A 57,671-nucleotide genomic window follows, 5' to 3' on the forward strand; every position below is an offset into this window, starting at 1 on the left:
GCATTTGGTTGGTCCAAATGGTTCTTTGACACAGCAAATTGCCAAAGGAATTATTCCTTCATTAATTTTTTGGGGACCACCAGGAACAGGAAAAACGACCTTAGCACAAATTATTGCTCAGGAATCGCAACGTCCTTTTTTTATACTAAGTGCCATCAATTCGGGTGTGAAAGATATTCGTGATGTAATTGAAAAAGCCAAACAAAGTGGCGGACTTTTCACTGCCAAAAACCCTATTTTGTTTATTGATGAGATTCACCGTTTTAGCAAATCGCAACAGGATTCCTTATTAGCAGCCGTAGAAAAAGGCTGGATTACACTTGTAGGTGCTACCACCGAAAATCCAAGTTTTGAAGTAATTCCCGCTCTACTTTCGCGTTGCCAGGTTTATACTTTGAATGCGTTTACAAAAGCTGATTTAGAATCACTTTTAGAACGCGCCATGAAAACAGATACTTATTTAAAAACTAAAAATATTCAATTAAAAGAAACGGAAGCTTTATTGCGACTTTCCGGAGGCGATGGTCGCAAATTATTGAATATTTTCGAATTGGTCGTAAACGCTTCGGCTGAGGACGAAATTATCATTACTAATGATCGTGTTTTCGAATTAGTACAACAAAATACGGTTTTGTATGACAAAAGTGGCGAACAGCATTATGACATTATTTCGGCTTTTATTAAATCCATTCGCGGCAGTGATCCTAATGGCGCTGTTTACTGGCTCGCCAGAATGATTGAAGGCGGTGAAGATGTCAAATTTATTGCCCGAAGATTACTTATTTCTGCAAGTGAAGATATCGGAAATGCAAACCCTACAGCCTTAATTATGGCCAATAATACTTTTCAGGCGGTAACTACTATTGGTTATCCCGAAAGCCGAATTTTATTAAGCCAATGCGCTATTTATCTAGCTACTTCGCCTAAAAGTAATGCTTCGTACATGGCAATTAATACGGCGCAACAAATTGTAAAACAAACCGGGGATTTATCGGTTCCAATACATTTGCGAAATGCACCTACCAAATTAATGAAAGAACTAGGCTACGGTGAAGATTATAAATATTCGCATGATTATGCTAATAATTTTGCCGAACAGGAATATCTACCTAAAGAAATAGAAAACACTCCTATTTATGTTCCTGGAAATAATTCGAGAGAAAACGCAACCCGTGATTTCCTTAAAAACCGCTGGAAAGACAAATACGGTTATTAGAAGAAGTTGGAAGTTAGAAATTTTAAAAAAAAAAATCAGATTTCAGATTAGATGATTAACATTCTTAATCTGAAATCTGAAATCTGAAATCTGAAATCTGAAATCTGAACTAAAACTTAACGTTTACTTTTTCAGAAACTAATTTATCATTTTGATAGTATTCAAAAAACCATTGATTATCTTTCTTTACTAAAACTCCTTGCTGATTACCTTTTTGAGCCAAAAATGAATTAGCATCTGAAGTTTTGTACAACTTAATTACCACACTTGGTTTACTATCAATAAGCTGATAATTCCCTCCGGCAAGTGGTTGTGCAAAAAGCAATTCATTTGGATCAACTGCAACAACTGGTGTTGATTGCGGTGCTGTTTCTACTTTTTCAACAACTTCACGTTTCTCCGCTTTTTCAGTTCTTTCCTGTCTTTGTGGCTGTTCGACTGTTGCAACATTTGCACCTCCGTTATATTGATATTCTAATTCATAAAGAAAACCAAAAGCTTTGTTTAAAGCATCTGTATAAGCTACCTGAAACTCTTTTTCTCTACTCACTCCCACTTCTGACTGATACACAATTTTGCCATAACAATCCTTAAAGGTGATGTATAATTTTGTAGTCAAAAAACCACTGTCTTTTACAATATCATAATTTAATACAGCGCAACGGTTAATGTCATTAGGAACCACCTGATTCGAATAATACACATCAAATCCTACTTTGTTCAAATTAAACTTAGACAAAGTGGCTAATCTATATTGATTTTCGGTTTTTAAGAATTCGTATTTTAATGGTACAACGACCGTTTTATAATCGTTTAAAGATTGTGCAAATCCAAAACTGGAAACAAGCAATAAAAAAAATAGGAATAATTTTCTCATGGTTATAAATAATTTTTAAGTTCTAATAAATGATTAATTTGTTTTATATTTTGCGCCACAGTTTGTTTACTTTCATTAAAATAAATCGCATCAATTCCGGCATCTAATGCGCCAAAAACATCTGCTTCTATTGAATCGCCAATCATGATACTGCTTTCTTTTTTGGCTTTAGCCAAATCCAGAGCATATTCAAAAATAATAGGATTTGGTTTCTTAACTCCTGCCATTTCTGAATTTGTTACCGTAGCAAAATAAGGATTTAGCTTAGCATTCGTTAACTTTTTTACCTGTACATGAGCAAAACCATTGGTAATAACATGCAGTCGGTATTTTTCATTCAGATAATCCAAAATTTCAAAAGTTCCTTCAAAAAGATGATTATTCTCAGTCAGTAATTCAATGTATTCCTGAGCAACGTGATCAATTTCGATATCTGAAATTTGATAATTGATTGCATCAAAAGACATTTTCAAACGATCATAACGCAATTGCTGATGTGTGATTTTATCAAATTGATATAATTTCCAACATGCCTGATTAATTGGGATATAATGTTCGATAAAAGAATCTATCTTAACTTCAGGATGAACTCTGGTAAAAATATTCTCGAAAGTTATTTTCGAATTTTTATCAAAATCCCAAAGTGTATGATCTAAATCAAAAAACACGTCTTTTATACTGTCAATTCTCATTTTGCTGCTAAAATATTCCTTCGTCTACAAAACTATAATATTTTGTTTCAGTCACAATCAAATGGTCTAAAACTTTAACATCTAAGCTTTCGCCTGCCTGCTTTAATTTCTTAGTAATTTGCTTATCGGCATCACTGGGAACTAAAGTTCCTGAAGGATGATTGTGACACAAAATAATGGCTGTAGCTCCAAGTTCGAGTGCTGTTTTAAAAACCAAACGAACATCGACCATCGTCCCTGTAATTCCGCCTTTACTTTGCTGCATTTTTGAAAGTACTTTATTCGAATTATTAAGATATAAAATCCAAAACTCTTCATGTGGCAATTCGCCGATAATGGGCTGCATGATTTCAAAAACCATTTTGCTCGAAGTAATTTTAGTCAATTCGATAACATCTTCTGCTCTTCTCCTTCTTCCTAATTCCATCGCAGCAATTATCGAAATCGCTTTTGCTTCGCCAATTCCTTTAAAATTCATTAATTGCTGAAGCGATAATTTCCCTAATGCATTCAAATTATTATCTACACTCGACAAAATCCTTTTACTTAAATCCACCGCCGATTCGTTTCTGTTTCCAGAGCCTATCAGGATCGCAATCAACTCGGCATCGCTCAAAGCACTTTTGCCTTTCAGCATTAACTTTTCGCGTGGCTTATCGTCTTCAGACCAATTTGTTATCGGAAAATTATTTTGTTCCAAAATCGTATCATTTTAAAATTAAGCATACTACGAAAGTAAAAATAACGTTATTTTAATAAAGATAAATTATGAAGCCAATTTATTTATTCTTATTTCTAATTTTATTTTTAACTACAGAATCCAAAGGACAGCTTCAAACAACAAATAAAACATTTGCAACTAAATTATCAGACGCAGCAATTGCCATAATTGATCCAAATGTAATCTACGATCCCTCTTATTTTGGCATAAAATACCCTAATGGCGACATTCCTAAAAATAAAGGAGTTTGTACTGATGTTATTATTCGGGCTTATCGAAAATTGGGTATTGATTTACAAAAAGAAGTACATGAAGATATGAAGACTAATTTTTCTAAATATCCTAATTTAAAAAAATGGGGAATGAGAAAAACGGATACGAATATTGATCATCGAAGAGTTCCTAATCTTGAAGTTTTCTTTGAAAGAAAAGGCAAAAAATTACCTGTTTCAAAAAATGCAAATGATTATAAAACGGGAGAAATAGTGACCTGGATGATTAACGAGAAGTTACCACACATTGGCATTATTACCAATAAAAAATCAGCTGATGGAAAACGAAATTTAATTGTTCACAACATTGGCGGAGGCCAAATTCTTGAAGATTGTCTTTTCAAATATGAAATTGTCGGACATTTTAAATATGAAAAATGAAATAGATAATTCAAAAAAAATGTGCCAACTGCAAAACAATTGACACATTTTATAATTTTCAAACTGATTAATTGACTAATTAATCAAACCTTTTACTTCATCAAAGTTTAATCCTCCATAATTCCCTGAACTCATCAACAATAAAGCTGAATTATCTAAATTTAAATTGAACAAATATTCTTTGAACTCAGCAGGATTGGTATAAATAATTAAATCTTCACGATTAAAAGCTTTCGCAATTTGCTCATAAGTTACTTCTTCAAGCTGTTTAATTTTTACCGCATCAGGCGAATAAAAAACTACAGCAACATCAGCATTTTCAAGAGCTCCTTCGTATTCTTTTAAAAACTCGGCATTCAAACTGCTGTAAGTATGTAATTCTAAACAAGCTACTACAGTTCTATCCGGATATTGCTCTTTTACGGCTTTTGTAGTTGCTGAAACCTTTGATGGCGAATGGGCAAAATCTTTGTAAGCTACTTTATTTTTACTTTCGGCAATTTTTTCTAAACGTTTTGAAGCGCCTTTAAAGCTGGCAATTGCTTCATAAAATTCAGCTTCATCAACGCCCATGTTTTGGCAAATCCATTTAGCTCCAGCCAAATTATTCAAATTGTGCGCGCCAAAAACTTCAATTGGCATGTCGCCTTCAGGAGTTTCCAATAAGGTGATTCCGTTTTCTACTTTATAATTTGGCGTATGATATGCTATTTTTCGAATTGGATTCGTCGCAGCTTCAGCCACACGTTTTACTTCAGCATCGTTTTCATTGTAAACTAAAATTCCGCCATTAGTAATTTTACCAATAAAAATTTCGAACTGCTCCACATAATTTTCATACGTTGGAAACACATTGATATGATCCCAGGCAATTCCTGAAATCAGAGCGATATTTGGTTGGTACAAATGAAATTTTGGTCGTCTGTCTATTGGAGAAGACAAATATTCATCGCCTTCCAAAACCATAAAATCATTTTCTTCCGTAAGATGTACCATGGTATCAAAACCTTCTAATTGTGCCCCCACCATATAATCTACTTCAATATCATGATAATGCATCACGTGCAAAATCATCGAAGTAATCGTTGTTTTTCCGTGAGAACCACCAATAACCACACGGGTTTTATTTTTCGATTGTTCGTATAAAAATTCCGGATACGAATAAATTTTCAAGCCTAATTCTTGAGCTTTCAACAATTCCGGATTATCCGCTTTAGCGTGCATTCCTAAAATTACAGCATCAATATCGGCAGTGATTTTTTCAGGAAACCAACCCAGTTCAGCCGGTAAAATTCCTTTTTTTTCCAAACGTGATTTTGAAGGTTCAAAAATAGCATCGTCACTTCCTGTTACCTGATATCCTTTATTGTGTAATGCTAAAGCCAGATTGTGCATAGCGCTTCCGCCAATGGCAATAAAATGTGTTTTCATATTAAATATTCGCTTCTGCGTAAGTTTATCTTTTTTAATTAATCGTCATTTTTCTTTTTAAATTCATCCAAAACTGCTTTTGCTTTTTCTGGCGAATTCATTTTGTTAGCATATAAATTAGCTAGTTTTTGATAGGTTTTTCGTGAATTTCCCACAGCAATCGCTTTTTTATAATGCTGTTCGGCTTTGGTATATCTCTTAAAATATTCATCGATATGTCCTCTGGATAGATGTCCGTCAACGGCAGAAATTTTCAACAATTCGTTTGAATACTTAACAGCTTTACTCTCGCTTCCACCTACAATTCCGGGTAATTGCAAATACAATTCAATTAATGCCCAGCGTGCTTCAATATGTTTTGGATTAAGCTGAATGGCTTTTTCGAATGAAGATTTAATTTCATCAATCATTCCCAAAGCTTTGAATTTATTCACTCCTAAAGCTTTCATTCCTAAAGCTCCGCCATATTTAAAATGAAAGTTAGCCTCAGATGGTTTTGCTTTTTTTAATTTTCCGTAATACAACAAAGCTTCATCCCACTCTTTTTGATTTCCGGCTATATCGCCTAAATATTCTATGACTTTGATATTAGACGGATCTATCTTTAGAATTTTCTCGAAAGCTTCCTGAGATTCTTCCCATTTCTGCTGTTCGAATAAATTCTCTGCTTTCTCAAAATTAGATTGAGAAAAAACCATTAGCGGCAGAAATATAAAGCAAAATAAGAATTGTTTCATTCTCCAAAAATAAGGAAATTAAATAAAGATTATTAAACTTTCATCATTTATAAAAAACTAAAATAATAACAAAATAGCAATCTTAAAACAACCTTATCCTAACACCTAAAGAATACTTTCGTTAGCGAAAAGGAAACCTATATTTCCTGTTCTTGAAAGAAACAAAATGTTAATCAATACATTTTAAATTGTAAATATGAAAATATTCTATGCCATTCAGGCAACAGGAAACGGTCACATAAGCAGAGCAACCCAGCTGTATCCTTATCTACAAAAATATGGCGAAGTAGATTTCTTTTTAAGTGGAAACAATGCAACTCTAGACATTAAATTACCCATAAAATTCAAAAGCAAAGGCTGTAGTTTACATTACAGTAAATGTGGCGGACTAAATTACTGGGATATTGTTAAAAACATTAAACCACGCCAAATATACAAAGATGCCGATGCGCTCCCGTTAACAAAATACGATGTAATCATCAATGATTTTGACTCGATTACTTCGCTTGCCTGTAAAATGCAGAAAGTACATTCGGTACAATTAGGACATCAGGCTAGTTTTATTTCTGCCAATACTCCTCGACCAGAAAAAAAGAGTTTAATGGGCGAAATGATTTTGAAACATTATGCTCCTTCTCCTAAAAATATAGGCTTACATTTTGAAAAATACGATTCATTTATTCTTCCTCCTATTATTAAAGATGAAATTGTTCAGGCCGAACCAACCAACTTAAAACACATTACGGTTTATTTACCTTCTTTCGATAAAGATTGTTTAGAAAAAGCTTTTAACAAAGTGAGCGACGTACATTTTCACTGGTTTTTGCAGGGAATTGAATTCAAACATACCGTTGGAAATATTACTTATTTTCCGGTGAACCAAAAAAAATTCAACGAGAGCTTGATTTCCTGTGAGGGGATTATTACTGGCGGCGGATTTGAAACTCCTGCCGAAGCTTTATATCTTAAAAAGAAAGTCCTTAGCATTCCTATTCGCAGTCATTACGAACAGGAATGCAATGCGGCAGCACTCAAAAAAATGGGAGTTCCTGTAGTTTATGACGTAGGAAATGATTTTGGAAATATTATCGAAAATTGGTTAAATACTGAAGTCATTTATCCTGCTATGAGTGCCAATAATATTCCTGAAACGCTTCAATATATGTTTGATACGTATAAAGAATAGAATATTTTAAACCAAAAAACCACTAATAAATCAAATTCATTAGTGGTTTTATTATTTGGTAAAAATCGTTTACTCAGTCAACATTTTCCAAAGTTTATCTTTTTAAAGAAAAATGACCTTTCAGTTTCTTTCCTTGTTCTGTAATTAATTCAAACCAATAATCTGATGAAGGCATTGGATTATTATTAAAAGTACCATCCCAGCCTAAACTGTTTCCATTTAAATTTTTGATAAGCTTACCATATCGGTCATATATCATAATCTTTATATTCGAACTACTTGAAGAGCCTATAATATTCCAATAATCATTTATCCCATCGCCATTGGGTGTGAAAAAATTGCGATACATCATTAAAAAAACATCTTCACTAATTACAGAACAACTTTCTTTATCTCTAATAAAAATTTGGTACTCACCTGGTAATAAATCTTTAAATACAGGATCATCCTGATAAGTTAAACCATCCATAGAATACTCATAATTACCACTTGCAATAATTTCTATTTCATTTCGCTCACTTTTCCAATCGCTCGTTTTTACTGAAAATGGAATATTAGCATTTTGACTTTCTGCTCTTAAATAAATAAAAAAAGAACTTATATTAAAGCAGCTAGTCAACGAATTTTCAATTCTAAAAAAAATCTCATCATCATTCTCATTAATATTATATGGAAAAGTTATTTCATTAATTTTATTGGAAGCATCATCATGGGATTTGTAAAAACTAACAATAAAATTTGTAGAATTTTGACCATTTAGGATTTCTTGAATTTTATTATCAAGATCATCCAAATAATTATCTGAATTCTGGGTTTGACAAACAATAATATCTTTTGGCTTTGAAAAAGCGGGTCTTAAATTCGTCTTAAATCCAAATTTAGACATAGAAAAACATCCTGTCAACACATCCGTCACTCTAAAATAAATAGGATTAGAACTACTGTTGACGATATATATATTTGGTAATGGATTACTATTATTTAAAGCATCTATATCAGACTCATAAAAAGTAACCTGCACATTAGATTGATTTCCAACTATCTTAGATTCCAAAGCTTTTAGATTAAGATCAAAAGGAAATACATCACAAATCGTGATATCATTTGGTATCGTAAAAATTGGAGAATCATTTATAATTAAATCAAAACTTGAAACAGAAAAACAGCCCGCTATTGAGTTCGTTACTCTAAAATATACTTTTTTGTATTTTCCACTTATGCTATAGAGGTCTGGCAATGGATTTCTGTCATTCATTGCATCTACTTCAGATTCATGAAAACTAACATCCACATTAGTTTGTGATCCAATAATTTCAGAAACAGTCCCATTGATATTAAAAAGAGATGCATTTGTATCTGATTCACAATGTACAATATTTTCAGGCGTTGTAAAAGATGGAGCAATTCTTATTTTTATGTCAACAGGTACAATTTCAGATTGCTGATTGACTGAGTTTTTTATAACGACATATACTGTTTGCCCTCCTGCAATTGTATTTTTCCAGCCTGAAGGTAATGCATTTACTTGATTTTGAGCGTCGACAACTGTTTCATACACCTTTACATCAAAAGCAACAGCTTCATTTATTCCTGCTGCTCCCCACCATGCACCAGCCAAACCATTATTCATTAAAATAGTTTCATTGCTGATCGAATTTGAATTGATGTTTATCCTAAATAATTCAGTTGATGCAACACCATATAAGCTTCCCAGTTCACTGGCTAAACCGAATGTATTAATTGGCAGATTTCCTAAAACTCTATGCGAAACATAATTCATATTATTATCAACAGTCACTTGATAAAGCAAACAATTTCCATTTAAACTCCAAGCGATATACATTTTATCGCCAAACATTACAAAATCACCAGCGGGACGACCCGTTCCAAAGTCATTCCATACATTTAATTGATTATAATTTCCATTATTGAGACGATATACTACTGAACTACTACCTCCCAAATAAATATTTGATTGTCTGTCAAATGATAGGGAATTAATACCACTTATGGTATTAAACGAATGTACATTCTCAATAGTACAATCTGTTTTATTTATTTTGTAAATATTTTTTGCATTGCAAACATACATATCACCATTTTGATTATAGGCAATATCTACTAATGCAAAACCTAAATTAATACATACATTTTTTAGAGTAGGATTAGTCATCAAATCAGTAACTAAGTGTATTCTGCCTAGATCCGTACCGATATATACACCAGATTCTCCAGATACTTGTAGCGAATGGTTATCCAATGCATAATTTTTTAATTCTTCTACATTTATGGAAATGATGCCATCACTATCAGTATCACAAAATTCAAAATTTGAAGTCGCTACCCTTTTATTACTATTCGCTATCTTTCCAAAAGATTGATCATAAACTTCATAATTCACAGAAAGATCTTGACTAAAAGCAAACAGCGGAAATAAAATATAAACTAATAGGTTTATTTGTTTCATACATTCTTAAACTATTAAGTAAATATATAAAAAAATTAGTGTTAATATCATCCTGCTAAATTTCATAACATTACTAAAAGAAAAAACCACTAACAAATCAAATTCATTAGTGGTTTTTTATTATTTGGTAAAAATCGTTTACTCATTCAACATTTTCCAAAGTTTATCTTTCAGTTCTGTTAAGCCTTGTTGAGCAACAGAAGAGACAAACAAATAAGGAACATCTTTGAAAGCGATATCTAATTCTATTTTCAATTCGTCTCTTAACTCATCGTCGAGCATATCACATTTGGTAATAATTAAAAGACGTTCTTTATCCAGCATCTCCGGATTGTATTTAGTCAATTCGTTTACTAGAATATCATATTCTGCTTTAATATCAGGTGTATCAACAGGAACCATAAACAACAATGTCGAATTACGTTCAATATGACGCAGAAAATAATGCCCTAACCCTTTTCCTTCGGCTGCTCCTTCAATAATTCCCGGAATATCAGCAATGACAAACGATTGAAAATCTCTATAAGCTACAATTCCAAGATTTGGTTTTAAGGTTGTAAACGGATAATCAGCGATTTTTGGTTTAGCGGAAGTTAAAACTGACAATAAAGTAGATTTTCCAGCATTTGGAAAACCAACTAAACCTACATCGGCCAGAACTTTCAATTCTAAAATCACATCCATTTCGACTCCGGGTAAACCTGGCTGAGCATATCTCGGAGTTTGATTGGTAGAACTTCTAAAATGCCAGTTTCCTAAACCTCCTTTACCTCCCTGACAAAGTATTTTTTTCTCTCCGTGTTCTGTAACTTCGAATAAAACCTCTCCGGTTTCCTTATCTTTAACTACTGTTCCCAGTGGCACTTCGATAATTTTATCTTCTCCATCGGCACCGGTACTTCTGTCTCCTCCACCATCACCTCCGTGACCAGCTTTAATATGACGTGCAAACTTTAGATGAAACAAAGTCCAAAGTCCTTTATTCCCTACTAACACAATGTGTCCGCCACGACCTCCGTCTCCACCATCCGGACCACCATACTGGATAAATTTTTCTCTATGCAAGTGCGTAGATCCTTTTCCTCCTTTTCCGGAAGAAACAAATATTTTTACGTAATCTACGAAATTTCCCTCTGTCATAATTTAGGTTTTGAGTTATGAGTTATGGGTTATGAATAACGCAGCTTACTCATACCCCATAACTCATAACCTATTTTTATTTATTACCAATGTTCATTTTTTATCGCAACAACTGCCAATTATAAACTGAACACTGAATATTTTTATTTTAACGCTTTCACCATTACTTTATCAATCTTTACACCATCCATATCGATAACTTCCAACTCAAATCGATGCCAAATTAATTTTTCTCCCTGTTTTGGAATACGTGATAATTCGGTCATGATTAATCCGCTAACGGTAGTTACATCATAATCACTCAGCAGTTCGTCTAATTCAAAATAGGTTAGAAAATCATGTAACGAATAATGTCCGTCAACAAGCCAGCTTCCGTCTTCTCTTTCGATTAACTGAAAATCTTCTTTATAAAAATCAGAAGCATCTCCTACAAGCGCTTCTAAAATATCATTAAGTGTAATTATTCCTTGAAAAATTCCGTACTCATCAGCAACAATTGCATAATGAACACCTGTCTTTTTAAAGTTTTCCAATGCATTATAAGCAGTGGTGTGTTCCATTAAAAAAGGTGCTTCATGAATAATTTTTGGCAAACTAAAATCTTCATCATCAATACATGCGAAGATATTTTTTAAACTCGCAACACCTACAATTTCATCAAAATTATCCTTATAAACAGGATAAAATGAATGCAGTTCCTGAAGCATAAATTCCTTAACCTGACTTTTATCAGCATCTAATGGTAACATTACCACTGATTTTCTATGTGTCATTAATGAATTTACTTTTCGGTCTCCAATGTGAAAAACACGCTCCACAATATCTTGTTCAATTTCCTGAACTTCTCCTACTTCGGTTCCTTCTTTTATAATGGCTTTAATTTCTTCTTCAGTAACTTTTCCGTCAGCCGAAGGTTTAATTTGGAGCACTCTTAATAAAAATTCTGTCGAATGTGTTAACAGCCATATAAAAGGGGCTGTAACAATCGAAACTATTTTCATAGGCATTGCAACCGCTTTTGCAATAGTTTCCGGATAATTTAAACCAATTCTTTTAGGCAATAATTCCCCTATGACCAACGAGAAAAAAGTCAGGACAACAACCACAACTCCTACAGCTATCGAATGAGCATATGGTTTAAAAAATTCGAAATCTAAAATAAATGTCTCTACATCAGACGTAATTTTATCACCACTAAAAATACCCGTTAGAATACCTATTAAAGTAATTCCTATTTGAACAGTTGACAAAAATTTATTAGGCGAATTAGCCAAATCCAGTGCAATTTGTGCACTTGAATTTCCTTTTTTTGCCGAATTTTCTAATCTTGATTTTCTAGCCGAAATCAAAGCAATTTCAGACATCGAAAAAAGTCCGTTTAATAAAATCAAAAAAAGAATTATGAATAGTTCCATTAGTATGTTTCTAGTTTAAAAATTTAAAGTTTAAGATAACTAAAAAAACTTTAGCAACTTAAACTTTAAACATCAAACATTTTTTTATTTACAAATTGTCAATCACGCTACTTAAACGCTCTGTAATTTCAGCAATAGAACCTATTCCGTTTACTGCATAAAATTTATTTTGACCTTTATAAAAATCAATTAGCGGAGCAGTTTTTTCGTTATATTCCTGGTATCTGTTACGAATTTTTTCTTCGTCCTGATCATCAGCTCTTCCTGAAGTTTTTCCTCTTTCTAACAATCTTGCTACCAAAATTTCATCATCAGCTTCTAATGCAACTGTAGCAGTGATTTTTTCATTTTTTGTAGTAAGAAAAGCATCTAGAGCTTGCGCCTGAGCAATTGTTCTTGGAAAACCATCAAATAAAAAACCTGCTGATTCCGGATTAGCTTCCACCTCACTTTGCAACATTTTTATTGTTACTTCATCAGGAACTAACTCTCCATTATTAATATAAGTCTGAGCTAATTTTCCTAATTCAGTTTCGTTTTTGATATTAAATCTAAAAATATCACCTGTTGAAAGATGCGTCAAATTGTATTTTTCTTTTAAAAATTCGGCTTGAGTTCCTTTTCCGGCTCCTGGTTTCCCAAATAAAACAATGTTAGTCATAAATTTAATTTAATGATGAAAAGATTTAAAAATTGAAAGATTGTCAATCTTCTAAATTTTCCAAATCGTGTTTGTTATCTATTTATACTCTTTTTTAAAATTTCTTAATTTAATTTTTTAATGCTTCAATCTTTAAATTTTTCAATCTCGAAGCTGATATACTTCCGGTAAATTCCTGCCTAAACCATCATAGTCTAAACCAAAACCTACTATAAATTTATTTGGAATCTGAATTCCAATATAATCGATTTTCACCTCTTTTTTATAAGCTTCTGGTTTAAAAAAAAGAGTCGCTATTTTAAAATGTTTCAAATTTTGTTGCTCAAACAAAGCTTTCAACTCTACAATAGTATGTCCCGTATCAATAATATCTTCGATAACAATTATAGTACGTCCCGTTAAATCCTGATTTAATCCAATTAATTCTTTTACTTCATTGGTCGAAGCCATTCCGCTATACGAAGCCATTTTTACAAAACTTACTTCACATGGTTTTTTATACTTTTTTACAAAGTCAGAAACCACCATAAAAGAACCATTCAAAACACCAATAAAAACAGGAATTTCATCAACTAAATCAGTTTCAATTTGCGTTGCCATTTTTTGGATAGCAACATCTATTTCTTCGGCAGAAATAAACGGAACGAATTGTTTATCGTGAAGTTGAATCATTACTTTTTTATTTTAAAATAATGGGCAAAGATACAGAATTACAACTAAATCTGAGTAGCAAAATAAACTCTGTCGGTTTTTAATAGCAAATGTTAAATATGTCTTAATTTTTACAAAGTTTTTCAGTCCTGCATTTTTAAATTAAGTAATTTTTATATCAGTAAAAATTTAATTCGAAAACTACAATGAGAACAGCCATACAAATACTATCAGCAGCATCGTTAATATTTTTAACAGGCTGCAAAGGTGACGTTAAAAAAGAAACAAAAGAAAAACTAGCGCAACAACCTTCCATAACGGTAAAAACCGCTATTGGTAATTTGACTCTGCCTCCTCCGTTCGCATCCGAATCAGTCACAAAAAACAGTAAACTTGTAAAATGGCCGGAAGGAAAAACACCAAATGCTCCCGAAGGTTTTACAGTAACAAAATTTGCCGACGGTTTAGAAAATCCGCGCTGGACTTATATTGCGCCAAATAAAGATATTTTTGTTGTTGAAAGTGGTACAAAAGGAAGTAAAAATCAAATCACTGTGTTTCGTGATGCAGATAATGATGGCACATTTGAAACCCGCAATGTGTTTATTTCCGGACTTAATCAACCATTTGGAATGTTGGTCTTAAAAGATTATTTCTACATTGCCAACACTGACGGATTGTATCGTTACCCATACAAAAATAATCCTTTAAAACTGGCAACAAAAGGCGTAAGAATTCTTGAACTTCCGGCAGGAGGCTATAACAATCACTGGACAAGAAATTTACTGGCAAATGCTGACGGAACTAAAATCTACATCTCAGTAGGATCAGGAAGCAATGTGGGAGAAAACGGAATGGATAAAGAAATCCGACGTGCAGCTATTTTAGAAATCAATCCTGATGGAACGGCTGAAAAAATTTATGCATCTGGTCTTAGAAATCCTGTTGGCATGGACTGGAATCCTGTAAATAATGAACTTTGGACTGCGGTTAACGAGCGTGATGAATTAGGTGACGATTTGGTTCCGGATTATATTACAAGTGTTAAAAAAGACGGTTTTTACGGATGGCCTTATTCTTATTATGGAAATAATTTAGACCCTAGAATGAAAAGAGAACGCAAAGATTTAGCCGCAAAATCAATTGTTCCTGATGTCCCGGTGGGTTCACATACCGCTTCCTTAGGATTAGCTTTTTATGACAAAGATAAATTCCCTTCTAAATATAAAAATGGTGCTTTTGTAGGACAACATGGATCCTGGAATCGTGCTAAAATTGTAGGCTACAAGGTAGTTTTTGTTCCTTTTGCAGATGGCAAACCTTCAGGAAAACCAGAAGATTTTCTTACCGGATTTATTGCAGATGAAGCAAAAGCAGAAGTATATGGGCGCCCTGTTGCCGTTACAGTTATGAATGACGGATCGCTTTTAGTGAATGATGATAGTGGAAATATAATCTGGAAAGTAACAGCTAATAAATAATCTTTTCGATTTATATGGTTTTAAAAAAACACTGCTTTCTTTTTTTTGTACTTTTTGGTTTTCAAAAAATCACTGCACAAAAAAAGGAAAGCATACATACTGATACTCTCAAAGCCCAAAAACTGAGTGAAGTGGTAATAAGTTCACTTCATATTAATAACAATACTTTAAACACACCAGCTTCTATTGGAATACTCTCTAAAAAAGATCTGGTTCAAAACAATGCAACAGATATCACTACAGTAATTAACACCATCCCGGGTGTATTCATGCAATCTTCAAATTTTACTACAAGCCGAATTTCGATTCGTGGTATTGGGGCGAGAACACCTTATGGAACCAATAAAATCAGAGCATTTTATGGCAGTATTCCGTTAACTTCAGGAAATAGTGAAACTGTTATTGATGATATCGACTTAGAAAACATCAATCAGATTGAAGTGATTAAAGGACCTCTTTCGAGTGTATATGGTGCAGGTTTAGGCGGTGCTATTTTAATTTCACCTCAAATTTCCAAAGAAGAAACTGCGGGTGTCAGTTCAGTATTTGGTTCATTTGGATTACTAAAAAACAACTTGCATTATAATTTAAATCAGAAAAATGCAAGTCTGAATATAAGCTATCATAATCTCAAAATGGATGGATGGCGTCAAAACAGTGCTTACAACAGAGAAGGAATTACAATCGCAGGAGAATTATTCAAACAGCAAAACAGCAAACTGACTTATTTTTCTAATTACACCTTTCTTAAGGCTTTTATACCAAGTTCTATTAACAAAGAAACTTTTGACAACAATCCAAAATCAGCTGCTGCAACGTGGTTAGCTTCTAAAGGATTTAAAGAATACAAATCGACACTAGGAGGATTAGCTTATGATTTTAAAATTAATGAAAATACAAACAATTCGACTTCTGTTTTTATAAATTATAAAGACAGTAACGAGCCAAGACCTTTTGATATTTTACGCCAATATACTTTTGCAGCCGGTGCAAGAACTCAATTTTCAGGAAATTTCAAAATCAATACAATCGAAAATAAATTTATTGTTGGAGCCGAATTTTTCTCAGACAATTACAACGGAAATACTTTCGAAAATTTATACCAACAAAATAATGGAAACGGAAGTTTAGCAGGAAATCAGCTTTCTGAATCCACTCAGAAAAGGAATTTTTACAATCTCTTTTCACAAATTAGAACTATGCTTTCTGCAAAATTTGAAATTCAGGCAGGTTTAAATTATAATAAAACGCAATTTGAATTAAAAAATTACAGCCTTAATGCAACGCAAAATTACAGTTATGACGGTATTTTTTCGCCACAACTTTCAATATTATATAAACCAAATGAACAACAAACAGTTTATTTTTCTGCCAGCCGCGGATTTTCATTGCCCGCAACAGAAGAAACACTTACCAGCAACGGAACGATTAATCCTGAAATAAAACCAGAAAATGGATATAATTTTGAAATAGGCGGAAAATTCTATTTTTTCAACAAAAGTCTTTACACCGAATTAAATGCATACCGTATACAAATTAAAGATTTACTGGTTTCAAAACGAGTGGGAGACGACCAATATGTAGGTATAAATGCTGGAGAAACATTACATCAGGGAATAGAAATTACATTGAATCACACCAAACAAATCAATAGTTTTTTTACTTTAAGCTCCTATTTTACCGCTTCTTTAGGAAATTATGAATTCCAGAATTTTGAAGATAACGGAAATAATTACTCTGGAAACAAACTTACCGGAGTGGCGGCCAATAAAATTAATTCAGGATTATCATTAAATACAAAATACCGAATTTATTTAAGTGCCGATTATCAATTTGTCGATAAAGTTCCTATGAATGATGGAAATACTGCTTTTTCAGATTCTTATAGCATTATCAATTTAAAAACAGGATATCAATTAGAAATTCTACCGCATTTAAATTCGCAATTTGCTTTTGGAATAAACAATGTCACCAATGAAAAATATGCTTCATTAATTCTCCCTAATGCCGTCGGAATAGGGAATGCATCGCCCAGATATTATTATCCCGGACTTCCTGTAAATTATTACGCAACAATTTCATTAAATTATTTATTTTAGGTTCAAATTAAATTCAACGAAATGCATTCTGAGCTTCAGTTACAACTAGAACATTTAAAAGCTTATCGAAAAGACAGGCTTGATCTAGCTCAAAACATTTTAGAAAACAAAGAATATTTTGACGAATTAGTTCAAATTTGCTTCACTCCTGCTGACAAAAACAATAATAAAGCCTGCTGGATTTTAGAATTTATAGCTTATGAGGAATTGATTTGGCTACAGCCTTATATAAATTTTTTCTGCAAAAATATTAAACATCTAAAAGATGAAAGTGCGCTTCGGCCAATTGCTAAAATCATTCAGCTATTATTAGCATCGCATTATAAAAGGAAAGAAAATAGCATTTTACTTTCCGAAGAAAATCTTCAAGACATAATTGAAACATCATTTGACTGGCTGATAAATGACACAAAAGTCGCCACAAAAGCATATTCAATAAGAACTTTGTATATTTTAGGAAAGTATTACAACTGGATTCATCCTGAATTACAAATCATTGTGAGTAAAGATTATCCTAATCATTCTGCTGCCTACCAAGCAGTCGCACGAGAAGTTTTGAAGAAAATAAAATAGCATTTTCCTATTCAATCATTTAAAAGTATCTTTGCTGCCAATAAACTTTCGACACAATGAATTATTTTTCTTCTGATTTTAAATTAGGAATTCTAGGAGGCGGACAATTAGGAAAAATGCTCTTATTCGACACTAGAAAATTTGACATACAAACTTATGTTTTAGATCCCAGCAACGAAGCTCCGTCTAGAATGGCTTGCAACCAATTTTTTCAAGGCGATTTAATGGATTTTGATACCGTTTACAACTTTGGAAAAAAAGTGGATGTTTTAACTTTTGAAATCGAATTAGTCAACCTGGAAGCCTTAGAAAAATTAGAAAACGAAGGGCTAAAAGTTTATCCTTCTCCTAAAACATTAAGAAAAATTCAAAATAAAGGCGTTCAAAAAGATTTTTACGCTGCAAACAATATTCCAACAGCACCTTTTGAAAGATTTGAAAATTTAGACAATCTAAAATCTAAAATTAACGATCTAAAATTACCATTTGTCTGGAAATGTACTGAATTTGGTTACGATGGAAACGGAGTAAAAATCATTCGTGAAATAACTGATTTAGACAGCTTACCAAATGTAGAATGCATTGCCGAAGAAATGATTCCGTTTAAAAACGAATTGGCAGTTATTGTTTGTCAAAATCCGTCCGGAGAAATCAAAACTTATCCTGTGGTCGAAATGGAATTTCATCCCGAAGCTAATCAGGTGGAATATGTAATTTGTCCTGCCCGTATTGACGAAAAAGTAGCCGAAAAAGCACGTGCTATTGCGTTGAATGTTTCCCAAAACTTCAATCACGTAGGACTTTTAGCTGTCGAAATGTTCCAGACTCAGAACGACGAAGTTATTGTTAACGAGGTAGCTCCTCGCCCGCACAATTCTGGTCATTATTCTATCGAAGCGAGTTATACTTCACAATTTGAAAACCACTTACGTGCTATTTTAGATCTTCCTTTAGGAAATACCGACAGTAAAGTGGCAGGAATTATGGTAAATTTAGTAGGTGAAGAAGGTTTTTCTGGAAATGTAGTTTACGAGAATATCGAAAAAATATTAGGCTGGAACGGAGTTACACCACATATTTACGGTAAAAAAGAAACCCGTCCGTTTCGAAAAATGGGACACGTAACCATTGTAAATTCTGACATTAAAGAAGCACGTAAGATTGCTGAAGATGTTAAAAATACGATTAGAGTAATTTCAAAATAATTAAAAAAATTTAAAGATTGAAAAATTTAAAGATGGTGAATACTAATTTTTAAATCTTTCAATCATTTCATCTTTAAATAAAAAATAATGAGCAAAGTAGCCGTAATCATGGGAAGCATCTCTGACATGCCAGTTATGCAGGAAGCCATCAACATATTAAAAGAATTTGGAATCGAAACTGAAGTAGATATCGTTTCGGCTCACAGAACACCTGAGAAATTATTCGATTTCAGTAATAATGCACACAAAAGAGGTATTTCGGCAATTATTGCCGGAGCAGGTGGTGCGGCTCATTTACCTGGAATGGTAGCTTCAATGTCTCCGCTTCCTGTAATTGGAGTTCCAGTAAAATCAAGCAATTCTATTGATGGCTGGGATTCTGTATTATCAATTTTACAAATGCCTGGCGGAGTTCCTGTTGCAACTGTTGCTTTAAACGGAGCAAAAAATGCCGGAATCTTAGCTGCGCAAATCATCGGAAGCGCTGATGCTACGGTTTTAAACAAAATTGTAGCTTACAAAGAAAGCCTAAAAGAAGCTGTTATTAAAGCAGCTGAAAGTCTTAACAAATAAGTTAATTTCACAGAGATTCACAGAGACAAACGCAAAGCTTCGCAAAGAATAATTAAAAAACTTTGCGAAGCTCTGTGTCTTCTTAGCGAAACTTTGCGTAACATCACATCACTATGAGCATCTTAACACAATATTTCGATACAAAATATAATACAGCACCTTTTTCGCAAATTAAAATTGAAGATTATTTTCCTGCTTTTCAGGAAGGAATTGCTTTGGCGAAAGCCGAAATTGATGCGATTGTAAATAATCCTGAAGCTCCAACTTTTGAAAACACCATCGAAGCCATGGATTATTCGGGAGCTATTCTTGATAGAATTTCGAGTATTTTTTTCAATTTAAATTCGGCTGAAACCAGCGAGGAAATGCAAAAAGTAGCTCAGGAAGTTTCGCCTTTGTTGTCTGAATTTGGGAACGACATTACTTTAAACACTGATTTATTTGCCCGAATAAAAACTGTTTACGAGCAAAAAGATTCTCTAAACTTGAATACGGAACAGGCGACACTTTTAGATAAAAAATATAAAAGTTTTTCTCGAAATGGAGCCAACCTAGCCGAAGACAAAAAAGCAGAATTACGCGAAATCGACAAAGAATTATCGAAATTGAGTTTGCAATTTGGCGAAAATGTTTTGGCAGAAACCAATGCGTTTCAGTTACACATTACTGACGAGAAAGATTTATCCGGTTTACCGGAAGGCACTATCGAAGCAGCTCGTTCTTTGGCAAAAAACGAAGAAAAAGAAGGCTGGATTTTCACCTTAGATCATCCAAGTTATCTTCCGTTCATGACCTATGCCGATAATCGTGAATTGCGCAAAAAAATGGCAATTGCTTTTGGTTCGAAAGGTTTTCAGGATAATGAATTCAACAATGAAGAAACTGTTTTAAAAATTGTAAAATTACGTCATCAACGTGCTAATTTACTAGGATATAAAACTCATGCTCATTTTGTATTAGAGGAAAGAATGGCTGAAAGCCCTGAAAAAGTAATGGCTTTTGAAAATGATTTATTGACAAAAGCGAAGCCTGCTGCCGAAAAAGAATTTGCTCAATTAACCGAATTCGCAAAAAACTTAGACGGAATCGAGCAATTAGAAAAATGGGACGGAGCTTATTATTCGGAGAAATTAAAACAACAGCTTTTTAATTTAGACGACGAAAAATTAAAACCTTATTTCCAGTTGGAAAAAGTATTGAATGGTGCTTTTGTAATTGCCGAAAAATTATACGGACTGACTTTTACCGAAGTATTTGACATTGACAAATACCACGACGAAGTAATGACTTATGAAGTTAAAGATGCAAACAATAATTTGGTTTCGATTTTCTACGCCGATTTTTTCCCAAGAAAAGGAAAAAGAAACGGTGCCTGGATGACTTCATTCAAATCACAATATGTAGAAAATGGCGTGAACGAAAGACCTCATATTTCAAACGTTTGTAACTTTACAAAACCTACAGAAACAAAACCTTCGTTATTGACTTTTAATGAAGTAACGACTTTATTTCACGAATTTGGTCACGGTTTACACGGAATGCTTGCCAATACTGTTTACCCTAGTTTATCCGGAACTTCTGTATTTTGGGATTTTGTTGAATTACCAAGTCAAATTATGGAAAACTGGTGTTATGAGGCAGAAGCTTTAGCTTTATTTGCGACTCATTATCAAACAGGAGAAGTAATTCCGCAGGAATATGTAGAAAAAATCAAAGAAAGTGCTAGTTTCCAGGAAGGATTAGCAACGTTGCGTCAGTTGAGTTTTGGGTTATTAGATATGGCTTGGCACGGACAGGATCCAACTAATATTACCGACTTAAAAGCTTTCGAAACTGAACAATTTAAAAACACGCAATTGTATCCTGATGTAAAAGAAAATGCCATGAGTACTGCTTTTTCACATATTTTCCAAGGTGGATATTCTTCAGGATATTACAGCTATAAATGGGCAGAAGTTCTGGATGCTGATGCTTTTGAATACTTTAAAGAAAATGGTATTTTCAACAAAGAAATCGCCAGCAAATTTAAAGACAACGTACTTTCTAAAGGTGGAACCGAAAACCCGATGATCTTATACAAACGCTTTAGAGGACAGGAACCTCAACCTGAAGCCTTATTAAAAAGAGCAGGATTGATTTAGATTATAAAATCATGATTTTAGAACCTCATAAAAAAACCGAAGTAACACTGCTTCGGTTTTTTTATTACATATTTTGTGTATAATAATTGTAATCTTTTAAAATAGTAGTAATAAATGCTGTTCTGCTTTGTGAATCGTTTTTAATCCCAGAAAAACTTTCAATTTTAGCTACTAATCGGTCTATTGTTTCAAAATCATTTATAGCATCAGCTCTTTGAAAATTCTCTTTAATAATTCGCATATCATTGTCTGAAAATTTAATAACCTGCGGATATTTCGGCTTGTATTCGCTATCTATTTCTTCTAAAATAGTGTGACTTATATTTATCTTATTTTTCAAAGAAATAACGGCTGTTCCTGCAACCATATCGCCTAATCTTTGACTTTTTTTAGTCGAAGCAATCATTATAAAGCCACAAAGACCGCTAAAAATCGTAATATCTATTAGACGAAAGAACCAACGCATTAAATAATCTCCAAATCCCGCCTGATATCCTTCGACCTTAACCACTTTTATTCTGATAATTTTTTTACCAAATGTTTGTCCTTCAAACAATGTTTCTAAGGTCATGGTATAAATAATTATTGGAAAATAAAACACTAAAATAATCGCCGCTCTGGACCAGGGATCTACAACACCTAATAACTTACTAAAACCGAATGCATAGAAAAAAACACCATAAACCGTTACAGCATAAGCTATTTTTATAACCAAATCGATTAGGTAAGACTGAACACGTTCACCTACAGATGCGGCTTTAAAGTTTATAATAACATTTTGCGTTGTGTTTATAGATAATTCTGACATATTTTATATTTTAGCAAACCATGAGAGAAATTGCATTCATAAAACAAAATAAAGAAAAATGGCTGGAGTTTGAACTGGCTATTTTTGGTAAAGCTAAAAAAAATACTGATGATTTAGCTAATTTGTACATTCAATTAATGAATGATTTATCTTATGCACGCACTTATTATCCTAAGAGTAAAACCGTAATTTACCTGAACCATCTGGCTTCGTTAAGTTATCAAAAAATTTACACCACTAAAAGAGAAGATAAAAACCGATTTATAGAATTTTTTAAAACCGAAGTTCCTTGTCTGGTTTATCAATATAAGCGTTATATATTCTATGCTTTTATTTTATTTTTTTTCACCGTATCCATTGGCGTAATTTCGGCAAAATACGATCCTGATTTTGTTCGGTTAATCTTAGGTGATGGTTATGTCAATATGACTTTAGAAAATATTAAAAAAGGAGACCCAATGGCTGTTTATGGCTCTGGAAGTAATTGGGGAAGTTTTATTGCCATTACTTTAAACAACATTTATGTTGGAGCAAGATGTTATATATATGGCATTTTTGGAGGAATTGGAACTTTTTATATTTTTTTACAAAATTCTATTATGCTGGGTTCTTTTCAATACTTTTTTTATGAGCATGGCGTTTTTTGGCAAAGTGTTCGCGGCATCTGGATTCATGGTTCGATGGAAATTTTTGCAATTGTAATTGAAAGCGCTGCCGGCTTTATATTAGGAGCTTCTATCCTTTTTCCTAAAACTTATTCGAGGATAGATTCTTTTAAAATAGGTTTCAAAAATAGTTTTAAAATATTTTTAAGTACACTTCCTTTTACTTTTGGAGCAGGTTTTCTCGAAGGTTTTATCACCCGATATGCTATTGATATGCCTATTTGGCTTAGCAGTTTTATTATACTAGTTACTCTTGGGATTATTTCATTTTATTATCTCGTTTATCCATTTATTCTTCATAAAAAAATAACTGCTATATGATAGTACTTTTCAGGAAAAGAGAATTTAGTGATCTAATTTCAAATACCTTTATTTTTAATAATACAGGCAATGCATAAATTTTTCATAGCCATATTATTTTTCTTTTTCCTTAGTATTACAAATGCTCAGGACTCATTGGCTGTAGCCAAAAAAACACCTCATCCAACAATACAATTTCAGGAAAAAGACATTCTGGTAGATACTGACACTATCGAACTTAAAAGCTTTTCGAAAAATTACAAGCAAAAATATTCTGGTGATGATTTTGTATATGAATACCAGACAGCCGAAAAAAATGCCTGGGATCGTTTTAAAGAATGGCTTGCCAGTTTATTTATGAATTCTTTAAAAACTGCCGATTTCAAAACTTCCTTTTTTATCATAAAAGTTTTAGCCGTTTTAATAATCGTATTTGTAATTTATCTTATTACTAAAGCTATAATCAACAAGGAAGGAAAATGGATTTTTGGAAGCAATGCCAACAAAAAGAAAATAGAATATTATGATATTGAAAAGAACATTCATCTTGTTGATTTTGAAAAATTAATTCATGAAAGTCTTGAACAAGGAAAAAAAAGGCTGTGTATTCGTTATTATTATTTATGGTTATTAAAAGTTATGACCGAAAATAATTTTATTGATTGGCACGCTGATAAAACCAATACCGATTATTTATATGAACTAAAAAATAAGGCTCATAAAGATGAGTTTACTTATTTATCGTATTTGTATAATTATATTTGGTATGGCGAATTTGACATCGATGAGAACAGCTTTAACAATACTCAAAGCCGATTTAAAGCTGCATTAAAAACTTTTGGGCAATGAGTAAAACAATCAAAATATACATTGCTTTATTAGTGCTTGTATTTGCATTAATACTATACGCCGATTACAATCGACCGAAACCTATCGATTGGAGTCCAAGTTATTCTGTAAATGATAAAATTCCTTTTGGACTTTATGTTTTTGACAAAGAAATAGGTGGAATTTTAAAAAACCAAAAAATAGAGCGACTAACTACAGTTACACCTTATGAATTTTTAAATTCAAAATACGACGCAAATCCTACATCAAATACCTATACTATAAAAGGTACAATTTTAAACATTTCTGAATTTGCGGCTATTGATGATGCATCACTGAGAGAAATATTTTATTTTGTCTCCCATGGAAATACTGCTTTTTTAAGCATGAAAACATTTCCAGAAGAATTACTAGACAGTTTAAATTTAAATTATCGTACTGACTTTAATTACGCTAAAAATAGCGACGTATGGCTTGCCAATAAAAACCTTGGCACACAAAAATATAATTTTGTCGAAGGAATGGGCGATTATTATTTTTCTGAAATAGATACATTAACAACTACCGTTCTGGGCTATCAAGGCAATAAAACCAATGCTACCAGAGTCAATTTCATAAAAGTTCCATACGCTAATGGTTGCTTTTATTTGCATACGCAGCCCGCTGTTTTTTCTAATTTTCATTTGTTAAAAGCAAATCATCACAAGTATGCTGAAAAAGTATTGTCTTATGTGCCTAAAGGAGCTATTTATTGGTACATAAAACCCAAAGCTGACGCTATTTCTACCTCACCCATGCGTTATATATTAGGACAGCCAGCGCTAAAATGGGCTTGGTATTTCTTTTTAATAGGAACATTGATTTTTATTATTTTCAATGCAAAACGAAAACAACGCATTGTTCCTATCATTAAACCCTTATCTAATTTAACTGTTGATTTCACTAAAACTATTGGTAATTTATACTATCAGGAAGGAGATCATAACAACATTGTCGATAAAAAAATAATTTATTTTCTGGAGAAAATTAGAAATGAATACTTACTGGACACAACTAAACTCGATGAAGAATTCATAAACAAACTGCATCATAAATCTGGAAAAAACAAAGACGATATTAAACATTTGATCCAACTTATTATTGATCATCGAAAAAGTTACCACCACAGTGTAGAATATGATTTGATCCAAATTAATAAGGCTATCGAAAAAATTTTAAATTAATTTTTTAAAAAACTTCAATCCTCATGAGCGAATTAAATACAACAAATGAAAATATAAATTTTGAAACCAGATTGGATTTAACTCCACTTTTGGCACATATCACTACAATCAAACAAGAACTGGAAAACGTAATTGTAGGACAGCATAAAATGATCGACCAGCTTCTTGTTGCCATTTTATCTAATGGTCATGTTTTATTAGAAGGTGTTCCTGGTGTTGCCAAAACTATTACCGCAAAATTAATTTCAAAAACCTTAAATATTGGCTTTAGCCGAATTCAATTTACTCCTGATTTAATGCCTTCGGATATTTTAGGAACTTCGGTTTTTAATTTAAAAAATTCTGAATTTGAATTTAAAAAAGGACCTATTTTTTCAAATTTAATTCTGATTGACGAAATCAACCGTGCTCCTGCTAAAACACAAGCGGCACTTTTTGAAGTAATGGAGGAACGTCAAATTTCTATTGACGGACAAACTTTTCAACTTGAAACTCCTTTTTTAGTTATCGCTACTCAAAATCCAATCGAACAGGAAGGTACTTATCGATTACCCGAAGCGCAATTAGATCGTTTTTTGTTTAAAATCACTATTGACTACCCTAAACTTGATGAAGAAATTGCTATTATTCAAAGAGAACATCAATTACAAAATCAGGATAAATTAAATGCCGTTAAAACAATTCTTTCTGCTGAAGAAATAAGAAATTACCAAAGCATTATTAAGCAAATTGTTGTTGAGCAGAACTTACTGGAATATATTGCCCGAATTGTGGTAAATACCCGTGAAAATGCGTTTTTATATCTAGGTGCATCACCACGTGCTTCTATTGCTATATTAAATGCTTCGAAGGGTTTTGCTGCAATTAGAGGTCGGGATTTTGTAACTCCTGAAGACATTAAAGATGCTGCTATACCTGTATTACAACATCGCGTAATTGTAACTCCCGAAAGAGAAATGGAAGGCATAAGTAGCGTAGAAATAATTAAACAAATCATAGAAACAGTAGAAATTCCCAGATAAAAGGCAATAACATAAATTCGATCACTTGAAATTTATCAAACAATTATATTTAAACAATTTCTTTTTCTATTTGCTTCTGTGCATAATAGGACTTTTTATTTGTGCTTTTATTTTTCCTAATCTGTACAATGCAGTTTGGTTTATTGTTATCATTCTCATTTCGTTTTTAGGCTTTGATATTATGTTGCTTTTTCTATCTAAAAACACCATAAATGGCGAAAGAACAACTCCGGCAAAATTATCAAACGGAGATGCTAATCCTATAAAGATTAAAATCAGCAACCAATATACTTTCCCAATCAGAATCAAAATAATCGATGAAATTCCGTTTCAATTTCAGATTCGGGATTTTGAAATTATTCGAAAAATGGAAGCCAATTCGAACAACGAATTGAATTATGATTTACGGCCTACCGAGCGCGGTGAATATTTTTTTGGAAACCTGAATATCTATGTTAGTTCGCCTTTACGATTAATCTCCCGCCGATTTACATTTGATAAAAACCAAATGGTGCCTACTTATCCGTCTTATATTCAGTTAAGAAAATACGACTTAATTGCTTTTTCTAATAACATTTTACAATATGGTATTAAAAAAATTCGCCGTATTGGTCATACTATGGAATTTGAGCAGATAAAGGAATATATACAAGGAGATGATATTCGAACATTAAACTGGAAAGCTACCGCTAAGAAAAATACCTTAATGGTGAATCAATTTCAGGATGAAAAATCGCAATCTGTCTATATGGCAATTGACAAAGGACGAATGATGCAAATGCCTTTTGACGGGCTAAGCTTATTGGATTATGCCATTAATTCAACGCTGGTTTTATCAAATGTTATCCTAAAAAAACAAGATAAAGCCGGTATTTTTACGTTTTCAAAAAAAGTAGAAAATCGGGTATTTGCTGAGAGAAGAACTTCGCAATTGCAAAAAATTCTTGAAACCTTATACAACATCAAAACTAATTTTTTCGAAAGCGACTACAGCCATCTTTATGCTGATATAAAGAAAAATATTAATCAGCGAAGTCTAATTATTCTTTATACTAATTTTGATACAATGGATGGACTTAAGCGACAACTTCCCTATCTTAAAGGAATAGCTAAAAGTCATCTTCTGGTAGTTATCTTTTTTAACAATACAGAATTGAATGCTATTATAAATCAAAAAGCTGTTAGCGTTCAGGACATTTATGACAAAGTTGTTGCTAATAAATTTATTTTCGAAAAACGTTTAATAGCTCAGGAACTTAAAAAATACGGAATTCACAGTGTGCTTACCACCCCCGAAAATCTTACACTCGAATCCATAAACAAATACCTTGAAATCAAAGCCAGAGGAATATTGTAATAAAAGATTTTAGAACCTCATAAAAAAACCGAAGTAATACTGCTTCGGTTTTTTTATGGATCCTTATTTTCAAATGTGTTTATTCTTTCTCTAAAACTTTTTTAGCCAGTTTTCCAACAGTCAATCCCTGTACTACAATTGAAAATAAAACGACAATGTAAGTCACCTCAAGCAATAAGTTTTTATATTCTCCGTCCGGCATCGAAAGTACTAAAGCTATGGAAACTCCGCCGCGAATTCCTCCCCAGACTAAAACCATCAGCGAACCTTTGTTATAAGCTGATTTGATTCCGAAAAACTTAAAAATATCAAAGAATTTCCAGGGTAAAACTATAGAAGCAATTCTGGAGAACAGCACTATAAATATCGCCACAAAACCAGTTAACAATTGTTTATTCAAATCAGGTAATAACAGTAATTCGAAACCAATAAATAAGAATAAAATAGCATTTAATATCTCATCAATAAGTTCCCAAAACTTTTCCAGATAATCTTTAGTTTCTTCGCTCATAGCTACTTTTTTACCATAATTACCAATGATTAATCCAGCAATTACCATCGCTAACGGACTCGAAACGTGTAAACTTTGCGCAATTAAAAATCCGCCCATTACAATAGAAAGCGTAATGAGTACAGAAACTTTATAATCATCTATTTTCTTCATCACATTCGATGCCGAAAATCCTAGAACGGCTCCTAATAAAAGTCCGCCAATTCCTTCTTTAGCAAACAACCAGGCAATGGAACCAAAACTCATATCAAATGTAGGATCTGTCGCCATTTTTAAAACAACGGCAAACATTACTACAGCTACTCCGTCATTAAACAAAGATTCACCCACAATTTTAGTTTCTATTCGTTTAGGAACTTTAGCCTGCTTTAAAACTCCCAAAACTACAATTGGATCTGTTGGAGAAATTAATGTTCCGAAAACCAAACAAAATATATACGGAATTTGGATTCCAAAAATTGGAGCAATATTATAAAGTAATATTGAGATAATTAATGCTGATAATACTACACTTACGGTAGAATAAATTATAATTGGAACTTTTTGTTCTTTAAGGTCCGACATGTTTACATGCAGTGCGCCCGCAAACAAAAGGAAGTTCAACATCGCACCCATCAATATTTCATTGAAATCAAATTCTTTTATCAATTGAAAAAACTCTTTTGTTGTATCAGGAAAATAAGAATCTCCTAATACACGAATTCCTACCGAAACTAACATGGCAATAATCATGATTCCAATAGTTCCAGGGAGTTTTAAAAATCTTAAATTTAAATAAGCGAAAAAAGAAGCCAATACAATGAGTACTGAAAAGGTATAGTATAATTCCATAAAAAGTGATTTTTACAAAAATAGCTGCCTCATTATTTAATCAAAAGTTTCATGGCTTGAATTAACATAACTTTATAATTGACAAAACAAAGTTTCATTTTTTTTTGAAAGTTTAAAAACTTTTACTTACATTTGAACTATGGAATTCAAAGAAGCAAAAAATAAGTTCGTACAAACATGGGGAGCATTAGGCTCACAATGGGGCATTAATAAAACCATGGCACAAATTCATGCTTTATTAATGGTTTCTAACGAAGCTGTTTCTATGGAAGACATTATGGACGAATTACAAATTTCCCGTGGTAATGCCAGCATGAACCTTAGAGCTTTAATGGATTGGGGAATTGTTTACAAAGAATATAAGGTGGGAGAAAGAAAAGAATTCTTTACTGCCGAAAAAGATTTGGATGAATTAGCCGTAAAAATTTCAAGAGAAAGAAGCAAAAGAGAAATTAAACCCGTTCTTAAAATTCTAAAAGAAGTCTCGACATTTGAAGCAAACAATTCAGCTGAAGAAAAGCATTTTGTTGATCAAACGACCAAACTCTATGATTTTGTTTTAAAAGCCGACAATGTTTTGGACAAAATCACTGAATACAAAGACAATTGGTTAACCAAATTAGTAGTTAAAATAATGAAATAAAAATTTTTAAACACAACTTTCATTTTTTTCTGAAAGTTTAAAATAAATTAGAATTATGAAAAATATAAATTACTTAAATTACTTTTTTGTTGGAATTCCAATAGTACTCATCTTATTCGGTTATCTAACAAACCAAAGTTCAGGGAATCTTATTGGTTGCGGATTATTGTTTACGATACTTACAGGATTATTTCAAATTGTTATTGGTGCCAAAATGTTAATTGATGAACCAAATGATAAAATGCTTCAAGCCTACATTATATCAGTAATTCTTTTTTTTACGATATGGGTTTTCAATGGTTTAATTCTTTACAGTGATATTTTATATTTTATCCTATTATTTATACCGCCCATGCTAGCAATATATCTTACAATAATAATTCATAAAAAAGCAAACAAATGAATCTCAACATCATTGCATATATATTCTATCTCAGCATTACGATTTTTATTATTCTGCGAGTTGGAAAAATATGCTATAAAAATGGAAATATTTTTGTTTCTGAATTGATTCCGAATCATTCGGATATATGTCAAAAAATCAATCAGGTTTTACTTTTAGGTTATTATCTGCTGAATATTGGCTACTGCGCTATGACATTAATTTCCTGGCAAAAAATTTTATCATTTGCCCAACTAATTGAAACTATAGGGACCAAAACAGCAATTATCATCTTTATCATTTCACTTTTACATTATTTCAACATCATCATCTTAACCAAATACATTCATAAATTAATTCAATAATATTTAAAATCAAATATCATGGAAACTACAAAAATTTTAATCGGTTACAGTATTTATTTACCAATTGCATTATTCCTTACTTATTATGTTTCTAAAACTTTATTTAAAAACAGTAAAGTATATATGATGGACATTTTTAGAGGACGCGAAGAAATTGCCGACGCAACAAATAAACTTTTCGAAACTGGATTCTACTTACTTAATTTGGGTTTTGCTTTGATGATTTTAAAAATGAATTTATACAATAACAGCTATCAATTACTTATTGAAACATTAAGTTATAAAATTGGCGGATTCACTATTTATTTAGGAATAATGCTTTTTCTAAACTTATATTTCTTTTTTAGAGGAAAAAGAAAAGCGAAAGAAGCAACAGCCAATTAAATTTTAAATATTAAAATTAATTCAAACCGAAGTAAAAATGCTTCGGTTTTTTTTTCAGAAAAAAACCACCATTAACCACCACAGAATAGGAATACTTTCAACCCAAAAAGAAGTGTAATATTTTGATCTATTTGTATTCGAAAAAATTAAAAAAAGTGACAACATCACAACCAGAATCAAATTGACTACCAATTGTTTTTGGATAAAATTATTTTTTAAAAGTTCTAAAAAATAAAAAGGAATAAGCAATAGCAAACCTAATATTTTTGTTCGCTTCACTCCTATTTGCTGTGGAACGGTTTTTAAATGCGGATCATCATTAGCCAAATCGATAATTTCAAATACCAAGACCAAATTAAAAATCAATATAAATCGCTGAATGCATTTTATAAAAAAATCCTGTCCTAAATCCTGATGTGCATTGACTAATGGCAACAACAAAGTAACTCCTACCCAACACAAGGAAACAATATAAATTTTGACTCCGGCCCAGTTGCGGGCATTTCTGCGATTAGGAAAAAAAGGAAGTGTGTATAAAAGTGTAAGAACCAAAACTCCAGCTGCAAAAAGCTGAGTAACCAACTGCAATTGGAAGAAATAATAGCCTCCAGCGAGAAAAGAAAAAAAGCTTAAAACAGCAATCATTTTCAGTTCGTTGCGCATCATTCTTTTTTTGGCTCTGGCCAATGCATCATATTTTACAAAATTATATCCTACAATTGTTCCAAAAAATGAAAAAAGAGCGATCGATTCGTCATACGGAATTTCAAACATAAATTGCGTCATTCTTACCAAAGCATACACCGATAAAGCAACGTGAATACTGGATTTAAGATAAAAATCAAAAAGGGCTTGAATACGAATCATCTAACAAAAATAATCATTTAAATAGAATATTTATAAATTCATTTTGAAGACCTAAAATGATTATTAAAAAACAATGATTTAAAGCGGAATTATGTTTATTTTTGCGCCACGAAAAATAGAACCTTTTTTATATCTACATGAAAACAGATGCTTTTGCTTTAAGACACATAGGTCCAGAGGAATCAGACCTAGAAAAGATGTTAAAAACAATAGGAGTTGACTCGATTGAACAACTCATTTATGAGACACTTCCGGATGATATACGTCTAAAAGCACCTCTAAATTTAGATCCTGAAATGACGGAATATGAATATTTAAAACATATTACGCTTTTAGGAAGTAAAAATAAAATGTTCAAAACCTACATTGGTTTAGGTTACAACCAAGCCATTGTTCCTGCGGTTATTCAGCGAAATGTATTCGAAAACCCGGGCTGGTATACGGCTTACACGCCTTATCAGGCTGAAATTGCACAGGGTCGTCTGGAAGCCATTTTAAATTTCCAAACTATGGTTATCGAATTAACCGGAATGGAAATCGCCAATGCTTCATTACTTGACGAAGGTACTGCTGCAGCCGAAGCTATGGCATTATTATTTGACGTAAGAACCAGAGAGCAAAAGAAAGCGAATGTTTGTAAATTCTTTGTTTCAGAAGAAATTTTACCACAAACCTTATCGGTTTTACAAACGCGTTCTACACCTATTGGAGTGGAATTAGTAATAGGAAATCACGAAGATTTTGACTTTTCTGATGAATTTTTCGGAGCTATTTTACAATATCCTGGAAAATTCGGTCAGATAAATGACTATACTGCTTTTATTGCAAAAGCTGCTGAAAACAATATCAAAGTAGCTGTTGCTGCCGATATTTTAAGTTTAGCTAAATTAACTCCTCCGGGAGAAATGGGAGCTGCCGTGGTACTTGGAACTACACAACGCTTCGGAATTCCGTTGGGTTATGGCGGTCCTCACGCTGCTTATTTCGCTACTAAAGAAGAATACAAACGCTCAATGCCGGGAAGAATCATCGGTGTTACTGTTGACACCAATGGAAACCGCGCATTGCGTATGGCGTTGCAAACACGTGAGCAACACATTAAACGTGACAAAGCTACTTCAAACATTTGTACTGCACAGGTTTTATTATCGGTAATGGCAAGTATGTATGCTGTTTATCACGGACCGAGAGGATTGAAATATATTGCTAACAAAGTACATGCTTCGGCAGTAACATTAGCAAATACCTTAGCTAAATTAGGTTTCGAACAGACCAATACTGCTTTTTTCGACACTATAGTTATAAAAGCAGATGCTAAAAAAGTAAAAGAAATCGCAGAAGCAAACGAAGTGAATTTCTTTTATCCAAATGAAGATTCAGTTTCTATTTCGCTAAATGAAACTATCGGTTTTGCTGATTTGAATAAAGTGGTTTCTATTTTTGCTGCTGCAAAAGAATTAGCTACAATTACAATTAGCGAATTATCCGAAAACATTCATTTCCCTGAAAGCTTAATCAGAACTTCGACATTTTTACAGCACGAAGTTTTCAATAAATACCATTCAGAAACTGCTTTGATGCGTTACATCAAAATGTTGGAGCGAAAAGATTTAGCACTAAATCACTCGATGATTTCGCTGGGATCTTGTACAATGAAACTGAATGCCGCAGCCGAAATGTTGCCTTTGAGTTCGCCAAGCTGGAACAGTATTCACCCTTTTGCTCCATTAGATCAGGCAAAAGGATACCAAAAAATGCTTTCTAAACTGGAAGAATACTTAAACGAAATTACCGGTTTTGCCGCTACGACTTTACAGCCTAACTCTGGTGCACAAGGAGAATATGCAGGATTAATGGTAATTCAGGCATATCATGAATCAAGAGGAGATCACCATAGAAATATTGCTTTAATTCCATCATCGGCTCACGGAACCAATCCGGCTTCGGCAGCGATGGCAGGAATGAAAGTTGTGGTTACCAAAACATTAGAAAATGGAAATATTGACGTAGAAGATTTACGTGAAAAAGCTATTTTGCACAAAGACAATTTATCTTGTGTAATGATTACGTATCCATCAACTCATGGTGTTTACGAAAGTGCCATTAAAGAAATTACCCAAATCGTTCACGATAATGGAGGTCAGGTATATATGGATGGTGCTAACATGAATGCTCAGGTAGGATTAACAAACCCTGCAACTATTGGAGCCGATGTTTGTCACCTGAACTTACACAAAACCTTCGCTATTCCTCACGGAGGCGGAGGACCTGGTGTTGGACCAATTTGCGTTGCACCTCAATTAGCGCCGTTCTTGCCAACAAACCCAGTAGTTCCTACAGGTGGAGAAAATGCAATCACTGCAATTTCTGCTGCTCCTTGGGGATCGGCATTAGTTTGTTTAATTTCTTACGGATACATCAAAATGTTGGGTGCTGAAGGTTTAAAATCAGCTACGGAACACGCTATTTTGAATGCTAATTATATCAAAGAAAAATTAAGCGGTCATTACGATACTTTATATTCTGGCGAAATGGGTCGTGCGGCTCACGAAATGATTTTAGAATGTCGTCCTTTCAAACAAAAAGGAATAGAAGTAACTGATATCGCTAAGCGTTTGATGGATTATGGTTTCCATGCTCCTACAGTTTCTTTCCCGGTTGCCGGAACTTTAATGATCGAACCAACAGAAAGTGAAAACTTAGAAGAATTAGATCGTTTTTGCGAAGCGATGATTTCGATTAGAAAAGAAATCGAAGCAGCTTCTATCGAAGATTCTAATAATGTTTTGAAAAATTCGCCTCATACTTTAGCAATGTTAACTACTGAAAACTGGGATTTCCCATACAGCAGAGAACAAGCCGCTTTCCCACTAGATTATATTGCCGAAAACAAATTCTGGCCTTCTGTACGCAGAGCTGATGATGCTTTTGGTGACAGAAACTTAGTTTGTAGCTGTGCTCCTATCGAGGCTTACATGGAAAGTTAATATAAAATTGATATTTAAAAATGCCTCGTTTCTTTCGGGGCATTTTTTTAACTCACACATAATTACCTTACTAAATATTTTTTATTCAATTACCACTCATAAATCAAAAATTAAAAGCAGTTGATTTTGAAAATTCTTTAAAAAATATCAGTATTTTTGCCAATTGTATAGCAATTATTATTTCCTTATTGTTTTGAAAATAATATATTTCTGCTATCTTTTTTTAATAGAAATAATCTAATGAAAATAAAAATAACTGGAACAGGAAGTTATATCCCTGAAAGAATAATTTCTGATAAATACTTCGAACTTCATCAATTTCTAAATGAAGACGGAACTCCTATCAAGCAATCGAATGAAGTTATTATTAAAAAATTCAAAGCGATAACCGGAATCGAAGAAAGACGTTATGCCGAAAGCCAATACAACACTTCTGATTTAGCTTTTTTTGCTTCTCAAAAAGCGATTGAAAATGCAGGAATTGATCCTGAAACGATTGATTATATCATTTTTGCACATAATTTTGGTGATGTGAAATTTGGAACCGTTCAATCAGATATGATTCCAAGTTTAGCCAGTCGTTTAAAAAACAAATTGCAGATTAAAAATCCAAAATGTGTCGCTTATGACCTTATTTTTGGTTGTCCGGGATGGGTTGAAGGAGTTTTGCAAGCCAATGCTTTTATAAAATCAGGAATGGCTAAACGTTGTTTGGTTATTGGTGCCGAAACACTTTCGAGAGTTGTTGATGATCACGATCGCGACTCAATGATTTATTCTGACGGTGCCGGTGCTACAATTATTGAAGCTTCTGATAATGAAACCGGAATGCTTTCTTATGAAACGGCTTCGTTTACCGAAGAAGAAGCTGGATTTTTATTCTACGGAAAATCTTATCATCCAGGCTTAGATGCCAATACCAAATACATTAAAATGTATGGTAGAAAAATCTATGAATTTGCCTTAAGTCAGGTTCCTGCAGCTATGAAAAGCTGTTTAGACAAAAGCGGAATTGCTATTGACGATGTCAAAAAAATTCTGATCCATCAGGCAAATGAAAAAATGGACGAAGCTATAGTAGATCGTTTTTACAAATTATACGATAAAACCGCTCCTGCTAACATTATGCCTATGAGTATTCACGATTTAGGAAACAGCAGTGTAGCTACGGTTCCAACACTTTTTGATTTGATATTACAAGGACAAATTAAAGATCACGAAATCAACAAAGGCGATATTTTAATTTTTGCTTCTGTAGGAGCAGGAATGAATATCAATGCTTTTGTGTACCGATATTAATTGTTTTAAAATCTAAAATATAAGTCCGCAACCTAAATTATTTTAAGTTGCGGATTTTTTATTAAAAAAGCTTAAAATATTCAACCGCAAATTCGCAAATTAATTCATTTTTATATTTTTAAAAATTTGCGAATTTGCGGTATGAAAAAAATTAAAGTCTAGGTCAAAACACATAAAGAGCAGACTCTTTTATACGTTATTTTAGACTAATAAAACACCAAAGAGCCATATATCTTTGTACATTTGTGCCTGTTCAAAAACTCTATAAACAATGTACGAAAAAACATTTCCTAATAAAAGATTCAAGCATACCTTAGATTTTTTAAAAAAGCATGTTGCTACTTCTGAAACTATTTTTGATTTAGGAGTACCCAATCCTTTTTCTAAAATTATGACAGAAAATGGATATCAGGTAAAAAATACTACCGGCGAAGATTTAGACAAAGATCAAACCGCTTTACAAACTGAATCGTACACTGTTTTTACTGCTTTCGAAATTTTCGAACATTTATTGAATCCTTACACTGTTTTAGAAAACGTAAAATGCGATAAATTGTTAATTTCAATTCCGTTACGCCTTTGGTTTTCTCCGGCTTATCGCAGTAAAACTGATATGTGGGACAGACATTATCATGAATTTGAAGACTGGCAGCTTGACTGGCTTTTAGAAAAAACAGGCTGGAAAATTACCGCAAGAGAAAAATTCACACATCCGGTTAAGAAATTTGGTTTTAGACCATTATTGCGTTATTTCACTCCAAGATATTATATTGTTTTTGCAGAAAAAGTCTAAAACAAATCTCAAAAATGAAATTCCAAATTCCAACTTGAAAACTAACTTCAATTTGGAATTTGGAATTTTAAAAAACTGGAATTTTATTAAAAAAATATGAACTACTATATAGTTATTCCTGCTCATAACGAAGAAGAATTTATTTCGCTGACCTTAGAATCCTTAGTTTCACAAACACTTTTACCTAAAAAAGTGGTCATTGTAAATGATAATTCTACTGATAGAACAGCCGAAATTGTTCTGGCTTTCGCCAAAGAAAATCCGTTTATTACATTAGTCGAAAAAAAATCGAGTGCGATTCATTTGCCCGGAAGTAAAGTAATTCAGGCTTTTCAAACGGGATATGAAACTTTAGATGACGATTATGATGTAATTGTAAAACTGGATGCCGATTTGATTTTTCCGAATAATTATTTCGAAACTATTACCAAACATTTTAACTCTGATCCAACAATCGGGATGGTGGGCGGATTTTGTTACATCGAAAAAAACGGCGACTGGGTATTGGAAAACCTAACCGATAAAGATCATATTCGCGGTGCATTAAAAGCGTACAGAAAAGCAACTTTCGAACAAATCGGCGGATTAAAACCTCAAATGGGTTGGGATACGGTTGACGAATTGCTTTGTAAATTCTACAATTGGAAAATTGTTACAGATGCTTCATTACACGTAAAACATTTAAAACCTACGGGAGCTAATTACAATAAAACAGCACGTTACAAACAAGGAGAAGCTTTTTACACCTTAGGCTACGGATTTTGGATTACATCTATCGCTTCGGCAAAGTTGTCTTTTATGAAAAAGAAACCGTTGCTATTTTTTGATTACATCAAAGGGTTTTTGAAAGCCAAATCAGAAAAAAAACCGTTAATGGTAACTGCTGAACAAGCAAAATTTATTCGTCAATATCGTTTAAAAAAGATGAAAGAAAAGCTTTTCTAAGCAAAAACTCCTAATTCATAACCCATAACTCATAACTAATTTCGTAAATTAGCCCATATTCAAAAAACTATGATGCTCATTCGATATTTATCACAAATAGGGAAATATTTCCTGATGCTCAAAGAGATTTTCAACAAGCAAACCAAATGGTCTGTAATGCGTAATCTTATCTTTAAAGAAATAGATGATTTAATTATTGATTCGCTTGGTATTGTTGCCTTTATCTCTTTTTTCGTTGGTGGAGTTGTTTCTATTCAAACCGCTTTGAACTTAACCAACCCGTTAATCCCAAAATACCTTATTGGTTTCGCAACCCGTCAATCGGTAATTTTAGAGTTTGCTCCTACTTTTATTTCAGTAATTATGGCTGGAAAAATGGGATCTTTCATTACATCAAGTATTGGAACCATGCGTGTTACCGAACAAATTGATGCTCTGGAAGTGATGGGAGTAAATTCATTAAACTATCTGGTCTTTCCTAAAATTATTGCCTTACTTTTTTACCCATTTGTTATTGGTATTAGTATGTTTTTAGGAGTACTTGGAGGCTGGATTGCTGGAGTTTACGGTGGTTTTACGTCAAGCGCTGAGTTTATTAACGGAGCACAAATGCAGTTTATTCCTTTTCATATTGTATATGCGTTTATCAAAACCATCATTTTTGCGTTATTATTGGCAACAATTCCGTCTTTTCACGGTTATTATATGAAAGGTGGAGCGCTGGAAGTGGGTAAAGCAAGTACTGTATCATTTGTCTGGACATCTGTTTCCATCATACTTTTCAACTACATATTAACCCAATTATTGCTAGGATCATGATAGAAGTAAAAAACGTTGAAAAATCATTTGGCGAAAGCAAAATTTTAAAAGGAGTTAGCACTGTTTTTGAAACAGGAAAAACCAATCTAATTATTGGACAAAGTGGTTCGGGAAAAACAGTATTATTAAAAAGTTTACTTGGAATTCACAAGCCCGAAGTAGGAACTATCTCTTTCGACGGTCGGATTTATTCTGAATTAGACGATGATGAAAAAAGAGAATTACGTACCGAAATAGGAATGGTTTTTCAGGGAAGTGCTCTATTTGATTCGATGACTGTTGCCGAAAACGTAGCTTTTCCTCTGAGAATGTTTACCAATAAAAGTAAACCTGAAATCAAAGAACGCGTTGATTTTGTACTCGAAAGGGTTGCCCTGAAAGACGCTCATCATAAATTGCCTTCGGAAATCTCGGGAGGAATGCAAAAACGTGTTGCCATTGCCCGCGCTATTGTAAACAATCCGAAATATTTATTTTGCGATGAACCCAATTCAGGATTAGACCCGAATACTTCGATATTAATTGATAATTTGATTAAAGAAATTACCGAAGAATACAACATCACTACCGTAATCAATACCCACGACATGAACTCGGTAATGGAAATAGGCGAAAAAATCCTTTTCTTAAAAAACGGCTTAAAAGCCTGGGAAGGAACAAAAGAAGAAATTTTCAAAACGGATAATGAAGCCGTTGTAGCTTTTGTTTATTCTTCTAATCTATTTAAAAAAGTAAGAGAAGCACATTTAAAAGGCTATTAAACCTAAAAAATACTTAAAACAAAAATCCCAAATTCTAACTATACAATATTGGAATTTGGGATTTTTTAATTGTTATTTTAACTGTTAGCATGCTGTGGCAACAATTCAACTTCTGCATTCGGATTGAATAAATACAAGCGCCCTGAGCTTATTTCGAGACACTCAAAACGTTTGGTTCGAACAGCTATTTTCTTAAAAATCTTTCCGTTTTTAATTCTAAAAAAGCTACCGTAGGGAATTTCGAAAACATAATTTTTATCGTTTGCCTTATCAAATTGCTTCAAAGCTAGTGACAAAGTAGTATCGGTATCGCTGCTCGCACTTGGATTTCTAAAATGTCGAGCCAACAAAGGCAATAACTGATTTGGAAAAATTTCCGGTCGAATGTAAGGCACCATCAATTGCTGAAAAACATATTTCCACTCATTTCCATGTGGCTTAATATTGCGACCAAACTTTTCAAAAGCAACCAAATGTGCAATTTCATGAATTAGCGTGATTAAAAATCGGTATTTATTTAAGCTCCCGTTTACGGTAATTTCGTGTTTCCCGCTGAGACCTTTTCGATAATCACCATGACGGGTTGCCCGTTCATTAACTATTTTTAAATGCACACCGTGTTCTACAATCAACTCAAAAACAGGTTTGACTGCATGTTCAGGTAGGTATTTTATTAAAGTGTCGCTCAATTTTAGTCGTGGGTTATGAGTTGAGGGTTATGAGTTAAACTATCGACCGCATAACTCTTAACCAATAACTTTATACTTTTTAAGGATTAGTCGTTGAAACTTCCAATACTTTTCCGTTAAAATATTTATTTCCGTTTAAGGTAAAATCAAAAATGTAGTTTGCCATTCCTTCGGCTGAAATTGGCGCCTGATAACCAGGAAAAGCTTCTTCGAGCATTTCCGTTTGTACTGCACCCAAAGCCAAAACATTGAATGCAATACCGTGTTCTTTGTATTCTTCGGCTAATAATTCTGAAAGTGCTATTACCGCTCCTTTGCTCGAACTGTAAGCTGCTAAGCCCGGAAATTTCAAACTTCCTCGCACTCCACCTATTGAACTGATAGTAACCACATGACTTCCTTTTTGTAAAAACGGAATACAAACGCGGGTTAAATTGGCTACGCCAAAAACATTTACTTTATATACATTTTCAAAATCAGCCTGAGTTAACTGTTCAAAAGGTTTATTAACTAAACTTCCTGCGTTATGAATAACGGCATCTAGCTGTTTCCATTTCGAAGCAAGAAAATCTTCTACTTTCACTAAATCTGATTCATTGGCTAAATCAACCGAAAGACAATTGATATTTTTATGAACTACTAATTCCTGAGGTATTTTTCTTGAAATCGCCAAAACCTGATGCCCTGCATTAGCAAATTGTAAAGCCAATTCAAAACCGATACCGCGACTGGTTCCTGTAATAATAATATTCTTCATAACGCAAAAATAAACAAAAGCTTTTTAGATTAAGAAGTCAATGTTCTTGAAATCACAATTTTTTGAATCTCAGATGTTCCTTCATAAATCTGGGTAATTTTTGCATCACGCATCATACGTTCAACATGATATTCGGCAACATAGCCATTTCCGCCATGAATCTGAACAGCTTCAATGGTTACATCCATAGCAGTTTGAGAAGCAAACAATTTTGCCATTGCTCCCGATTGTGTAATATCCTTTCCGGCATCTTTCTCTGAAGCCGCTTTTAAACACAATAATTTAGCCGCCGAAATTTGGGTTGCCATATCTACTAATTTAAAAGCAATAGCCTGATGTTTGAAAATTTCTTTTCCAAAAGATTCCCGTACATGAGAATATTTCAGTGCTAATTCGTAAGCACCAGTAGCAATTCCTAAAGCCTGAGAAGCAATCCCTATGCGACCGCCGTTAAGAATTTCCATAGCAAAATGGAATCCAAAACCATCCTCACCTATTCTATTTTCTTTGGGCACTTTTACATTAGTAAATAGTAACGAATGCGTATCAGAACCCCGAATTCCCATTTTCTTTTCTTTAGGACCAATCTCAAAACCAGCCCAGCCTTTTTCTACAATAAACGCATTAATTCCTTTATGTCCTTTTTCGGCATCTGTTTGCGCCATTACAATATAAGTTGACGCTGTCGAACCATTAGTAATCCAGTTTTTTGTTCCGTTTAACAAATAATGATCGCCCATATCAATGGCTGTGGTTTTTTGCGAAGTAGCATCAGATCCCGCATTCGGTTCTGATAAACAAAAAGCACCAAGTATCTCTCCTTTTGCCAAAGGCACTAAATATTTTTGTTTTTGTTCTTCGGTACAATATTTTTCTAATCCGGCACAAACCAAAGAATTATTGACCGACATAATCACTGCTGATGAAGCATCTACTTTGGCAATTTCACTCAACACCAAAACATAGGAAACATTATCCATCCCTGAACCTCCGTATTTAGGATCGACCATCATTCCCAGAAATCCTAATTCGGCCATTTTTTTGACTTGATCAGTTGGAAATTTCGAAAACTCATCACGTTCTATCACGCCTGGTAATAATTCATTTTGAGCAAAATCTCTAGCGGCTTGCTGAATCATTTTTTGTTCTTCGGTCAAATTAAAATCCATAATACTACTTTTAATAAATTAAGTCCTTCTAATGATTTTGGACATGAAAATATTTCAAAATTCTACATACAATCTTCGCTTATTGCATTTGTGTTTTCTAAATTTACTTACTTTTATTTAAAAAAAGGAACTTCCTTTTTACTATTTTTAATCGTTTTTTATTTCCAATACATGAACAAAGAATTTTACAACCTAATTGGCGTTATGTCAGGAACTTCGCTTGACGGAGTCGATTTAGCTCATATCCAATTCGAAATAAAAAACAAACAATGGTCTTTTAAAATTCTTGAAAGCGAAACGGTTCCTTACAGTACTGACTGGGTAAACCAATTGAAAACAGCTGTAGATTTTTCGAAAGAAAATCTGGAAATTTTAAATCAAAATTACACCCAACTGCTTTCGAAAATTATTGTCCGTTTTATTGAAAAATACAAAATAAGTAATCTTGATGCCGTTTGTTCTCACGGACATACCATTTTACACCAGCCACAAAATGGCTTCACACTCCAAATAGGAAATCTTCCAGAAATTGCAACTTTGACCCAACAAAAAATAGTTTGCGATTTCAGAATTGAAGATGTGCATTTAGGCGGACAAGGCGCTCCTCTGGTTCCTATTGGTGATCGAATTTTATTTTCTAAATATGATTACTGCATTAATCTTGGGGGGTTTTCGAATATTTCTTTCGAAGAAAACAATCAGAGAATTGCTTTTGATATTTCGCCGGTAAACACCGTTTTGAATTTTTATGCCAATCAGTTAGAATTGAATTATGACAATAAAGGACAAATTTCGAAAACAGGAAAAATCAATACTGAATTATTAAGCGAATTAAATGCTTTAGATTTTTATCAAAAGAAACACCCAAAATCCTTGGGATTCGAATTTGTAAAAGAAGCTGTGTTGCCGCTTATTGAAAAATTTAATATTTCAATCGAAGATAAATTACACACTTTTACGGAACACATTGCTTTGCAAACGGCCTTGGCTTTGCCTACAAAAAAAGGAAGTCTTTTTATAACTGGTGGTGGTGCTTACAATGATTTTCTGATTTCCAGGATTCAGCATTATTTACCTGAAATGGAAATTATCATTCCCGAAAATAAAATTCTGGAATTCAAAGAAGCCTTAATTTTTGCCCTATTGGGCGTATTAAAATTAAGAGACGAAATTAACATACTGAGTTCTGTTACCGGAGCAAAAAATGATCATAGTTCTGGTATAATTTATTCAGCTGATTAAATCTTTATCCATATTCAGTCAACGACTTTTTACTCTTAACAATTTTTAGTAATTTTCAACGTTTTTTAGCAATAGCCTTTTTTTAAAATTAAAAATACCAATGAGTCTCACGATATCACCAGATCAAAAAAAATCATTAACATTGTCTGCAATTATTTATGTGGTCTTATTACTGATTTTATTCTTTATCCGATTTTGGCCTCCATCCAATTTAGACCAGCTTACTGGCGGTGGCGGTGGTGGCGGTGTGACCGTAAATTTTGGAGACAGTGATTTAGGCTCTGGAACCAATTATAAAAGTGAAGTATTAGAAGTAAAAAATCACGCTAAACAAGTTCCGACAAAATCAACTCCTGACGAAGCTATTTTATCACAGGAAAACAGCACCGAAGAAAGTGTAGTGATTCCGCAAAAAGAAAAAACTAAAAAAACGACAGTAGTTGTAAAAAAAGAAGAACCAAAACCTGTAGCGGCAAAACCTAAAGTTTCTAACAGCACTAACAATGCACTATCAAGCATCCTAAAAGGCTCCAATAAAGGTGGCGACGGCGATGACAAAACCGCAGGAAATAAAGGGAAATTGAACGGAAGTTTAAGTTCTAATGACTATTACGGCACTGGAGGTTCCGGAGGCGGAACAGGCGGAGGAAATGGTACCGGAAACGGCACAGGAACAGGCAGTGGCTCTGGTTCAGGAAGCGGAAGCGGTTCAGGAAGTGGATCGGGTAGCGGATATTCTCTTGGAAACAGAAAAGCAATTTCTAAACCTGTACCAAAATACAACTGTAACGAAGAAGGAAAAGTAGTTGTAGAAGTATCTGTAGATCGAAATGGACGCACAATAAACGCTGTTCCTGGCGTAAAAGGAACTACAAATACTGCAAGATGTTTATTAGATCAGGCAAAAATTGCTGCAATGAACACCAGATGGGACGCCAGCGACAACGCGCCTGAAAAGCAAGTAGGTAAAATTATTTATAACTTCAATTTGAATTAATACGACTATCAACATCATAAAAAAGAGCCTCAGTTTCATGAAACTGAGGCTCTTTTTTATCAATACTTTTAGATTTTTAATATATCTAATTCTTAATTCTTAAAAACTATTTAGGACTTGTAGCTATAACAAATTTCAGATTATTTTTTACTCCTATTTGCAACACATCAACTAAATCCTGTACTTGTAAATTAAATGGAATTCTAACAATCACTGTTTGATCTTTTTCCATATCTAATTTAGATAATAAAGTAGTTTCCAGTTCTTCAAAAGGTACAACCTGTTTATCTAAATAGAATTTTTTATCTTCCGTAACAGATAAACTAATGTATTGCTTGTTGGTTTTCTCATTAGACTTCGCCTTAGGCAAGGTCATTTTTATAACATTTGGATTTGCCAAAGTGGATATAATTAAGAAAAATAGCAACAGGAAAAACATAATATCACTCAATGACGAAGTGGCTACTTCAGCATGAAATCTTCTTTTACGTTTTATAGACATAACTTATTTCTTTTGAATAATATTCACAAATTCTAATACCTGCTTTTGGATTTTCAAAGCAAAATTATCAATTCTTCCGTTTAATAAATGGTACCCGCTATAAGCAATAATACCAACAATTAAACCTGCCCCACTACTAATCATTTTCTCGTACAATCCACCAGAAATATTACCAATACTGATATTTTCTGTTACCGAAATACTGTAAAATATTTTAATTACTCCCGAAATCGTTCCTACGAATCCTAATGTTGGTGCAATACCTGCAATAAGTCCTAAATGCCCTAAATGCGTTTCCATTTGAGCAATTTCAATATCGGCAGCACGATCCATATTCGATTCAATTTCAGCAATAGGACGGCCAACTGCCAAAATCCCTTCTCTAATAACATTCCCTGAAGCCGAATCACTTCTTTCAGCAATTGATCTGGCCATATCTAAATTACCTGAATTCAAACTATCTCTCACGTCTCCTAACAAACGCGCATCAATTTTAGAAAACTTACTGATATATAAGTATCTTTCGATAATTAAATAAAAAGTATAAAATAAAAGGATTGCAATTGGGATTAAGAAAAAACCACCTTTAAATATAAATTCCAAAACAGAAATTTCATTATTAGCGGCAATATTTTCAACTACTACACCTGAAGCGGCGTTTGTAAGGGTATCAGCTTGTAATTGTATAAAACTAAACATATTTTATTATTGATTTTTACGAATTAATTCTAAAAATTATTTCAATTTTGCAATCAAAGATACTTTTCGATTTAATATTAAACTACAAAAATCGAAAAATATTTTAAACAACAACAATTTTATCAAAAATGAACTATCAAGAGACCACAGCATGGATGTTTAAACAACTGCCCATGTATCAATTACAAGGTGCTTCGGCTTATAAAAAAGACCTAAAAAATACCCTTTTACTGATGAATCACCTTGGTAATCCACAGGCTGATTTAAAATGCGTTCATGTTGCCGGAACCAATGGAAAAGGCTCTACCTCGCACATGCTGGCTTCTATACTTCAGGAAGCAGGCTACAAGGTAGGACTCTATACTTCGCCTCATTTAAAAGATTATAGGGAGCGAATTAAAATAAATGGCAACCAAATTACCGAAGATTTTGTTTGCGAATTCATCCATTCGAACAAAAGTTTTTTTGAAGCCAATGATGTTAGTTTTTTCGAAATGACTGTTGGATTAGCCTTTTCTTATTTTGCAAAAGAAAAAGTAGATATTGCCATTATTGAAGTGGGAATGGGCGGACGACTTGATGCTACTAACATCATCACACCTTTAGTTTCAGTAATTACTAATATTGGTTTAGATCATACCCAGTTTCTTGGAAATACGCTCGAATTAATCGCTGCTGAAAAAGCAGGAATTATTAAGCCCGAAATCCCGGTGATTATTGGCGAATATACAACTGAAACAAAACCAGTTTTCGAAGCAAAAGCTAAAGAAAACAATTCTGAAATTTATTTTGCTGCTGATATAATTACCGAAAATCTGCCTTCTGATTTAATTGGGGATTATCAAAAACACAATAAAAAAACAGTTTTACAAACTATAAAAGTTTTAAATAATAATACTGATTTTAATATCAGCCAAAGCAATATCGAATCTGGTCTTTTGAATGTGGTGAAAAACACAGGACTTCTAGGAAGATGGCAACAATTAGGTGAGTCTCCAAAAATAATTTGCGACACCGCACACAACAAAAATGGACTGGAAATAGTGTTAAACCAAATTCAGAAAGAAAAATTCAATCAATTACATATTGTTTTAGGCGTTGTAAACGATAAAGATTTGGACGAAGTATTGCCATTATTTCCTAAAAATGCCATTTATTACTTTTGCAAACCCAATATTCCTCGCGGACTTGAAGCTTTGACATTAAAAGAAAAGGCGGCACATTACGGCTTAAAAGGATCAATATTACATTCTGTTCCAGAAGCTTACAAAAAAGCAAAAGAATTAGCCACGGCTGACGATTTTATTTACATTGGAGGAAGTACCTTTGTAGTTGCAGAAATTTTATAAAAAAGCTTTCAGATTCAAAAAATACCTGTATATTTGCATCCGTATTGAAAATAACATTTCAGCACAAGATAAAAGGGCGATTAGCTCAGCTGGTTCAGAGCACCTCGTTTACACCGAGGGGGTCGGGGGTTCGAACCCCTCATCGCCCACCACTTTTATCAAAACATCCTGATAAGAAAATATTATCGGGCGATTAGCTCAGCTGGTTCAGAGCACCTCGTTTACACCGAGGGGGTCGGGGGTTCGAACCCCTCATCGCCCACCAAGAAACTCCTTAAGCAATTAAGGAGTTTTTTTTATATATTACTCTAGTAAATAACCCTGAGCCAATTGTTGAAATTCAATAATTTGTTCTTTTTCCCAATCAATATTTTTACCCAATAAAGAAGCAATAATACTCGCTACAATTGGCGCTGACGCTATTGCTACTCTGGCATCAAGAAAAAGCAATCTGATTCTTCTGGCTAAAACATCTTCAACCGTTAATGCCATTTCGTTTTTTACCGCCCAAACTACTTCTGCTTTAGTATAAGGATACAACGGATGAATTTTTTCAGACAAAGAACTATCTTCAATAATCAACTGCTCAATTAAAATAGCATCTGATCCATAAATAGCCAAATGAGAATTTGATTTCGTTTTTATATAACCATGAATTTTTAAATGCCTGGTTTTACAACGAACAGTATTTAAATTAGAAACCCGTATCGCTTTATCAATAGTTTGTTCTGCCATTTTTCGATACGTAGTCCACTTTCCTCCCGTTACATTTACCAAACCAGACGACAGCACATTAATACTATGCTCCCTTGACAACAAAGCTGTTTTTTGCTCAACACCTGCTTTTACTAACGGACGCAATCCCACAAAAACACTATTTATATCACTATAATTTATTTTCTGTTTTGAATACTTATTAAAATGATTAACAATAAAAAGTATTTCTTCTTCCAAAGGTGTAGGTTCTAACAACACTTCTCTTACTGGCGTATCAGTCGTTCCTAATACTAATTTATCATGCCAGGGAATCACAAATAAAACCCTGCCATCAGCTGTTTTAGGAATTAACATTGCCGATAATCCTTCAAAATATTTTTTATTAATTACAAGATGAATTCCTTGCGACGTCGCAATAGTTTCTTTAGAATGTCCTTCGGATTTTTGTAAAATAGCATCCGCAAAAACTCCTGTTGCATTAATGACCGATTTTGCTTTTACCCTAAATTCTTCGTTTGACAATTCATCTTTAGTTATCAAACCAATTATCTTATCGTCCTGTTTTATAAAATCAGTAACTCCACAATAATTCAACACTACAACACCATGCTCAGTAGCAGTTTGAGCCATATTAATAGCTAGTCGACTGTCATCAAATTGTCCATCATAATACAAGACACCTCCTTTTAGATTTTTCGAATCTAAGTCAGGCAAATAATATAAAGTTTCTTTTTTAGAAAGTATTTTTGTTTTCCCCAGACTGAATTTAGCCGATAAAAATTCGTAAATCCATAATCCAAAACCATAATACAACTTATCCCACCACGAATATACAGGAACAACAAAACCTAAAGTATGACAGACATGTGGTGCATTTCTCAACATCCGACCACGCTCCAGCAAAGCTTCCCGAACCAAATGAATATTTCCCTGAGCCAGATAACGAACCCCGCCATGAACTAATTTTGTGGAACGACTGGAAGTTCCTTTGGCAAAATCATATTTTTCCAAAAGCAACGTCTTAAATCCACGGCTTGCAGCATCTACAGCACAACCTAAACCAGTTGCTCCTCCACCAATTATTACAATATCAAATTCAGCACTTTCACGAAGTTGCTTTAAATTCCCTTCTCTATCCATCAAAAAAATAACTTTAGACTCACAGCTGTATTTACAACTACAAGTCTAAAGTTAACTTTTATAACGGAATTAGCTTATTATTCTTTTTTAAACTTTCGAAAAAACTAATCTTATTTTATATAATCTAACGTTCGCTCTAAAGCCATACCTCTTGAACCTTTTATCAATACAGTGCTATTTTCGAATTTTATATCTTTCAAAGATTCCGAAAAAGAGTCAAAACTTTCGAAAAAGTAAAAATTTTCTTTTGCAACTTTACATTCGAAAAAAGCTTTTCCAACAAAATAACACTTTACTTCATCTTCATTAAGCAACGAATTCACCAAAGCAGCATGCTCAGAATGACTTTCATCGCCCAATTCAAACATATCTCCCAGAATCATTATTTTATTTGGTTTTTCTAATTGTAAAAAGTTAGTAATCGCCACTGCCATACTACTTGGATTCGCATTATATGCATCCAGAATTATTTCATTCCCTCCCTTATTCAACAACTGAGATCTATTATTTTCCGGAATATAACTTTCTAAAGCTTCTTTGATATCCTCATCAGCAACTTCAAAATACTTTCCTATAGTCAAAGCTGCATTGATATTATTTGCATTATACAAACCTATCAAATGAGTTTTGATTTGAAGCGAATCAAAACCTATTTCGACAAAAGGATTTGCTTTAACTTCAGAAATCTTAACATTGGCTTTTTCTTTATCTACTCCAAAAGAATAATGTTTCAGTACTTTTGATTTCTCAACCTGAATAGGATCCTCCAGATTAATAAAAGCCAATTTATCATTTTTGGCAAGATATTGATACATTTCACTTTTCCCTATAACAACTCCTTCAACTCCACCAAAACCTTCAAGATGTGCTTTACCAAAATTAGTAATATAACCAAAATCCGGCTGGGCAATTTCACAAAGAAACTCGATTTCTTTTTTATGATTAGCTCCCATCTCGACAATTCCCATTTCAGTATTTTCATCAAAAGACAACAACGTTAAAGGAACTCCGATATGGTTATTAAAATTACCAACAGTGGCTTTCGTTTTAAACTTTTTAGCCAAAACTACATTAATTAACTCTTTGGTTGTCGTTTTTCCGTTACTTCCTGTCAGAGAAACAATAGGCAATTTTAAATAATTTCTATGAAACTTAGCCAATTCCTGCAAAGCAACCAAACTGTCCTTTACCAAAACAGTCCTATTATCAATATGATAATCTTCATTGTCAATAATTACATACGAAGCACCTTTTTCTAAGGCTTCTGCAGCAAATGTATTCGCATCAAATCGTTCGCCTTTAATGGCAACAAACAATGATTTTTCCTGAATTTTTCGAGTATCTATCGAAACTCCTGAACATTTTAAAAATAAACTATGAATGTAACTGATATCCATACAAAAATGATTTAAAAAAAGAAAAGCCCTAATGAAAGGGCTTTTAATCTATTATGTTTTAGAAATTAATTTCTTGGTGTTTTCTTTTTATCTGCTTTAGGACCAACTCTAGACATTGCACATCTAAATCCGATGTAATCTGTTGCCATATCCTGAGGAAAATACCTTCTTTGAGCCGGATCTAACCAATAAGCTCTGTCTCTCCAGGAACCACCTTTGTAAACTCTGATTTTATCATCAATTAAAGTAGTTCTTTTACTAGATCTATCGTATTTTCTTACCATTTGTCCTAAACTATCCGTAGTTACATTATGCTTAGGAGAATTATACATTTTTTCGATATCTTTTTCTTTTTCGCTATCCGCTTCAGAAGAACCAAAATTATAAAATCTTGAAGATTGCTTATCTCCATCTCTATAATTAATATTGTTACTCTTATCGAAGTTTTGTCTCAAATAAGTTTCTTTTTCATCAACAGGAACCTGAGCAATCTGACCGGGGAAATTTCTAGCTATGATTTTACCATTACTTAAAGTATCATATTTCATATTCTCTTTAGTAACAATTTCCATTTTTCCATCGGCACCAATTTTATTTTTGGTATATAAATTCCCTCTGAAATAGTTAAAATCATTCATTTCATTATCTATAATTGGTCTGTAAACATCGGCAACCCATTCGGCAACGTTTCCAGCCATATCATACAATCCAAAATCATTCGGCGCATACGATTTTACCGCATTTGTAATATCTGCCCCATCATCTGACCAACCTGCAATTCCACCATAATCACCATTTCCTTGTTTGAAATTGGCTAACTGATCTCCTTTTGACTGTCTTTTTCCTGAACGGGTATATTCGCCTGACCAAGGATATTTTTTCTGTCCTTTATAAGTATTATATTCTCTTTGTCCTACATCGGCAGCAGCAGCATATTCCCATTCAGCTTCTGTTGGCAATCTGTATTCCGGCATAATAATTCCGGAAGAACGTTGTGCATACACCCCTTTTGCTTCAGATGCACTTCCATCTTTAGATTTTACCGCTCTTCCTTTTGATTTTTGCAATACAATTTCTGAACTTCCACCACGAGCAGTTGATGGAGACATTAAATAAGCTTCAGTATTAAATGCATTGTCAGCATTTACATCATCTGTTTTTGCATTCTTTTTCAAATAACCGTTTTTTTCTAAGATAGCTTCGTTGACACGGTCTGTTCTCCATTTTGCAAAATCAACCGCCTGAATCCAGTTTACACCTACAACAGGATAATTTGCATAAGCCGGATGTCTTAAATAGTTATTTGTCATGGTTTCGTTATACCCTAATCGGTTTCTCCAAACCAATGTATCAGGCACAACACCATCATAAACTCCTTTATATTCGTCTGGTGAAAAAACTGATTTTACCCAGTCTAAATATTCCAGATACATAAAATTAGTTACCTCAGTTTCATCCATGTAAAAAGACTGAACGTGTTGTTGTGTTGGCGTATTATTCCAATCATGCATTACATCATCCTGAACTTTTCCCATTGTAAATGTACCACCTTCAACAAAAACTAATCCCGGACCCGCTTCTTGTTTTTTAGCAGCTTGCACTTTCTTACTATCTACATTCCAACCTGTTGCTCTCGAAGTTCCTTTAGAACTAGATTTTTTACTACAGCTAGCAAAACCTAAAGTTACAATCACTGACAACACTAATCGAAAAACTGTAATTTTATTTACTTTCATACTATTCACTAAGGTAATATTTACGTGTGCAATATAATAATTAACGATTAACCTGCAATATCATTTAAATAATTATATACTGCTTATTTCTTCAAATTTAACGCAAATTTATACTATTTATTATTTATTTAGATACTTAATGCTTTTTTTTTACTCATTTGGATTTTCATGTAACAAAAGCAACAAATTCTATTCATTTTTCACCTTAATATTCATTTATACCAAAGACATTTACAAGAAGAAATTACTTAATTGACAAACACAATATTAACTTAAAACAACAGTTATAATTAATTATCATTTCACACTAACACCTTAAAAACAAGCTCGAAAACACTATTTTTTCAAACAAAGAAGCAAAGAAGCAGAAAAACTTGCAACTTTTTAATAAAACACTATATTTGTTCAATCAATTTTTTATTCATCAATGAAAAAAACAATACTTCTAACCATTTCTTTGTTTTCTATTTCGCTGATTCATGCTCAACAAGAAAGAGTCATTACAACAGCCGTTCCTTTCTTATCTGTTAGCGCTGATGCGAGAGCCGCAGGTATGGGTGACATGGGAGTAGCTACATCTGCAGATGCTTTTTCTCAGCAGTGGAATCCCGCTAAATATGCTTTTTCGATAGACAAACAAGGAGTCAGCGTAAGTTATACACCATATTTAACCGGACTTGCTAACGACATTTCATTAGGACAATTTACCTATTACAATAAAATTTCTGACCGAAGTGCTTTTGCGGCCAGCCTTCGTTATTTTGGTTTTGGAGATATTGAATTACGCCAAACAGGAGAAATAGACGAAAACTTCCCAATAGTTGCCCCTAACGAATTTGCACTGGATGGTTCCTATTCATTAAAACTAAGCGAAAAATTCTCGATGGCAGTAGGCGCAAGATTCATTCGCTCTAATTTAAAAGTTGCTACAGGACCTGGAGATGCCACAGCAGCCAACTCTTTTGCAGTGGACATTGCCGGATTTTATCAGTCTGAAGAAATTGCATACAATAAATTTAACGGTAGATGGAGAGCCGGTTTTAACATCCAAAATCTTGGACCAAAAATTAGCTATGATAATGATGATATCAGCACTAACTTTTTACCTGCCAATTTAAAATTAGGAGGAGGATTTGATTTCATCTTAGACGATTACAATAAATTAGGAGTAACTATCGAAGCAAGCAAACTTCTGGTTCCTACTCCAAAAGTAGGTTATAATAACGGAGCATATAGCGGTTCAGACATGAACGGTGACGGCACTGTTGACGAAACCGACTACAATCTTGCAAATAACGAATACCGAAGAACAAGCTGGGTTTCCGGAGTTTTTAAATCATTTGGAGATGCACCAAACGGATTTAGCGAAGAATTAAAAGAAGTTATCTATTCAGCAGGTGCTGAGTATTCTTACCAAGAAGCTTTTGCAATGCGATTAGGATACCATCATGAAAACATGGCAAAAAGCGGATTAAGATATTTCACTCTGGGAGCCGGATTCAAATACTCAGCCGTAAAAATAGACGTTTCTTATTTATTTTCAGCATCTAAAATTCCAAATCCTTTAGAAAACACCTTACGTTTTTCACTAACATTTAATTTTGGAGACAAGTACGAAGAGTATTAATTTCAAAAATTCAAAATAATATAAAATCCAAATTTCATTGAATTGAAATTTGGATTTTTTTTACTCAAAACACAATGGAAGAAATTATCATATCAAGTAAATTTATCGCTTACAATAACACCGACGAATTACCAAACCAAACCCAGAATCTCTTTAAACAAGCAACACTAGCTCAAAAAAATGCGCACGCTCCTTATTCGAAATTTAGAGTTGGAGCCGCTATTTTATTAGACAATGGAGAAATTATTTTGGGAAGTAATCAGGAAAATGCCGCTTATCCGTCGGGACTTTGTGCCGAAAGAGTCGCATTATATCAAGCCGCATCCAATTATCCGGAAGCTAAAATTTTAGAAATTGTTATAACAGCCGCTCCCGAAGCCACTGGCATTGCTTCACCCATCCCTCCCTGCGGATCATGCAGACAATCTATTGCCGAATATGAAACCAAACAAGAGACTCCAATTGCAATTTATTTTATGGGCGAAAAGGGCAAAATCTACAAATCGGAGTCTTTAAAAAACCTGCTACCTTTAATATTTAACAAAAAACTGCTCTAATAAAACTAAAAATTAGCTTTATAATTTTAGTTCTTAGATGGAATGTCCTATTTTTGCATTTCGCAAATTCGACCATATAAAATCAATTTGCAAAAAAGTACTAATTGACAACACAATAAAAACTTTAGTAAAAGAACACTTGAGATGAAAGAAGTTACAAAAGAAGTATATTTAAAGTGGTATGAAGACATGCTGCTTTGGAGAAAGTTTGAGGATAAACTAGCTGCATTATACATACAACAAAAAGTTAGAGGTTTTCTACATTTATATAATGGTCAAGAAGCCGTACTTGCTGGAGCATTGCATGCAATGGATTTAACCAAAGACAAAATGATTACTGCTTACAGAAACCACGTTCAGCCAATTGGTATGGGTGTAGATCCTAGACGCGTAATGGCTGAATTGCTTGGAAAAGCAACAGGAACTTCTAAAGGAATGGGTGGTTCAATGCACATTTTCTCAAAAGAGCACCGTTTTTATGGTGGACACGGTATCGTAGGAGGTCAAATTCCAGTAGGTGCAGGTCTGGCTTTTGGAGATAAATACTTCAATACAGGAGGAGTTACAATGACCTATTTTGGTGATGGAGCTGCTCGTCAAGGTTCATTACATGAAGCTTTCAACATGGCTATGCTATGGAAATTGCCAGTTGTTTTTATTGTAGAGAACAATGGTTACGCTATGGGAACTTCAGTAGAAAGAACTGCAAACCATACAGATATATGGAAATTAGGTTTAGGATACGAAATGCCTTGCGGACCAGTTGACGGAATGAACCCGGTAAAAGTTGCCGAAGCAATGCACGAAGCTATCGAAAGAGCCCGTCGTGGTGACGGACCAACTTTCTTAGAAATGAAAACATACCGTTACAGAGGACACTCTATGTCTGATGCACAATTATACCGTTCTAAAGAAGAAGTAGAAGAATACAAAAAAATTGACCCTATTACTCAGGTATTAGACATCATTAAAGATAAAAAATACGCTACAGATGCTGAAATTGAAGCTATCGACGAAAGAGTAAAAAATCTGGTTCAGGAATGTGTTGATTTTGCTGAATCTTCTCCATACCCAGAATTGGAACAATTATACGACGTAGTATACGCACAAGAAGATTATCCATTTACACCTCATAAACTATAAAAATATTATGGCGATAAAAGTAACAATGCCTCGTTTGAGTGATACTATGACGGAAGGAACGGTAGCAACTTGGCTTAAAAAAGTAGGAGACAAAATTAGTGAAGGAGATATCCTTGCTGAAATTGAAACTGACAAAGCAACGATGGAATTCGAATCTTTCAATGAAGGAACACTTTTACATATTGGAATTCCAGAAGGAGAAACTGCACCAGTAGATTCATTATTAGCAATCATTGGTAACGAAGGAGAAGACATTTCTGCTTTATTATCAGGAGGAGAGGCTGCACCAGCAGCTGAAGCTAAAACTGAAGCTCCTGCTGCAACTGAAACTAAAAAAGAAGAAACTGCTCCTGCTGCTAAACCAGCTGCATCATTACCTGCTGGAGTTGTTGTAGTAACTATGCCTCGCTTAAGTGATACTATGACAGAAGGAACTGTAGCTACCTGGTTGAAAAAAGTAGGCGATACTGTTGCTGAAGGTGACATTCTTGCTGAAATCGAAACGGATAAAGCAACAATGGAATTTGAATCCTTCAACGAAGGAACATTATTATATATCGGAATTCAGGAAGGAAATACAGCTCCTGTTGACAGTTTATTAGCTATCATCGGACCTGCAGGAACAGACATCAGCGGAATTGCTGACGGTTATGTTGCTGGTGGTGCTGCTCCTCAAGCTGCTCCTGCGGCCGAAGAAACAAAAGCTGCTCCTGCTGCTGAAGCTGCTGCACCAGTTGCTCAGGAAGCTCCTGCTGACGGAAAAAGAATCTTAGCTTCTCCATTAGCTAAAAAAATTGCTTCTGACAAAGGAATCCAATTAACTCAGGTAAAAGGTTCTGGAGAGAACGGACGTATCGTGAAAAGCGATATCGAAAACTTCACTCCTGCTGCTGCCGCTCCACAAGCTGCTCCTGCTGCCAAAGCAGATGCTGCCGCTGCTCCAAAAGTATTTGTTCCTGCCGGAGAAGTATTCACTGAAGAAATCAAAAATTCGCAAATGCGTAAAATCATTGCGAAACGTTTATCAGAATCTTTATTCACAGCACCTCATTACAACTTGGTAATCGAAGTAGCAATGGATGAGGCAATGAAATCCAGAGCAACTATCAATACCGTTCCTGATACAAAAGTATCTTTCAACGATATGGTAATCAAAGCTTGTGCATTAGCATTGAAAAAACACCCAAAAATCAATTCTCAGTGGAAAGAAGATGCTATCATTATCAATCACCACGTAAACATTGGAGTTGCCGTAGCTGTTGAAGACGGATTAGTTGTTCCTGTATTGAAATTCACTGATGCTATGAGTTTATCTCAAATTGGTGCTTCAGTAAGAGACCTTGCCGGAAGAGCTAAAAACAAAAAACTAGGACCTGCTGAAATGGAAGGAAGTACTTTTACTGTTTCTAACTTAGGTATGTTTGGAATCACTGAATTCAACTCTATCATTAACCAACCTAACTCAGCTATCCTTTCAGTAGGAGCTATCGTTGAGAAACCAGTGGTTAAAAACGGACAAATTGTTGTAGGAAACACTATGATGTTATCTCTTGCTTGTGACCACCGTACTATCGATGGAGCAACTGGAGCTCAGTTCTTACAAACATTAAAACAATACATTGAAAACCCTGTGACTATGCTTGCATAATCATTGGTTTTAAATACTTAAAAATCCGTCCCGATAGCTATTGGGACGGATTTTTTTATGAGATTAAATTCCAAATATATTCTCGAATAAAATTATAATTCAACCAAAGCAATTAAACTAAAACAAAAAAGTTTATTGAAACGAATTCCAATAAACTTTCTAATATTATTTCTTAGTATCAATTTGTAATTACAAATCCTTAAATATGAATTTAAAACTATTCTTCTGTTGGCGTTTTTGGTTTTTTAGCTAATTTTAAAATCACAGGAAACAAAGTCAACAAAACCAATACTATAACGATAACTTCAATGTGTTCTTTTAAATCAATTTGGTAATTATTAAGTAAAAAACCATACAAATAATGTCCTGCAAAAATTAAAGTGAAAGACCAAACAAAAGAACTTACGATATTATAAAACATAAATTTCTTTTTTTCCATTGTAACAATTCCGGCTACAATAGGAGCAAAAGTTCTAAAAATTGGTAAAAAACGAGCAAAGATTATCGCTCTACCACCGTGTCTTTCAAAGAAATCTTTAGACTGAACTAAATATTTTTTCTTGAACCAGAAACTATCTTCTTTATTATACAGA

The 57,671-nt window shown here is 33.5% G+C and carries 53 protein-coding genes and 2 tRNA genes (2 of these 55 cut by a window edge); 33 read left to right on the forward strand and 22 right to left on the reverse strand.

All coding sequences use genetic code 11. The features are described 5' to 3' along the window. Positions 1–1,216, forward strand: the 3' portion of a protein-coding gene (locus FEM21_RS07440) for a replication-associated recombination protein A (protein WP_035659245.1). 62 nt of this gene lie to the left of the window's left edge; the window shows 1,216 of its 1,278 coding nt (coding positions 63–1,278); its start codon lies off the left edge, out of view; its stop codon occupies positions 1,214–1,216. Between the two features lie 109 nt (positions 1,217–1,325). Here FEM21_RS07440 and FEM21_RS07445 read toward each other — a convergent pair whose 3' ends face one another. The 3 genes from FEM21_RS07445 to radC are packed head-to-tail and all read right to left on the reverse strand — an operon-like array spanning position 1,326 to position 3,485. Further along, a complete protein-coding gene (locus FEM21_RS07445) occupies positions 1,326–2,093 on the reverse strand; it encodes a hypothetical protein (protein WP_035659247.1) in 768 nt (255 codons plus the stop codon). Between the two features lie 2 nt (positions 2,094–2,095). Further along, positions 2,096–2,785 (reverse strand): YjjG family noncanonical pyrimidine nucleotidase, encoded by a 690-nt coding sequence (locus FEM21_RS07450; protein WP_035659248.1) that lies wholly within the window; start codon positions 2,783–2,785, stop codon positions 2,096–2,098. A 7-nt stretch (positions 2,786–2,792) separates the two neighbouring features. Continuing rightward, positions 2,793–3,485 (reverse strand): RadC family protein, encoded by a 693-nt coding sequence (gene radC, locus FEM21_RS07455; RefSeq protein WP_035659249.1) that lies wholly within the window; start codon positions 3,483–3,485, stop codon positions 2,793–2,795. 68 nt (positions 3,486–3,553) lie between these two features. Here radC and FEM21_RS07460 point away from each other — a divergent pair, with 68 nt between their 5' ends. After that, a complete protein-coding gene (locus FEM21_RS07460) occupies positions 3,554–4,159 on the forward strand; it encodes a DUF1287 domain-containing protein (RefSeq protein WP_035659250.1) in 606 nt (201 codons plus the stop codon). A 75-nt stretch (positions 4,160–4,234) separates the two neighbouring features. Here the strand turns inward: FEM21_RS07460 and FEM21_RS07465 are convergent, their stop codons facing one another. Both FEM21_RS07465 and FEM21_RS07470 read right to left on the reverse strand, forming a co-directional pair. Beyond that, positions 4,235–5,590 (reverse strand): UDP-N-acetylmuramate--L-alanine ligase, encoded by a 1,356-nt coding sequence (locus tag FEM21_RS07465; protein ID WP_035659252.1) that lies wholly within the window; start codon positions 5,588–5,590, stop codon positions 4,235–4,237. A 38-nt stretch (positions 5,591–5,628) separates the two neighbouring features. Beyond that, the gene (locus tag FEM21_RS07470) at positions 5,629–6,288 is read right to left on the reverse strand and encodes a tetratricopeptide repeat protein (protein ID WP_236353571.1); all 660 of its coding nucleotides are present in this window, start codon (positions 6,286–6,288) and stop codon (positions 5,629–5,631) included. 235 nt (positions 6,289–6,523) lie between these two features. Between FEM21_RS07470 and FEM21_RS07475 the strand changes: the two genes are divergently transcribed. After that, on the forward strand, positions 6,524–7,513 hold the full coding sequence (locus FEM21_RS07475; RefSeq protein WP_035659255.1) for a glycosyltransferase family protein: 990 nt from the start codon (positions 6,524–6,526) through the stop codon (positions 7,511–7,513). 94 nt (positions 7,514–7,607) lie between these two features. Here FEM21_RS07475 and FEM21_RS07480 read toward each other — a convergent pair whose 3' ends face one another. The 5 genes from FEM21_RS07480 to FEM21_RS07500 form a co-directional block, all read right to left on the reverse strand. After that, positions 7,608–9,773, reverse strand: a complete 2,166-nt coding sequence (locus FEM21_RS07480) for a T9SS type B sorting domain-containing protein (RefSeq protein WP_160171310.1) — start codon at positions 9,771–9,773, stop codon at positions 7,608–7,610. A 345-nt stretch (positions 9,774–10,118) separates the two neighbouring features. Next, entirely contained in the window at positions 10,119–11,120 is a 1,002-nt protein-coding gene (gene obgE / locus FEM21_RS07485) for a GTPase ObgE (protein ID WP_035659257.1), read from the reverse strand. 143 nt (positions 11,121–11,263) lie between these two features. Continuing rightward, the gene (locus FEM21_RS07490) at positions 11,264–12,484 is read right to left on the reverse strand and encodes a hemolysin family protein (RefSeq protein WP_035659324.1); all 1,221 of its coding nucleotides are present in this window, start codon (positions 12,482–12,484) and stop codon (positions 11,264–11,266) included. A 139-nt stretch (positions 12,485–12,623) separates the two neighbouring features. Next, complete coding sequence (locus FEM21_RS07495; protein ID WP_035659259.1) at positions 12,624–13,196, reverse strand: adenylate kinase; 573 nt, start codon at positions 13,194–13,196, stop codon at positions 12,624–12,626. Positions 13,197–13,337: 141 nt separating this feature from the next. Beyond that, positions 13,338–13,868: a phosphoribosyltransferase gene (locus FEM21_RS07500; protein ID WP_035659260.1), complete on the reverse strand. Its 531-nt coding sequence runs from the start codon at positions 13,866–13,868 to the stop codon at positions 13,338–13,340. Between the two features lie 185 nt (positions 13,869–14,053). Between FEM21_RS07500 and FEM21_RS07505 the strand changes: the two genes are divergently transcribed. The 6 genes from FEM21_RS07505 to FEM21_RS07530 all read left to right on the forward strand — a co-directional run bounded on the left by FEM21_RS07505 (position 14,054) and on the right by FEM21_RS07530 (position 21,919). Continuing rightward, positions 14,054–15,328: a PQQ-dependent sugar dehydrogenase gene (locus FEM21_RS07505; RefSeq protein WP_035659261.1), complete on the forward strand. Its 1,275-nt coding sequence runs from the start codon at positions 14,054–14,056 to the stop codon at positions 15,326–15,328. 131 nt (positions 15,329–15,459) lie between these two features. Continuing rightward, a complete protein-coding gene (locus FEM21_RS07510) occupies positions 15,460–17,427 on the forward strand; it encodes a TonB-dependent receptor family protein (RefSeq protein ID WP_236353575.1) in 1,968 nt (655 codons plus the stop codon). Positions 17,428–17,448: 21 nt separating this feature from the next. Continuing rightward, the gene (locus tag FEM21_RS07515) at positions 17,449–18,000 is read left to right on the forward strand and encodes a hypothetical protein (RefSeq protein WP_035659265.1); all 552 of its coding nucleotides are present in this window, start codon (positions 17,449–17,451) and stop codon (positions 17,998–18,000) included. 56 nt (positions 18,001–18,056) lie between these two features. Continuing rightward, on the forward strand, positions 18,057–19,205 hold the full coding sequence (locus tag FEM21_RS07520; RefSeq protein ID WP_035659266.1) for a 5-(carboxyamino)imidazole ribonucleotide synthase: 1,149 nt from the start codon (positions 18,057–18,059) through the stop codon (positions 19,203–19,205). Positions 19,206–19,292: 87 nt separating this feature from the next. Further along, positions 19,293–19,778, forward strand: coding sequence for a 5-(carboxyamino)imidazole ribonucleotide mutase (gene purE / locus FEM21_RS07525; protein WP_035659268.1), 486 nt, complete (start codon positions 19,293–19,295; stop codon positions 19,776–19,778). Positions 19,779–19,891: 113 nt separating this feature from the next. After that, on the forward strand, positions 19,892–21,919 hold the full coding sequence (locus FEM21_RS07530) for a M3 family metallopeptidase (protein ID WP_035659270.1): 2,028 nt from the start codon (positions 19,892–19,894) through the stop codon (positions 21,917–21,919). A 64-nt stretch (positions 21,920–21,983) separates the two neighbouring features. Here the strand turns inward: FEM21_RS07530 and FEM21_RS07535 are convergent, their stop codons facing one another. Next, the gene (locus FEM21_RS07535; RefSeq protein ID WP_035659272.1) at positions 21,984–22,727 is read right to left on the reverse strand and encodes an RDD family protein; all 744 of its coding nucleotides are present in this window, start codon (positions 22,725–22,727) and stop codon (positions 21,984–21,986) included. A 20-nt stretch (positions 22,728–22,747) separates the two neighbouring features. Here FEM21_RS07535 and FEM21_RS07540 point away from each other — a divergent pair, with 20 nt between their 5' ends. The 5 genes from FEM21_RS07540 to FEM21_RS07560 all read left to right on the forward strand — a co-directional run bounded on the left by FEM21_RS07540 (position 22,748) and on the right by FEM21_RS07560 (position 28,122). Next, positions 22,748–23,713, forward strand: coding sequence for a stage II sporulation protein M (locus FEM21_RS07540; protein ID WP_035659273.1), 966 nt, complete (start codon positions 22,748–22,750; stop codon positions 23,711–23,713). Positions 23,714–23,782: 69 nt separating this feature from the next. Then, positions 23,783–24,541, forward strand: coding sequence for a hypothetical protein (locus tag FEM21_RS07545; protein ID WP_035659274.1), 759 nt, complete (start codon positions 23,783–23,785; stop codon positions 24,539–24,541). Beyond that, entirely contained in the window at positions 24,538–25,743 is a 1,206-nt protein-coding gene (locus tag FEM21_RS07550; RefSeq protein WP_035659275.1) for a DUF4350 domain-containing protein, read from the forward strand. The genes FEM21_RS07545 and FEM21_RS07550 overlap by 4 nt, the downstream gene beginning before the upstream one ends. Before the next feature lie 23 nt (positions 25,744–25,766). Then, positions 25,767–26,765 (forward strand): AAA family ATPase, encoded by a 999-nt coding sequence (locus FEM21_RS07555; RefSeq protein ID WP_035659276.1) that lies wholly within the window; start codon positions 25,767–25,769, stop codon positions 26,763–26,765. A gap of 25 nt (positions 26,766–26,790) precedes the next feature. Then, on the forward strand, positions 26,791–28,122 hold the full coding sequence (locus FEM21_RS07560; protein ID WP_035659277.1) for a DUF58 domain-containing protein: 1,332 nt from the start codon (positions 26,791–26,793) through the stop codon (positions 28,120–28,122). A 79-nt stretch (positions 28,123–28,201) separates the two neighbouring features. Here FEM21_RS07560 and FEM21_RS07565 read toward each other — a convergent pair whose 3' ends face one another. Beyond that, a complete protein-coding gene (locus FEM21_RS07565; protein ID WP_035659278.1) occupies positions 28,202–29,464 on the reverse strand; it encodes a cation:proton antiporter in 1,263 nt (420 codons plus the stop codon). 139 nt (positions 29,465–29,603) lie between these two features. Between FEM21_RS07565 and FEM21_RS07570 the strand changes: the two genes are divergently transcribed. The 4 genes from FEM21_RS07570 to FEM21_RS07585 are packed head-to-tail and all read left to right on the forward strand — an operon-like array spanning position 29,604 to position 31,238. Next, positions 29,604–30,107 carry a GbsR/MarR family transcriptional regulator gene (locus FEM21_RS07570; protein WP_035659279.1) on the forward strand — a complete coding sequence of 168 codons (504 nt, stop codon included), beginning with the start codon at positions 29,604–29,606 and terminating at the stop codon, positions 30,105–30,107. A 55-nt stretch (positions 30,108–30,162) separates the two neighbouring features. After that, positions 30,163–30,510, forward strand: coding sequence for a hypothetical protein (locus FEM21_RS07575; protein WP_035659280.1), 348 nt, complete (start codon positions 30,163–30,165; stop codon positions 30,508–30,510). Next, positions 30,507–30,854, forward strand: coding sequence for a hypothetical protein (locus FEM21_RS07580; RefSeq protein WP_035659281.1), 348 nt, complete (start codon positions 30,507–30,509; stop codon positions 30,852–30,854). The genes FEM21_RS07575 and FEM21_RS07580 overlap by 4 nt, the downstream gene beginning before the upstream one ends. Positions 30,855–30,872: 18 nt before the next feature. Continuing rightward, on the forward strand, positions 30,873–31,238 hold the full coding sequence (locus tag FEM21_RS07585) for a hypothetical protein (protein ID WP_035659282.1): 366 nt from the start codon (positions 30,873–30,875) through the stop codon (positions 31,236–31,238). Positions 31,239–31,292: 54 nt separating this feature from the next. On the opposite strand, the gene FEM21_RS07590 is transcribed toward FEM21_RS07585, so the two are convergent. Beyond that, on the reverse strand, positions 31,293–32,105 hold the full coding sequence (locus tag FEM21_RS07590; protein WP_035659283.1) for a hypothetical protein: 813 nt from the start codon (positions 32,103–32,105) through the stop codon (positions 31,293–31,295). A gap of 137 nt (positions 32,106–32,242) precedes the next feature. On the opposite strand from FEM21_RS07590, the gene gcvP reads away from it, so the two are divergent. The 6 genes from gcvP (at position 32,243) to FEM21_RS07620 (ending at position 39,709) form a co-directional block, all read left to right on the forward strand. Then, the gene (gcvP, locus tag FEM21_RS07595) at positions 32,243–35,092 is read left to right on the forward strand and encodes an aminomethyl-transferring glycine dehydrogenase (protein WP_035659284.1); all 2,850 of its coding nucleotides are present in this window, start codon (positions 32,243–32,245) and stop codon (positions 35,090–35,092) included. Positions 35,093–35,332: 240 nt separating this feature from the next. After that, a complete protein-coding gene (locus FEM21_RS07600; RefSeq protein WP_035659285.1) occupies positions 35,333–36,391 on the forward strand; it encodes a 3-oxoacyl-ACP synthase III family protein in 1,059 nt (352 codons plus the stop codon). A 271-nt stretch (positions 36,392–36,662) separates the two neighbouring features. Next, a complete protein-coding gene (locus FEM21_RS07605; RefSeq protein WP_035659286.1) occupies positions 36,663–37,184 on the forward strand; it encodes a methyltransferase in 522 nt (173 codons plus the stop codon). A 96-nt stretch (positions 37,185–37,280) separates the two neighbouring features. After that, positions 37,281–38,129 (forward strand): glycosyltransferase, encoded by an 849-nt coding sequence (locus FEM21_RS07610; RefSeq protein ID WP_035659287.1) that lies wholly within the window; start codon positions 37,281–37,283, stop codon positions 38,127–38,129. A 69-nt stretch (positions 38,130–38,198) separates the two neighbouring features. Then, the gene (locus FEM21_RS07615) at positions 38,199–38,948 is read left to right on the forward strand and encodes an MlaE family ABC transporter permease (RefSeq protein WP_035659288.1); all 750 of its coding nucleotides are present in this window, start codon (positions 38,199–38,201) and stop codon (positions 38,946–38,948) included. Beyond that, positions 38,945–39,709 carry an ABC transporter ATP-binding protein gene (locus FEM21_RS07620; RefSeq protein ID WP_035659289.1) on the forward strand — a complete coding sequence of 255 codons (765 nt, stop codon included), beginning with the start codon at positions 38,945–38,947 and terminating at the stop codon, positions 39,707–39,709. The genes FEM21_RS07615 and FEM21_RS07620 overlap by 4 nt, the downstream gene beginning before the upstream one ends. 77 nt (positions 39,710–39,786) lie before the next feature. Here the strand turns inward: FEM21_RS07620 and FEM21_RS07625 are convergent, their stop codons facing one another. The 3 genes from FEM21_RS07625 to FEM21_RS07635 all read right to left on the reverse strand — a co-directional run bounded on the left by FEM21_RS07625 (position 39,787) and on the right by FEM21_RS07635 (position 42,324). Continuing rightward, positions 39,787–40,398 (reverse strand): SprT-like domain-containing protein, encoded by a 612-nt coding sequence (locus tag FEM21_RS07625; protein ID WP_035659291.1) that lies wholly within the window; start codon positions 40,396–40,398, stop codon positions 39,787–39,789. 79 nt (positions 40,399–40,477) lie between these two features. Further along, on the reverse strand, positions 40,478–41,155 hold the full coding sequence (locus FEM21_RS07630) for an SDR family NAD(P)-dependent oxidoreductase (protein ID WP_035659293.1): 678 nt from the start codon (positions 41,153–41,155) through the stop codon (positions 40,478–40,480). A gap of 29 nt (positions 41,156–41,184) precedes the next feature. Further along, complete coding sequence (locus FEM21_RS07635; protein ID WP_035659294.1) at positions 41,185–42,324, reverse strand: acyl-CoA dehydrogenase; 1,140 nt, start codon at positions 42,322–42,324, stop codon at positions 41,185–41,187. A gap of 171 nt (positions 42,325–42,495) precedes the next feature. On the opposite strand from FEM21_RS07635, the gene FEM21_RS07640 reads away from it, so the two are divergent. Together FEM21_RS07640 and FEM21_RS07645 are read left to right on the forward strand one after the other, a co-directional pair. Continuing rightward, positions 42,496–43,566, forward strand: coding sequence for an anhydro-N-acetylmuramic acid kinase (locus FEM21_RS07640; RefSeq protein ID WP_035659325.1), 1,071 nt, complete (start codon positions 42,496–42,498; stop codon positions 43,564–43,566). Positions 43,567–43,666: 100 nt separating this feature from the next. Next, positions 43,667–44,563, forward strand: coding sequence for an energy transducer TonB (locus FEM21_RS07645; protein WP_035659296.1), 897 nt, complete (start codon positions 43,667–43,669; stop codon positions 44,561–44,563). Positions 44,564–44,669: 106 nt separating this feature from the next. Here FEM21_RS07645 and FEM21_RS07650 read toward each other — a convergent pair whose 3' ends face one another. After that, positions 44,670–45,065 (reverse strand): ExbD/TolR family protein, encoded by a 396-nt coding sequence (locus FEM21_RS07650; RefSeq protein WP_035659297.1) that lies wholly within the window; start codon positions 45,063–45,065, stop codon positions 44,670–44,672. 3 nt (positions 45,066–45,068) lie between these two features. Next, a complete protein-coding gene (locus FEM21_RS07655; RefSeq protein ID WP_035659299.1) occupies positions 45,069–45,764 on the reverse strand; it encodes a MotA/TolQ/ExbB proton channel family protein in 696 nt (231 codons plus the stop codon). Positions 45,765–45,892: 128 nt separating this feature from the next. Between FEM21_RS07655 and FEM21_RS07660 the strand changes: the two genes are divergently transcribed. From FEM21_RS07660 to FEM21_RS07670, 3 genes are all read left to right on the forward strand, one after another. Beyond that, on the forward strand, positions 45,893–47,113 hold the full coding sequence (locus FEM21_RS07660; RefSeq protein WP_035659300.1) for a bifunctional folylpolyglutamate synthase/dihydrofolate synthase: 1,221 nt from the start codon (positions 45,893–45,895) through the stop codon (positions 47,111–47,113). Between the two features lie 74 nt (positions 47,114–47,187). Continuing rightward, positions 47,188–47,265: transfer RNA gene (locus FEM21_RS07665), tRNA-Val, on the forward strand. A gap of 35 nt (positions 47,266–47,300) precedes the next feature. Further along, positions 47,301–47,378, forward strand: a tRNA-Val gene (locus FEM21_RS07670). A gap of 38 nt (positions 47,379–47,416) precedes the next feature. Here the strand turns inward: FEM21_RS07670 and FEM21_RS07675 are convergent. The 3 genes from FEM21_RS07675 to gldJ form a co-directional block, all read right to left on the reverse strand. Then, positions 47,417–48,970: a glycerol-3-phosphate dehydrogenase/oxidase gene (locus tag FEM21_RS07675; protein ID WP_035659301.1), complete on the reverse strand. Its 1,554-nt coding sequence runs from the start codon at positions 48,968–48,970 to the stop codon at positions 47,417–47,419. Positions 48,971–49,080: 110 nt separating this feature from the next. Beyond that, positions 49,081–50,367 (reverse strand): UDP-N-acetylmuramoyl-tripeptide--D-alanyl-D-alanine ligase, encoded by a 1,287-nt coding sequence (locus FEM21_RS07680; RefSeq protein WP_035659302.1) that lies wholly within the window; start codon positions 50,365–50,367, stop codon positions 49,081–49,083. Between the two features lie 65 nt (positions 50,368–50,432). Then, positions 50,433–52,103, reverse strand: coding sequence for a gliding motility lipoprotein GldJ (gldJ, locus tag FEM21_RS07685; RefSeq protein WP_035659304.1), 1,671 nt, complete (start codon positions 52,101–52,103; stop codon positions 50,433–50,435). Positions 52,104–52,530: 427 nt separating this feature from the next. Here gldJ and porV point away from each other — a divergent pair, with 427 nt between their 5' ends. The 4 genes from porV to FEM21_RS07705 all read left to right on the forward strand — a co-directional run bounded on the left by porV (position 52,531) and on the right by FEM21_RS07705 (position 57,078). After that, entirely contained in the window at positions 52,531–53,730 is a 1,200-nt protein-coding gene (porV, locus tag FEM21_RS07690) for a type IX secretion system outer membrane channel protein PorV (RefSeq protein ID WP_035659305.1), read from the forward strand. 74 nt (positions 53,731–53,804) lie between these two features. Then, entirely contained in the window at positions 53,805–54,287 is a 483-nt protein-coding gene (gene cdd, locus FEM21_RS07695) for a cytidine deaminase (RefSeq protein ID WP_035659307.1), read from the forward strand. A gap of 144 nt (positions 54,288–54,431) precedes the next feature. Beyond that, on the forward strand, positions 54,432–55,430 hold the full coding sequence (gene pdhA / locus FEM21_RS07700) for a pyruvate dehydrogenase (acetyl-transferring) E1 component subunit alpha (RefSeq protein ID WP_035659309.1): 999 nt from the start codon (positions 54,432–54,434) through the stop codon (positions 55,428–55,430). Positions 55,431–55,437: 7 nt separating this feature from the next. Then, complete coding sequence (locus tag FEM21_RS07705) at positions 55,438–57,078, forward strand: pyruvate dehydrogenase complex dihydrolipoamide acetyltransferase (protein WP_035659310.1); 1,641 nt, start codon at positions 55,438–55,440, stop codon at positions 57,076–57,078. 217 nt (positions 57,079–57,295) lie between these two features. Here FEM21_RS07705 and FEM21_RS07710 read toward each other — a convergent pair whose 3' ends face one another. Continuing rightward, positions 57,296–57,671: the 3' portion of a DedA family protein gene (locus FEM21_RS07710; protein ID WP_035659312.1), read on the reverse strand. Its footprint extends 311 nt past the window's final position; 376 of the gene's 687 nt are visible here — the last part of the coding sequence; its start codon lies beyond the right edge, outside the window; the stop codon is at positions 57,296–57,298.

This window comes from Flavobacterium seoulense (assembly GCF_000695795.1).
GTDB classification, from domain to species: Bacteria; Bacteroidota; Bacteroidia; order Flavobacteriales; family Flavobacteriaceae; genus Flavobacterium; species Flavobacterium seoulense.

Excerpts from the sequence above, each read along its gene's own strand:
- FEM21_RS07445 (WP_035659247.1), bottom strand. The coding sequence starts at position 2,093 with ATGAGAAAATTATTCCTATTTTTTTTATTGCTTGTTTCCAGTTTTGGA.
- FEM21_RS07450 (WP_035659248.1), bottom strand. The coding sequence starts at position 2,785 with ATGAGAATTGACAGTATAAAAGACGTGTTTTTTGATTTAGATCATACA.
- FEM21_RS07460 (WP_035659250.1), top strand. The coding sequence starts at position 3,554 with ATGAAGCCAATTTATTTATTCTTATTTCTAATTTTATTTTTAACTACA.
- FEM21_RS07465 (WP_035659252.1), bottom strand. The coding sequence starts at position 5,590 with ATGAAAACACATTTTATTGCCATTGGCGGAAGCGCTATGCACAATCTG.
- FEM21_RS07470 (WP_236353571.1), bottom strand. The coding sequence starts at position 6,288 with ATGGTTTTTTCTCAATCTAATTTTGAGAAAGCAGAGAATTTATTCGAA.
- FEM21_RS07475 (WP_035659255.1), top strand. The coding sequence starts at position 6,524 with ATGAAAATATTCTATGCCATTCAGGCAACAGGAAACGGTCACATAAGC.
- obgE (WP_035659257.1), bottom strand. The coding sequence starts at position 11,120 with ATGACAGAGGGAAATTTCGTAGATTACGTAAAAATATTTGTTTCTTCC.
- FEM21_RS07490 (WP_035659324.1), bottom strand. The coding sequence starts at position 12,484 with ATGTCTGAAATTGCTTTGATTTCGGCTAGAAAATCAAGATTAGAAAAT.
- FEM21_RS07495 (WP_035659259.1), bottom strand. The coding sequence starts at position 13,196 with ATGACTAACATTGTTTTATTTGGGAAACCAGGAGCCGGAAAAGGAACT.
- FEM21_RS07500 (WP_035659260.1), bottom strand. The coding sequence starts at position 13,868 with ATGATTCAACTTCACGATAAACAATTCGTTCCGTTTATTTCTGCCGAA.
- FEM21_RS07505 (WP_035659261.1), top strand. The coding sequence starts at position 14,054 with ATGAGAACAGCCATACAAATACTATCAGCAGCATCGTTAATATTTTTA.
- FEM21_RS07515 (WP_035659265.1), top strand. The coding sequence starts at position 17,449 with ATGCATTCTGAGCTTCAGTTACAACTAGAACATTTAAAAGCTTATCGA.
- FEM21_RS07520 (WP_035659266.1), top strand. The coding sequence starts at position 18,057 with ATGAATTATTTTTCTTCTGATTTTAAATTAGGAATTCTAGGAGGCGGA.
- purE (WP_035659268.1), top strand. The coding sequence starts at position 19,293 with ATGAGCAAAGTAGCCGTAATCATGGGAAGCATCTCTGACATGCCAGTT.
- FEM21_RS07530 (WP_035659270.1), top strand. The coding sequence starts at position 19,892 with ATGAGCATCTTAACACAATATTTCGATACAAAATATAATACAGCACCT.
- FEM21_RS07535 (WP_035659272.1), bottom strand. The coding sequence starts at position 22,727 with ATGTCAGAATTATCTATAAACACAACGCAAAATGTTATTATAAACTTT.
- FEM21_RS07540 (WP_035659273.1), top strand. The coding sequence starts at position 22,748 with ATGAGAGAAATTGCATTCATAAAACAAAATAAAGAAAAATGGCTGGAG.
- FEM21_RS07545 (WP_035659274.1), top strand. The coding sequence starts at position 23,783 with ATGCATAAATTTTTCATAGCCATATTATTTTTCTTTTTCCTTAGTATT.
- FEM21_RS07550 (WP_035659275.1), top strand. The coding sequence starts at position 24,538 with ATGAGTAAAACAATCAAAATATACATTGCTTTATTAGTGCTTGTATTT.
- FEM21_RS07555 (WP_035659276.1), top strand. The coding sequence starts at position 25,767 with ATGAGCGAATTAAATACAACAAATGAAAATATAAATTTTGAAACCAGA.
- FEM21_RS07565 (WP_035659278.1), bottom strand. The coding sequence starts at position 29,464 with ATGGAATTATACTATACCTTTTCAGTACTCATTGTATTGGCTTCTTTT.
- FEM21_RS07570 (WP_035659279.1), top strand. The coding sequence starts at position 29,604 with ATGGAATTCAAAGAAGCAAAAAATAAGTTCGTACAAACATGGGGAGCA.
- FEM21_RS07575 (WP_035659280.1), top strand. The coding sequence starts at position 30,163 with ATGAAAAATATAAATTACTTAAATTACTTTTTTGTTGGAATTCCAATA.
- FEM21_RS07580 (WP_035659281.1), top strand. The coding sequence starts at position 30,507 with ATGAATCTCAACATCATTGCATATATATTCTATCTCAGCATTACGATT.
- FEM21_RS07585 (WP_035659282.1), top strand. The coding sequence starts at position 30,873 with ATGGAAACTACAAAAATTTTAATCGGTTACAGTATTTATTTACCAATT.
- FEM21_RS07590 (WP_035659283.1), bottom strand. The coding sequence starts at position 32,105 with ATGATTCGTATTCAAGCCCTTTTTGATTTTTATCTTAAATCCAGTATT.
- gcvP (WP_035659284.1), top strand. The coding sequence starts at position 32,243 with ATGAAAACAGATGCTTTTGCTTTAAGACACATAGGTCCAGAGGAATCA.
- FEM21_RS07600 (WP_035659285.1), top strand. The coding sequence starts at position 35,333 with ATGAAAATAAAAATAACTGGAACAGGAAGTTATATCCCTGAAAGAATA.
- FEM21_RS07605 (WP_035659286.1), top strand. The coding sequence starts at position 36,663 with ATGTACGAAAAAACATTTCCTAATAAAAGATTCAAGCATACCTTAGAT.
- FEM21_RS07610 (WP_035659287.1), top strand. The coding sequence starts at position 37,281 with ATGAACTACTATATAGTTATTCCTGCTCATAACGAAGAAGAATTTATT.
- FEM21_RS07615 (WP_035659288.1), top strand. The coding sequence starts at position 38,199 with ATGATGCTCATTCGATATTTATCACAAATAGGGAAATATTTCCTGATG.
- FEM21_RS07620 (WP_035659289.1), top strand. The coding sequence starts at position 38,945 with ATGATAGAAGTAAAAAACGTTGAAAAATCATTTGGCGAAAGCAAAATT.
- FEM21_RS07630 (WP_035659293.1), bottom strand. The coding sequence starts at position 41,155 with ATGAAGAATATTATTATTACAGGAACCAGTCGCGGTATCGGTTTTGAA.
- FEM21_RS07635 (WP_035659294.1), bottom strand. The coding sequence starts at position 42,324 with ATGGATTTTAATTTGACCGAAGAACAAAAAATGATTCAGCAAGCCGCT.
- FEM21_RS07640 (WP_035659325.1), top strand. The coding sequence starts at position 42,496 with ATGAACAAAGAATTTTACAACCTAATTGGCGTTATGTCAGGAACTTCG.
- FEM21_RS07645 (WP_035659296.1), top strand. The coding sequence starts at position 43,667 with ATGAGTCTCACGATATCACCAGATCAAAAAAAATCATTAACATTGTCT.
- FEM21_RS07650 (WP_035659297.1), bottom strand. The coding sequence starts at position 45,065 with ATGTCTATAAAACGTAAAAGAAGATTTCATGCTGAAGTAGCCACTTCG.
- FEM21_RS07655 (WP_035659299.1), bottom strand. The coding sequence starts at position 45,764 with ATGTTTAGTTTTATACAATTACAAGCTGATACCCTTACAAACGCCGCT.
- FEM21_RS07660 (WP_035659300.1), top strand. The coding sequence starts at position 45,893 with ATGAACTATCAAGAGACCACAGCATGGATGTTTAAACAACTGCCCATG.
- FEM21_RS07675 (WP_035659301.1), bottom strand. The coding sequence starts at position 48,970 with ATGGATAGAGAAGGGAATTTAAAGCAACTTCGTGAAAGTGCTGAATTT.
- FEM21_RS07680 (WP_035659302.1), bottom strand. The coding sequence starts at position 50,367 with ATGGATATCAGTTACATTCATAGTTTATTTTTAAAATGTTCAGGAGTT.
- gldJ (WP_035659304.1), bottom strand. The coding sequence starts at position 52,103 with ATGAAAGTAAATAAAATTACAGTTTTTCGATTAGTGTTGTCAGTGATT.
- porV (WP_035659305.1), top strand. The coding sequence starts at position 52,531 with ATGAAAAAAACAATACTTCTAACCATTTCTTTGTTTTCTATTTCGCTG.
- cdd (WP_035659307.1), top strand. The coding sequence starts at position 53,805 with ATGGAAGAAATTATCATATCAAGTAAATTTATCGCTTACAATAACACC.
- pdhA (WP_035659309.1), top strand. The coding sequence starts at position 54,432 with ATGAAAGAAGTTACAAAAGAAGTATATTTAAAGTGGTATGAAGACATG.
- FEM21_RS07705 (WP_035659310.1), top strand. The coding sequence starts at position 55,438 with ATGGCGATAAAAGTAACAATGCCTCGTTTGAGTGATACTATGACGGAA.